The organism is Streptomyces sp. NPDC056987, from assembly GCF_042673865.1.
In the GTDB taxonomy this organism is placed as follows: Bacteria; Actinomycetota; Actinomycetes; order Streptomycetales; family Streptomycetaceae; genus Streptomyces.
In genome coordinates, this window is the sequence record NZ_JBHURV010000005.1 from 203,850 (window position 1) to 257,925 (window position 54,076).

62 protein-coding genes and 5 pseudogenes (1 of these 67 running past the window's edge) are annotated in these 54,076 nt (G+C 68.7%); 20 read left to right on the plus strand and 47 right to left on the minus strand.

All coding sequences use genetic code 11. The features are described 5' to 3' along the window. A protein-coding gene (locus tag ACFTZC_RS08485) for an SDR family NAD(P)-dependent oxidoreductase (RefSeq protein ID WP_382888001.1) crosses the window boundary here: on the plus strand, positions 1-23 show its final stretch. The gene continues 775 nt to the left of window position 1, outside the view; only the last 23 of its 798 coding nucleotides appear in the window; the start codon falls outside the window, past its left edge; it ends in the stop codon at positions 21-23. 92 nt (positions 24-115) lie between these two features. On the opposite strand, the gene ACFTZC_RS08490 is transcribed toward ACFTZC_RS08485, so the two are convergent. From ACFTZC_RS08490 to ACFTZC_RS08500, 3 genes are all read right to left on the minus strand, one after another. After that, positions 116-934 carry an SDR family NAD(P)-dependent oxidoreductase gene (locus tag ACFTZC_RS08490; RefSeq protein ID WP_382888002.1) on the minus strand — a complete coding sequence of 273 codons (819 nt, stop codon included), beginning with the start codon at positions 932-934 and terminating at the stop codon, positions 116-118. 198 nt (positions 935-1,132) lie between these two features. After that, a complete protein-coding gene (locus tag ACFTZC_RS08495; protein ID WP_382888003.1) occupies positions 1,133-1,900 on the minus strand; it encodes a hypothetical protein in 768 nt (255 codons plus the stop codon). A 34-nt stretch (positions 1,901-1,934) separates the two neighbouring features. Further along, positions 1,935-2,258 (minus strand): hypothetical protein, encoded by a 324-nt coding sequence (locus tag ACFTZC_RS08500; RefSeq protein ID WP_382888004.1) that lies wholly within the window; start codon positions 2,256-2,258, stop codon positions 1,935-1,937. A gap of 146 nt (positions 2,259-2,404) precedes the next feature. Between ACFTZC_RS08500 and ACFTZC_RS08505 the strand changes: the two genes are divergently transcribed. The 4 genes and pseudogenes from ACFTZC_RS08505 (at position 2,405) to ACFTZC_RS08520 (ending at position 4,923) form a co-directional block, all read left to right on the plus strand. Next, positions 2,405-2,926: a MarR family winged helix-turn-helix transcriptional regulator gene (locus ACFTZC_RS08505; protein WP_382888005.1), complete on the plus strand. Its 522-nt coding sequence runs from the start codon at positions 2,405-2,407 to the stop codon at positions 2,924-2,926. Positions 2,927-3,020: 94 nt separating this feature from the next. Further along, entirely contained in the window at positions 3,021-3,686 is a 666-nt protein-coding gene (locus ACFTZC_RS08510) for an SDR family NAD(P)-dependent oxidoreductase (RefSeq protein ID WP_382888006.1), read from the plus strand. 51 nt (positions 3,687-3,737) lie between these two features. Next, a complete protein-coding gene (locus ACFTZC_RS08515) occupies positions 3,738-4,043 on the plus strand; it encodes a hypothetical protein (protein ID WP_382888007.1) in 306 nt (101 codons plus the stop codon). 120 nt (positions 4,044-4,163) lie between these two features. Continuing rightward, positions 4,164-4,923 (plus strand): annotated as a pseudogene (locus tag ACFTZC_RS08520) (SDR family NAD(P)-dependent oxidoreductase). Between the two features lie 371 nt (positions 4,924-5,294). On the opposite strand, the pseudogene ACFTZC_RS08525 reads toward ACFTZC_RS08520, so the two are convergent. From ACFTZC_RS08525 to ACFTZC_RS08535, 3 genes and pseudogenes are all read right to left on the minus strand, one after another. Next, positions 5,295-5,499, minus strand: a pseudogene (locus ACFTZC_RS08525) (hypothetical protein); the annotation flags it as partial. Positions 5,500-5,623: 124 nt separating this feature from the next. Further along, complete coding sequence (locus ACFTZC_RS08530) at positions 5,624-6,121, minus strand: DinB family protein (RefSeq protein ID WP_382888008.1); 498 nt, start codon at positions 6,119-6,121, stop codon at positions 5,624-5,626. A 46-nt stretch (positions 6,122-6,167) separates the two neighbouring features. After that, positions 6,168-6,976, minus strand: a protein-coding gene (locus ACFTZC_RS08535) for an IS5 family transposase (protein ID WP_382888112.1) whose coding sequence is annotated in 2 segments (ribosomal slippage) — positions 6,168-6,637 and positions 6,637-6,976 — 810 coding nt in all. Because the reading frame shifts where the segments join, the coding sequence is not laid out codon by codon here. Between the two features lie 1,053 nt (positions 6,977-8,029). Here ACFTZC_RS08535 and ACFTZC_RS08540 point away from each other — a divergent pair. Together ACFTZC_RS08540 and ACFTZC_RS08545 are read left to right on the plus strand one after the other, a co-directional pair. Then, positions 8,030-8,329 carry a hypothetical protein gene (locus ACFTZC_RS08540; RefSeq protein WP_382888009.1) on the plus strand — a complete coding sequence of 100 codons (300 nt, stop codon included), beginning with the start codon at positions 8,030-8,032 and terminating at the stop codon, positions 8,327-8,329. Positions 8,330-8,389: 60 nt separating this feature from the next. Further along, positions 8,390-8,821, plus strand: a complete 432-nt coding sequence (locus tag ACFTZC_RS08545; RefSeq protein ID WP_382888010.1) for an ankyrin repeat domain-containing protein — start codon at positions 8,390-8,392, stop codon at positions 8,819-8,821. Between the two features lie 452 nt (positions 8,822-9,273). Here the strand turns inward: ACFTZC_RS08545 and ACFTZC_RS08550 are convergent, their stop codons facing one another. The 15 genes and pseudogenes from ACFTZC_RS08550 to ACFTZC_RS08620 all read right to left on the minus strand — a co-directional run bounded on the left by ACFTZC_RS08550 (position 9,274) and on the right by ACFTZC_RS08620 (position 19,300). Then, entirely contained in the window at positions 9,274-9,663 is a 390-nt protein-coding gene (locus tag ACFTZC_RS08550; protein ID WP_382888011.1) for a hypothetical protein, read from the minus strand. 368 nt (positions 9,664-10,031) lie between these two features. After that, on the minus strand, positions 10,032-10,280 hold the full coding sequence (locus tag ACFTZC_RS08555) for a hypothetical protein (RefSeq protein WP_382888012.1): 249 nt from the start codon (positions 10,278-10,280) through the stop codon (positions 10,032-10,034). Between the two features lie 110 nt (positions 10,281-10,390). Continuing rightward, positions 10,391-11,371 (minus strand): alpha/beta fold hydrolase, encoded by a 981-nt coding sequence (locus tag ACFTZC_RS08560; RefSeq protein ID WP_382888013.1) that lies wholly within the window; start codon positions 11,369-11,371, stop codon positions 10,391-10,393. A gap of 88 nt (positions 11,372-11,459) precedes the next feature. After that, on the minus strand, positions 11,460-11,960 hold the full coding sequence (locus ACFTZC_RS08565) for a DinB family protein (protein ID WP_382888014.1): 501 nt from the start codon (positions 11,958-11,960) through the stop codon (positions 11,460-11,462). 59 nt (positions 11,961-12,019) lie between these two features. Further along, positions 12,020-12,646, minus strand: a complete 627-nt coding sequence (locus tag ACFTZC_RS08570) for an SAM-dependent methyltransferase (RefSeq protein ID WP_382888015.1) — start codon at positions 12,644-12,646, stop codon at positions 12,020-12,022. Positions 12,647-12,738: 92 nt separating this feature from the next. Further along, a complete protein-coding gene (locus tag ACFTZC_RS08575; protein ID WP_382888016.1) occupies positions 12,739-12,963 on the minus strand; it encodes a hypothetical protein in 225 nt (74 codons plus the stop codon). Continuing rightward, positions 12,960-13,220 (minus strand): hypothetical protein, encoded by a 261-nt coding sequence (locus ACFTZC_RS08580; protein WP_382888017.1) that lies wholly within the window; start codon positions 13,218-13,220, stop codon positions 12,960-12,962. The genes ACFTZC_RS08575 and ACFTZC_RS08580 overlap by 4 nt, the downstream gene beginning before the upstream one ends. 545 nt (positions 13,221-13,765) lie before the next feature. Next, positions 13,766-14,011, minus strand: coding sequence for a nuclear transport factor 2 family protein (locus tag ACFTZC_RS08585; RefSeq protein ID WP_382888018.1), 246 nt, complete (start codon positions 14,009-14,011; stop codon positions 13,766-13,768). Positions 14,012-14,138: 127 nt separating this feature from the next. Then, positions 14,139-14,720 (minus strand): annotated as a pseudogene (locus tag ACFTZC_RS08590) (NADP-dependent oxidoreductase); the annotation flags it as partial. Beyond that, complete coding sequence (locus tag ACFTZC_RS08595) at positions 14,721-14,927, minus strand: hypothetical protein (protein WP_382888019.1); 207 nt, start codon at positions 14,925-14,927, stop codon at positions 14,721-14,723. 24 nt (positions 14,928-14,951) lie between these two features. Beyond that, positions 14,952-15,554: a flavin reductase family protein gene (locus ACFTZC_RS08600; RefSeq protein WP_382888020.1), complete on the minus strand. Its 603-nt coding sequence runs from the start codon at positions 15,552-15,554 to the stop codon at positions 14,952-14,954. Continuing rightward, the gene (locus tag ACFTZC_RS08605; RefSeq protein WP_382888021.1) at positions 15,551-16,891 is read right to left on the minus strand and encodes an NtaA/DmoA family FMN-dependent monooxygenase; all 1,341 of its coding nucleotides are present in this window, start codon (positions 16,889-16,891) and stop codon (positions 15,551-15,553) included. The genes ACFTZC_RS08600 and ACFTZC_RS08605 overlap by 4 nt, the downstream gene beginning before the upstream one ends. Before the next feature lie 286 nt (positions 16,892-17,177). Next, positions 17,178-17,915 carry an NADPH-dependent F420 reductase gene (locus tag ACFTZC_RS08610; RefSeq protein WP_382888023.1) on the minus strand — a complete coding sequence of 246 codons (738 nt, stop codon included), beginning with the start codon at positions 17,913-17,915 and terminating at the stop codon, positions 17,178-17,180. Between the two features lie 138 nt (positions 17,916-18,053). Beyond that, entirely contained in the window at positions 18,054-18,647 is a 594-nt protein-coding gene (locus ACFTZC_RS08615) for a TetR/AcrR family transcriptional regulator (RefSeq protein ID WP_382888024.1), read from the minus strand. Positions 18,648-18,739: 92 nt separating this feature from the next. Beyond that, positions 18,740-19,300: a hypothetical protein gene (locus tag ACFTZC_RS08620; protein ID WP_382888025.1), complete on the minus strand. Its 561-nt coding sequence runs from the start codon at positions 19,298-19,300 to the stop codon at positions 18,740-18,742. 784 nt (positions 19,301-20,084) lie between these two features. Between ACFTZC_RS08620 and ACFTZC_RS08625 the strand changes: the two genes are divergently transcribed. Genes ACFTZC_RS08625 through ACFTZC_RS08635 form a run of 3 tightly spaced genes read left to right on the plus strand, consistent with a single transcriptional unit; the run spans position 20,085 to position 22,617 of the window. After that, complete coding sequence (locus ACFTZC_RS08625) at positions 20,085-20,558, plus strand: CPBP family intramembrane glutamic endopeptidase (protein WP_382888026.1); 474 nt, start codon at positions 20,085-20,087, stop codon at positions 20,556-20,558. A 48-nt stretch (positions 20,559-20,606) separates the two neighbouring features. Then, positions 20,607-21,911, plus strand: coding sequence for a sensor histidine kinase (locus ACFTZC_RS08630; RefSeq protein ID WP_382888027.1), 1,305 nt, complete (start codon positions 20,607-20,609; stop codon positions 21,909-21,911). A gap of 13 nt (positions 21,912-21,924) precedes the next feature. Beyond that, entirely contained in the window at positions 21,925-22,617 is a 693-nt protein-coding gene (locus ACFTZC_RS08635) for a response regulator (protein ID WP_382888028.1), read from the plus strand. Between the two features lie 948 nt (positions 22,618-23,565). Here ACFTZC_RS08635 and ACFTZC_RS08640 read toward each other — a convergent pair. The 5 genes from ACFTZC_RS08640 to ACFTZC_RS08660 form a co-directional block, all read right to left on the minus strand. Further along, a complete protein-coding gene (locus ACFTZC_RS08640) occupies positions 23,566-24,069 on the minus strand; it encodes a transposase family protein (protein WP_382888029.1) in 504 nt (167 codons plus the stop codon). A 567-nt stretch (positions 24,070-24,636) separates the two neighbouring features. After that, positions 24,637-24,819 carry a hypothetical protein gene (locus ACFTZC_RS08645; RefSeq protein WP_382888030.1) on the minus strand — a complete coding sequence of 61 codons (183 nt, stop codon included), beginning with the start codon at positions 24,817-24,819 and terminating at the stop codon, positions 24,637-24,639. 115 nt (positions 24,820-24,934) lie between these two features. After that, positions 24,935-25,219 (minus strand): hypothetical protein, encoded by a 285-nt coding sequence (locus tag ACFTZC_RS08650; protein ID WP_382888031.1) that lies wholly within the window; start codon positions 25,217-25,219, stop codon positions 24,935-24,937. A gap of 852 nt (positions 25,220-26,071) precedes the next feature. After that, complete coding sequence (locus ACFTZC_RS08655; RefSeq protein WP_382888032.1) at positions 26,072-26,962, minus strand: helix-turn-helix transcriptional regulator; 891 nt, start codon at positions 26,960-26,962, stop codon at positions 26,072-26,074. 120 nt (positions 26,963-27,082) lie between these two features. Continuing rightward, positions 27,083-27,886, minus strand: a complete 804-nt coding sequence (locus tag ACFTZC_RS08660; RefSeq protein WP_382888033.1) for an SDR family oxidoreductase — start codon at positions 27,884-27,886, stop codon at positions 27,083-27,085. 334 nt (positions 27,887-28,220) lie between these two features. On the opposite strand from ACFTZC_RS08660, the gene ACFTZC_RS08665 reads away from it, so the two are divergent. Further along, positions 28,221-28,376 (plus strand): ATP-dependent DNA ligase, encoded by a 156-nt coding sequence (locus tag ACFTZC_RS08665; protein WP_382888034.1) that lies wholly within the window; start codon positions 28,221-28,223, stop codon positions 28,374-28,376. 240 nt (positions 28,377-28,616) lie between these two features. Here ACFTZC_RS08665 and ACFTZC_RS08670 read toward each other — a convergent pair whose 3' ends face one another. From ACFTZC_RS08670 to ACFTZC_RS08720, 11 genes and pseudogenes are all read right to left on the minus strand, one after another. After that, the gene (locus ACFTZC_RS08670; protein WP_382888035.1) at positions 28,617-28,940 is read right to left on the minus strand and encodes a hypothetical protein; all 324 of its coding nucleotides are present in this window, start codon (positions 28,938-28,940) and stop codon (positions 28,617-28,619) included. A 478-nt stretch (positions 28,941-29,418) separates the two neighbouring features. Continuing rightward, positions 29,419-30,783, minus strand: coding sequence for a C4-dicarboxylate transporter DctA (gene dctA / locus ACFTZC_RS08675; protein WP_382888036.1), 1,365 nt, complete (start codon positions 30,781-30,783; stop codon positions 29,419-29,421). 230 nt (positions 30,784-31,013) lie between these two features. Next, positions 31,014-32,072, minus strand: a complete 1,059-nt coding sequence (locus ACFTZC_RS08680; RefSeq protein WP_382888037.1) for a tartrate dehydrogenase — start codon at positions 32,070-32,072, stop codon at positions 31,014-31,016. Positions 32,073-32,129: 57 nt separating this feature from the next. After that, positions 32,130-33,029, minus strand: a complete 900-nt coding sequence (locus ACFTZC_RS08685; RefSeq protein WP_382888038.1) for a LysR family transcriptional regulator — start codon at positions 33,027-33,029, stop codon at positions 32,130-32,132. Positions 33,030-33,036: 7 nt separating this feature from the next. After that, entirely contained in the window at positions 33,037-34,206 is a 1,170-nt protein-coding gene (locus tag ACFTZC_RS08690) for a DSD1 family PLP-dependent enzyme (protein ID WP_382888039.1), read from the minus strand. Further along, positions 34,203-35,165, minus strand: coding sequence for an ornithine cyclodeaminase family protein (locus ACFTZC_RS08695; RefSeq protein ID WP_382888040.1), 963 nt, complete (start codon positions 35,163-35,165; stop codon positions 34,203-34,205). The genes ACFTZC_RS08690 and ACFTZC_RS08695 overlap by 4 nt, the downstream gene beginning before the upstream one ends. A 10-nt stretch (positions 35,166-35,175) precedes the next feature. Then, positions 35,176-35,613: a RidA family protein gene (locus ACFTZC_RS08700; RefSeq protein ID WP_382888041.1), complete on the minus strand. Its 438-nt coding sequence runs from the start codon at positions 35,611-35,613 to the stop codon at positions 35,176-35,178. Positions 35,614-35,617: 4 nt separating this feature from the next. After that, positions 35,618-36,364 (minus strand): transcriptional regulator, encoded by a 747-nt coding sequence (locus ACFTZC_RS08705; protein WP_382888042.1) that lies wholly within the window; start codon positions 36,362-36,364, stop codon positions 35,618-35,620. Between the two features lie 188 nt (positions 36,365-36,552). Beyond that, positions 36,553-37,232 (minus strand): annotated as a pseudogene (locus tag ACFTZC_RS08710) (IS5 family transposase); the annotation flags it as partial. Positions 37,233-37,372: 140 nt separating this feature from the next. Then, on the minus strand, positions 37,373-37,756 hold the full coding sequence (locus tag ACFTZC_RS08715) for a fic family toxin-antitoxin system, toxin component (protein ID WP_382888043.1): 384 nt from the start codon (positions 37,754-37,756) through the stop codon (positions 37,373-37,375). Further along, positions 37,753-38,031, minus strand: coding sequence for a DUF1778 domain-containing protein (locus tag ACFTZC_RS08720; RefSeq protein ID WP_382888113.1), 279 nt, complete (start codon positions 38,029-38,031; stop codon positions 37,753-37,755). Before ACFTZC_RS08720 ends, ACFTZC_RS08715 begins: the two co-directional genes overlap by 4 nt. Positions 38,032-39,758: 1,727 nt before the next feature. Between ACFTZC_RS08720 and ACFTZC_RS08725 the strand changes: the two genes are divergently transcribed. Continuing rightward, the gene (locus tag ACFTZC_RS08725) at positions 39,759-40,673 is read left to right on the plus strand and encodes a phytanoyl-CoA dioxygenase family protein (protein ID WP_382888044.1); all 915 of its coding nucleotides are present in this window, start codon (positions 39,759-39,761) and stop codon (positions 40,671-40,673) included. 13 nt (positions 40,674-40,686) lie between these two features. Here ACFTZC_RS08725 and ACFTZC_RS08730 read toward each other — a convergent pair whose 3' ends face one another. After that, positions 40,687-40,989 (minus strand): three-helix bundle dimerization domain-containing protein, encoded by a 303-nt coding sequence (locus ACFTZC_RS08730; RefSeq protein ID WP_382888045.1) that lies wholly within the window; start codon positions 40,987-40,989, stop codon positions 40,687-40,689. Between the two features lie 840 nt (positions 40,990-41,829). Here ACFTZC_RS08730 and ACFTZC_RS08735 point away from each other — a divergent pair. Further along, a complete protein-coding gene (locus ACFTZC_RS08735; RefSeq protein ID WP_382888046.1) occupies positions 41,830-42,282 on the plus strand; it encodes a VOC family protein in 453 nt (150 codons plus the stop codon). A gap of 183 nt (positions 42,283-42,465) precedes the next feature. Here ACFTZC_RS08735 and ACFTZC_RS08740 read toward each other — a convergent pair whose 3' ends face one another. Together ACFTZC_RS08740 and ACFTZC_RS08745 are read right to left on the minus strand one after the other, a co-directional pair. Next, positions 42,466-42,657 (minus strand): transposase, encoded by a 192-nt coding sequence (locus ACFTZC_RS08740; protein WP_382888047.1) that lies wholly within the window; start codon positions 42,655-42,657, stop codon positions 42,466-42,468. 106 nt (positions 42,658-42,763) lie between these two features. Further along, positions 42,764-43,618, minus strand: a complete 855-nt coding sequence (locus tag ACFTZC_RS08745) for a class I SAM-dependent methyltransferase (protein WP_382888048.1) — start codon at positions 43,616-43,618, stop codon at positions 42,764-42,766. 62 nt (positions 43,619-43,680) lie between these two features. Here ACFTZC_RS08745 and ACFTZC_RS08750 point away from each other — a divergent pair, with 62 nt between their 5' ends. Further along, positions 43,681-44,325 (plus strand): TetR/AcrR family transcriptional regulator, encoded by a 645-nt coding sequence (locus tag ACFTZC_RS08750; RefSeq protein ID WP_382888049.1) that lies wholly within the window; start codon positions 43,681-43,683, stop codon positions 44,323-44,325. A gap of 38 nt (positions 44,326-44,363) precedes the next feature. Here the strand turns inward: ACFTZC_RS08750 and ACFTZC_RS08755 are convergent, their stop codons facing one another. Continuing rightward, on the minus strand, positions 44,364-44,897 hold the full coding sequence (locus ACFTZC_RS08755) for a hypothetical protein (RefSeq protein ID WP_382888050.1): 534 nt from the start codon (positions 44,895-44,897) through the stop codon (positions 44,364-44,366). Positions 44,898-44,964: 67 nt separating this feature from the next. Here ACFTZC_RS08755 and ACFTZC_RS08760 point away from each other — a divergent pair, with 67 nt between their 5' ends. Beyond that, complete coding sequence (locus ACFTZC_RS08760) at positions 44,965-45,246, plus strand: DUF6042 family protein (protein ID WP_382888052.1); 282 nt, start codon at positions 44,965-44,967, stop codon at positions 45,244-45,246. Next, on the plus strand, positions 45,239-45,802 hold the full coding sequence (locus tag ACFTZC_RS08765) for a kinase (protein ID WP_382888053.1): 564 nt from the start codon (positions 45,239-45,241) through the stop codon (positions 45,800-45,802). The genes ACFTZC_RS08760 and ACFTZC_RS08765 overlap by 8 nt, the downstream gene beginning before the upstream one ends. Before the next feature lie 713 nt (positions 45,803-46,515). Here ACFTZC_RS08765 and ACFTZC_RS08770 read toward each other — a convergent pair. The 5 genes and pseudogenes from ACFTZC_RS08770 to ACFTZC_RS08790 all read right to left on the minus strand — a co-directional run. Continuing rightward, positions 46,516-46,881: an iron chaperone gene (locus ACFTZC_RS08770; protein ID WP_382888054.1), complete on the minus strand. Its 366-nt coding sequence runs from the start codon at positions 46,879-46,881 to the stop codon at positions 46,516-46,518. A gap of 755 nt (positions 46,882-47,636) precedes the next feature. Further along, a complete protein-coding gene (locus ACFTZC_RS08775; protein WP_382888055.1) occupies positions 47,637-47,882 on the minus strand; it encodes a hypothetical protein in 246 nt (81 codons plus the stop codon). Positions 47,883-48,311: 429 nt separating this feature from the next. Continuing rightward, on the minus strand, positions 48,312-49,061 hold the full coding sequence (locus ACFTZC_RS08780; protein WP_382888056.1) for an SDR family oxidoreductase: 750 nt from the start codon (positions 49,059-49,061) through the stop codon (positions 48,312-48,314). A gap of 14 nt (positions 49,062-49,075) precedes the next feature. Further along, positions 49,076-49,480, minus strand: coding sequence for an SDR family NAD(P)-dependent oxidoreductase (locus ACFTZC_RS08785; protein WP_382888057.1), 405 nt, complete (start codon positions 49,478-49,480; stop codon positions 49,076-49,078). A gap of 107 nt (positions 49,481-49,587) precedes the next feature. Then, a pseudogene (locus ACFTZC_RS08790) lies at positions 49,588-49,824 on the minus strand (SDR family NAD(P)-dependent oxidoreductase); the annotation flags it as partial. Between the two features lie 118 nt (positions 49,825-49,942). On the opposite strand from ACFTZC_RS08790, the gene ACFTZC_RS08795 reads away from it, so the two are divergent. From ACFTZC_RS08795 to ACFTZC_RS08805, 3 genes are all read left to right on the plus strand, one after another. Further along, positions 49,943-50,542: a TetR/AcrR family transcriptional regulator gene (locus ACFTZC_RS08795; protein ID WP_382888058.1), complete on the plus strand. Its 600-nt coding sequence runs from the start codon at positions 49,943-49,945 to the stop codon at positions 50,540-50,542. 553 nt (positions 50,543-51,095) lie between these two features. Further along, entirely contained in the window at positions 51,096-51,947 is an 852-nt protein-coding gene (locus tag ACFTZC_RS08800) for a DUF3626 domain-containing protein (protein ID WP_382888059.1), read from the plus strand. Continuing rightward, positions 51,944-52,426 (plus strand): integrase, encoded by a 483-nt coding sequence (locus ACFTZC_RS08805; RefSeq protein ID WP_382888060.1) that lies wholly within the window; start codon positions 51,944-51,946, stop codon positions 52,424-52,426. The genes ACFTZC_RS08800 and ACFTZC_RS08805 overlap by 4 nt, the downstream gene beginning before the upstream one ends. Positions 52,427-52,492: 66 nt before the next feature. On the opposite strand, the gene ACFTZC_RS08810 is transcribed toward ACFTZC_RS08805, so the two are convergent. After that, positions 52,493-53,314, minus strand: coding sequence for a phosphotransferase (locus ACFTZC_RS08810; protein ID WP_382888061.1), 822 nt, complete (start codon positions 53,312-53,314; stop codon positions 52,493-52,495). 37 nt (positions 53,315-53,351) lie between these two features. Between ACFTZC_RS08810 and ACFTZC_RS08815 the strand changes: the two genes are divergently transcribed. Then, the gene (locus ACFTZC_RS08815) at positions 53,352-53,960 is read left to right on the plus strand and encodes an MFS transporter (RefSeq protein WP_382888063.1); all 609 of its coding nucleotides are present in this window, start codon (positions 53,352-53,354) and stop codon (positions 53,958-53,960) included. Positions 53,961-54,076 lie beyond the last annotated feature (116 nt).

Here is a 54,076-nt window from a genome sequence, read left to right on the forward strand (position 1 = left end):
GCAAGGCCAAACCCCGCCCTTGAGCCCGGAAACCAAAAGATCTACAGGGCGGCCTGGGGCCCAGACCGGTCACCGACGGACGCCTCGACGCCTGTCGCCCCAGCTCCAGCCAGTGTCAGGCGTCGGTGAGCGTACGCGAGGTGTCCATGAGGTGCTGGGTGGTCGTGGCGTCGAGGATGATCGGGGTTCGCTGGTCGAAGCTGCCGGGCTTGCCCCAGTACGCGGGTGCCTCCCAGTCGTCGCGCAGGGTTGCTTCGACGGGGTTGTGGGCGGCTTTCTCGATGGAGTCGAAGATGAGCGGTCCGAGGATCTTGGCGCCGATGCGCATGGATGCGGGGGCGGCGCGCAGAATGTCGGTCTTGGGGCTGCCGGCGTTGACCACGGCCGCGGCCAGGCCGCTTTCGGTACGGGTGAGGTGGGCGGCGTAGTGATGGTTGGCGAGTTGGACCGGCTTGCGGTCGCGGCCGAAGCTGAACGACTCGAACCGGGGGAAACGCGCGAAGTCGGCCTTGTCGGTCGGCGCGACAGCGGCGGTCATCATGACCACGCGCGGTTGTCGGCTGCTGCGCAGGGCGGGCAGCAGGAGCTGGGTGAGGTGGTAGCGGCTGAGGTAGTTGACGGCGAAGAAGGGGTGGAGTCCGTCCGTGGTCCGGCTTTCTTCGGTGGTCAGGACGCCGGTGGTGTGCAGGACGGCGTCAAGGTGGTCGTGCGTGTCGAGGATCCGTCGGGCGGCATCGCGGACGCCGTCGTGGGTGGAGAGGTCGGCGGCGAGGAACGATGCCCGTTCGGCGGCGGCACCGAGGGCGGCGAGGGCGGCCTCGCCCTTGGTCTGGCTGCGGCCGAGCAGGATGACGCGGTGACCGCGGGCGAGGACGTCGCGCGCGGCCTGGCGGCCGATGCCGCTGTTGCCGCCGGCAATGAGGATGGTCTTCATGATGCTCCGTGGAAGAAGGCGGGGCCGGGCGGCCCCGGCCGGTGACGCCGTGGATCTGTGGCCGCCCAAGGACAGGGTGTTGAGGTCGGGCGCCGATGACGTGCTCGGCCTTACGTTGGCGTGCGCAGTCGGCCGGGGCTCCGGCATCTCCGCGTCCGCTGTCCCGGACGCGGTGTGGTTCGGGGCAGCGGACGGCGCTCAGGCGGAGGGGAGCGTCACGGTGAACGATGCGGCCAGGCCCGCCGCGACGTCGCCCGGGGCGACCGGTTCCACGCCCATGAGCAGGTCCGGCCCTCCCGCCGACCGGTAGACCAGGTCGTCCTCGTTGCGCAGCCGCTCCAGGGTCGTGTGCTCGTTGTAGGGGGCGACCTTGGACACGGCCTCGTTGTACTCCTCCGGCAGATACACCTGTCCCGTGTACCTTTCCTCTCCGTCGATGCTGGCCTTGAGGTGGATGTGGATGCTGCGGGTGAAGTACCAGCCCGGGTAGACGCTGGCGAACTCGGCGGTGCCACCTGCGGAGGTGGGCTGCCGGCCGCGCAGGAACCGTGATGCGTCACTCGGCGGAACATGACCCGAGTCGTCGACGGTGGGAAAGGTGTCGGGGTCATGCGAGAGGTGCCCGGAGTAGTAGCCGAGCGCATCGCAGTGCCAGACGTCGACCACCGCCCCCTCGACGGGGGCGCCGTCCGCGCCCACCACGGTGATGCTCAGCCGGAGCGGGACACCGGGACGGCCCTCGGAGATGTCCTTGCGGAACTCCGAGCCCTCACCGTGCTGGATGTAGTACGGACCCTCGGTCGTCTGCGGTGAACCGCCCGACGTCTGCCGGCTCGGTTCGGCCGCCGCGGGGTCGTTACCGGCGAGCACGTCAGCTCCGCGTGAACCGTAGCGGGCCATGACCTGCCGCAGTGTGGCGAGCTGGGTATCGGCCGTGATGAAGCCGGCTTCCTTCTCGACGGACATGGTGCGTCTCCTTCGCGTTTCGCGGTCCGCAGCACTACGGACCGGTGATCTTCTTTCCGGGGGCGTGCAGCGGCGCATCGTCCGCCGCCCCGCGTAAGGGCGTGCCATCCGGTCCAAGGGACTGGAAGGCGTGCGATCCGACGCGGTCCCGGACGACCGCGGCGGTCGGCGCCAGCAGGACGACGTTCGCGGCGATCATCTGGGACTCGTGGCGGCGGCCATGGACGAGGGCCGCGCCGATGGCCTTGACCGGACGGGAGCCGAAGCCCTCGGCCCAGCCCAGCCCGGAGGTGGCCAACTGCTGTGGTGTGCGGCTCAGTTTCATCGCCCCTGCCAGGGCGAACACGACTGCTGGCACGCCCGCAACGATCCACACCATGACATTCATCGGCCTTGCCGCTTCCCATAGTAGCTCCAAGCTTGGACCAACCATAAGGCGGAATCACTTCAAGGTGAAAGCTAACTGGCTGGCGAATCTCTCCATGCTTGGAGTATGTTGGGGTCATGGACAAGGAACGGGAGACCGCCGAGCCGCGTTGGCTCGACGCAGATGAGCAGCAGCAGTGGTACGCGTTCGCCTACGTACTGACCCAACTGCCGGCTGCGCTGGAGACGCGGATGCAGCGGGACGCGGGCATCGCCCACTTCGAGTACGTGGTGATGTCGGCGCTCTCGATGGCGCCGGAGCGCACCTTGCGGATGAGCGAGGTCGCCCAGTACGCCGGAAGCACGCTCTCCCGGCTGTCCAACGTGGTCATCCGCCTGGAAAAACGCGGCTGGGTACACCGCCACCCCGACCCTTCCGACGGTCGCGCCACCCTGGCCACCCTCACCGACGAGGGCATGGACAAGGTCGCCGCCGCAGCACCCAGCCATGTCGAGGCGGTGCGCCGCCTGGTCTTCGACCCCCTCACCAGGGCGCAGCAGCGTCAGCTCGGCGCCGCCTCCCAGCGCATCCTCGGCGCACTCAGCGCGCCGTGCCCCACCGACTGGCCCGGCGTCACCCCACCGGCAGACCAGGACTGACGTCCGGGGCGCATACCCCTTCACCCTCACCCGGCCACCGGCCGGGACCGCACCACCCCTCACGGACCGCATCGCCCCTCGCCGAGGAGTACGTATGCCCACCATCGCCATCGTCGGAGCCGGCCCCGGCCTGGGCCTGTCCATCGCCAAGGTCTTCGGCGGCCATGGCTTCGACGTCGCCCTGATCTCCCGCACCAAGGACAAACTCGACGCCCTGGTCGCCGAACTCGCCGAGGCAGGGACCACCGCGGAAGGCTTCCCCGCAGACATCGCCGACTCCACTCGGCTCACCGGCGCGCTGGAGGCCGCGATCGCGCGGTTCGGGCGGATCGACGTCCTGGAGTTCTCCCCGCACGCGGGCCTGACCATGACCGTGCCCAAGGACGTGACCCTTGACGCCCTGCGCCCGCAGATCGACACCCTGCTCTACGGTGCGGTCGCCGCCGTCCGGACGGTGCTGCCCGGGATGCTCGCGGCCGGCTCCGGAACCCTGCTCTTCACCACCGGCGGCGGCGCGATCAACCCGTACCCGATGCTTGCCGACACCAACATCGCCCAGGCCGGCCAGCGCAACTGGGCGATCAACCTCCACAACACCCTCGCCGACGAAGGCATCTACGCGGCCAACGTGGCCATCAACCTCATGATCGGCACCCAGGCCCCCGAAGGCGTTCCCCACCGCGCACCCGACGAGATCGCCCTCGACTACTGGACCCTCCACACCACCCGCACCCAGGCCGAGCACCTCATCGGCGCCTGACCCTCCAGCACACCGCCGAACCGGCGGCCACAGGTCCACGACACCACCGGGTTGTGGCAGCGCGATGCCGGTATCACCGAGTTCCTCGTGCTCTCCGCCCTCTCCAAGGCCCACGAGCACGCCCTCCGGATGAGCGACCTTGCGGAGTTCACAGTCGGCACGCTGTCCCGGCTGCGGCCGAGCCGACCGCTCCGGGTGCTCGTCCCGCTTGTGGTCGTGGTGTCCTTCGTGCCCGACTTCCTCTTGCTCGACGACGGCGGAGCGGCGGGCGGGACGGCACTGCTCCTCATGCACGTCGCAGTGGTGACGATCGCCGTCCCCGTCTACCGCAGGGTCATGCCCCTGCCCGCCGGATGACGGGCCGACCCCCACTGTGGCCGGCCGCCGGCAGTCCGGACGGCCCTCTCGTACCTCGCGCACTCTCCGAGGCGGTGCTTGAGCCGATCGGCTTCCCCTCGGACCGAATCGAAAGGAACCTTGAGCGTGAGCACGCGCATCACCACACCTTTCACGGCCCAGTCCACCGCCGCCGAAGTCCTGTCCGGCACCGGCTTGTCGGGGCGCCGGATCGTCATCACCGGCGCGATGTCGGGCATCGGCCTCGAAACCGCCCGAGCCCTGGCCGGCGCGGGAGCTGAGGTAACCCTCGCTGTCCGCAACCCCGACGCAGGCGAGTACGCCGCACAGGACATCACAGCCTCCACCGGCAACAAGGAAGTCCATGTGGCACCTCTGGACGTCTCGGACCAGGCGTCGGTCGCCGCGTTCGTCGCCGACTGGAGGGGGCCGCTCCACGTCCTGATCAACAACGCCGGAGTGATGGGCCCGCCGCTGACCCGCACCAAGGAAGGCTGGGAAGTGCATTTTGCCACTAACCATTACGGTCACTTCGCCTTGGCCATCGGGCTGCGCCCCGAGCTCGCCGCGGCAGGTGATGCCCGGCGTGGTCCGCACCAACTTGATGCGTCACGTCGATTCTGAAGTCCTGGCCCGCTTCGCGGAGGGCGGTGCTCCGGAGCTGCCCTGGAAGACAACGGAACAAGGAGCCGCTACGTCCGTACTCGTCGGGGCCTCTCTGTTCCTCGACGGGGTCACCGGCCGGTACTTCGAGGACTGCCAGGAAGCTGAACCCCTCCAGCCGGAAAACCTGCACGGAGGCGTCGCCGACTACGCGCTCGACGCAGGCAACGCCGCTCGCCTGTGGGAAGTCTCCCTCAAGGCCGTCGGCGGGCGGTAGAAGCGGTTGGCTGAGCCCGGAAGTCCGACGGCATGCCTCCCGGGCTCAGCTTGACTCCGTCGACGCTCTTGGAATTTCCAGGTCAACTGCCCGGGGTGCGCCAGGATTTACCGGGGGGATCCCTTGCTGATCCAGGAAGATTTGGAAGGCGGTCGGTGGCCGTGGTGAGGGGTGTTTCCTCGTCGGCGCCAGGCCGCTGAGGCGTTCGATGTGCACGGCGATGGCCGTGAGTACGTGTTGCCGTCTCCCTGACTCTGCTGGGCCGGTGGGCGCGGCCGAGGCCGAGACTTCCGGGGCGCCGCCGGCCGGGCCGGACACGGGTACGGGGCCGGGCGGCAGGATTCGCAGGACGCCACGACGGCGCGGCCCGTTGTGTCGAGTTCCCGCACGCCGACAGACACAGTGGTCTCACGGACACCGGCGGCACGGGCGACTGCTCCGATCCCGCCGTGGCCGAGGGACTGGGCTTCCGCCCCTATCAACAGGCGACGATGCCCCTTCGAGGTGCGGCAGAATCGCCTCGAACTTGGCGGCCGCACGGCCCGTTGCCCATCCAGCCCGCTCATGCCAGACCAACGAGCCACCGAACGGAAAGCCACGAGTTGAAAACCTGCACGCCCTAACTGATCGTTTCAGAATGAGTTGAGCTCTGGACCTCGCGTTCGATGATCTTGGTGGGCGCAGCGGAGTGGCTTGCCCGTCAGGGGAGAACCAGCCTCTGCCTGCCGTCGATGAGTTCGCGCGCGGCGTCCAAGTGGCCGGCGTGGGTGGCGGTCTCGGTGATCACGTGCAGGATGACCTCGCGGAGGTTGTCGAGGCGCCAGTTACCGAAGAAGTCCGGCCACCAGCTCGGGGCCGCCTTCAGGTCGGCGCCGGCAAGGAAGGTGTCGGCGAGCTCCCCTTCCTTGCGGTAGAGAGCGAAGACCTCCTCGGCTGTCTTCTCCGGGGCGGGCTGCCACGCGTTCTCCCCGGACCCGAGGATCTCTTCGATCGCTGCTTGTTCCCCGGCAGCAACCGCGCGGAACCAGAACTTCTCGTCGTCCAGAGCGAGATGGTGCACCAGCCCAAGGCATGTCCAGCCGGACGGTAGAACCGGGCGCCGCAGCGCCTCCTCGTCTAGGCCCTCCAAGATGCCCAGGACGTGCTTGCGCTTGCTGTTCAGGACGCCGAGTAGTGTCGTCAGTTCAGTGTCAGCCATGGGCCGGACTCTATGCGGCCCCACTGACACCGGCTCACTGAGCGTTTCAAGATGCCGTTCGGAGTCGTCGGAGGCAGATGATGCCACAGGCGAGTTCAAGGAGGCCGTGGTGGAGGTCGGCGCGCCGCTCGTAGCGGGTACGGAGGCGCCTGAACTGGTGCAGCCAGGCGAATGTGCGCTCAACGATCCAGCGCACCTTGCCCAGTCCGGAACCGTGTGCGACGCCGCGTCGGGCGATCAGCGGCTTGATGCCGCGCTTCCACAGCAGGCGGCGGTACTTTTCGAAGTCGTAGCCCCGGTCGGCGTACAGGCGTCGGGGCCTGCGGCGGGGCCGTCCGCGCAGGCCCCGGATCGGCGGGACCGCGTCCAGCAGCGGCAGCAACTGGGTGACGTCGCGGCGGTTCCCACCGGTGAGCGTCACAGCGAGCGGCGTTCCCAGGCGGTCGACAATCAGGTGATGCTTGGAGCCAGGGCGGCCACGGTCGACGGGCGAGGGGCCGACGTGATCCCCCCTTTGAGGGCTCGGACATGGGACCCGTCCACGGCACAATCGTCCAAATCCAGAAGGTCCGCACGACGCAGTCCGGTCAGCAGGGCGGCGTGCAGGCGAGGCCAGACGTCGGCCTCCGTCCAGTTCCGCAGCCGACGCCAGGCCGTAACTCCGGAGCAGTCCACGCTCTCGGCAGGGACGTCGCGCCAGGCGACACCGGTCCGTAGCACGTACATGATGCCGGCCAGGGCTGCCCGGTCGGGAACACGCAGCCGCCCGGGGTAGCGGCGGCGCCGTTCGGGAGCGGCTGGCAGCAACGGCACCACCCGCTCCCACAGGTCGTCAGGAACAAGATCAGCACGCACTCCGGACACCCTGCCAACCAAGATCGCCGAGCGCAATACATACGGCTCAACCCATTCTGAAACGACCAGTAAGTCAGCCCGTCTGCTGTGGCTCGCCCTGGGCACCGTCTTCGGGATGCGGACCAGCGGTGCGCACTGGTATGTGCTGCTCACCGCACCTCGGTTCGCTTTCGGCGGTAGCCACAGCGGCCGCGCCCGGCAGGCGTACGAGGTGCTGCAGCAAGTGGTCACCGAGTACGTGAACTCCTCCTGGCCACCGCCGGTTCCACCGCTGCGCCCCCGCCCGACGCCACGATGCCGCGGCGCCGGACGCCGCGCCGGGCAGCCCCCCAGCACAGACAACGCCCTTGGCCCCCGCTGCCCCTGGCGTACCGGCGTTCGCCCCTCCTCGCCACCCCGCCGCCCGCACCGAGCGCTGCACCGAAATCCGGCCCGGCGGAGCCGGCGCTCGCCAGGGAGCCCAGCGGTCCGGCCGTGGCGGCTGTCCCCGCAGAGCACGGTCAGCCCGTGGAGCCGGCACGGCCTGCGTCGGCCACCCAGCACCCTGCACCGGCCGCCACCCTGGACACCGCCCTCGGTGTGCCCGGCCCTGCGGCGGCTGTTCCTGCCACCTCAGCCCTCGGTGACGCGCCGCAGGCACCCGGCACTCCCACCGCGTCCGCGCGGAGGAGCCGGCCGCCGCGCCCGGCTCCTCCGCCTGGCCGCCCGTCGCCGTCCCCGGACACCCCACGCCCGCTCCGGCCGCCACCGCGCCCGCCACTGCCCCGGGCAATTCCGTACAGCTCACCCGGACACCTCCGGAACTCGCCCCGGCCAGCAGCACGGCCCCCACCGCGCCGACTGTCACCAGAGCCCCGGAAGCCGTCCTCCCCACATCCTTGGCGATCGAACGCCCGAGCGTATCGGTGTGATTACCGTGCGTACTTAAGTTCCAGTGGGGGGCAGGGTTTTCCGCAAGATTACAATTGGTAGTGATCTCATCGCGCTTTGTGTGGGTTCTCGTTGAGAGGTGCAGTCGGCGCCCACGACGACCTGCCAGGAGGGTGAGATCTGATGAGTCACAAGATCCGTGCGGCGATGGCTTCGGCTCTGCTGGTTCTGGTGCCGCTGGCCGCGGCGACCAGCGCGGAGGCTGTTTCGCTGAAGAAGAAGTGGCACTCCTCGGCGACCTGCGCCGTCGAGAAGATCGGGTCGGGGGATCACGGCAACAAGCAGCTCAAGGGGAACGGTACGGGCAAGAGCAAGAAGGCTGCCGAGAACGCGGCCCAGAGTGATGTTCAGGCGCAGATCGGCCAGAAGTACGGGAAAGGGTACCGGGCCCATCACTGCACATTCCGTAGTGTGTTCAAGTGAGCGACGGGATCGGCCGCAGCGCGGTGCACGGGCGACCGATCCTTGCTTCAAGTGAGGAGCATGGTGAACAACAGGCAGCGCAAGAAGCTCCCCCGACGCCTGTGCGAGGCGGCAGAGCAGGGCCGAGTGGGGGAGCTGGCCCGTCTGCTGCGCCTGGGAGCGGCGCCGGACGACCGGCGCCCGGACGGCGGGTCCGCCTTGTATCTCTCCGCGGCGCAGGGCGAGGTCCGTTGCGCGGAGCTGCTGTTGGCGGCTGGAGCGTCGCCGAATCTGGAGTCCCACGGCCCTCGTGACGGGCTCCCGCTGGCGGCGGCGGCGACCCATGCCGATACCGCCATGGTGGGGTTGCTGCTGGCTCATGGCGCCGACCCTGAGCTGAAGGAGCACGACGGCGCTGGGGGCAGTGCACTGGACTGGGCCCGTGGCTGGCAGGAGCCCGGCATGCCTCATGGGGAGGTCGTCGAGATGCTGGAGAGGTCCGGGGCGGCGTGAGTGCCTGCCCTCTCACCTACCCTCCGGCTGCTGCTGCGGCGAGTTGGCGCCGGTGGTGACGCCGTAGAGGTGAACTGAACGTCTCCAGCTCGCCCCTGGGGGTGCCCGCGTCGACGTGTCGCTGGTGATCGGATTCTCTCCCTCAGGTATACCGGAATTGATCGATTCTGGGTGGATTAGCGCTACCTTCTGGCTGACTCTGCGCCAGTACGACCCGGACAAGACCATCGACGACACCGCGACGTTCGACGTCAGGACGGCCAAGGGCAAGTTCCCCTCGTGGGAGGTCCTGCGCTATCCACACCTGAAGCTGACCTCCTCTGAAGAGTGCCCAGCACGCCTGCACGCGGATTGGAAGGGACTCGGAGGACCCGTCAATGAGTTCTGCCTGAGGACGAGGAGGGGCCGTCGGCCCACGGCGTCGGCCTTGGCCCAGACTCCGGTCTGTCGGCTCATCGTGCCTGAAAGGTGTCCTTCACCCCGCTCAGGCAGGGAGAGGCTGGCCGCGGGAAGAGCACCCCTGGGCAGTTCGCGTTGGTCTCCAGTACCCGGACCGATCCGTCGGTCTGGGGGAGGACGTCCATGCGTATGTAGTGCACGCGGGAGCCCGCCGGGTGCGGCGCCACTCTGAGGTCCTCATGCAGGGCCGGCGGCATGGACAGGGCCTCATGTACCGACTGGTTGTAGGGATAGGCGGCCACGATCGCCTCGATGGCACGGTGGTAGGCGGCGACGAGCCGGGCGAGTACCTGTCGTTGTCCGGGCAGCACGGTGAGCGGCCGTCCGATGGGACACGTCCGGTCCGCATCGAACAGGTAGGCGCGGTTCTGGTCCGCGTGCACCAGTCGACCGTCCGGCGAACGCAGCAGTGGGGCGGTCCGCCGGTCGAATTCGACATCGGTCCAGGGCCACAATCCCGACACAGGACAAGCAGGGACGTTCCGGCCTGAGATTTCCAACACAGCTCTCCCATGATGGCGGCTGGCACGAATGGTCCGTCCTGATCAACGACATGGCAGATGATCCGTACCGGTGTCATCACCGATGAGTCTTCACCCGGCCGACCGCGCCTCGTACTCAAGGCCGGGCCGGTCATGGACGCCGACATCGCCCGGCTGACCGCCTGCCTCGCCCGCCACCCCGACGAACACGTCTACATCCTGCGATGCCTGGACGGCCGGCGCGACGGCGGCATCCCGGCGGAAGGGCATCAGGCCGTGAACCGCACACCTGCGGCGTGGGCCTCGCGCACCAGGCCCTGGTCGCGGCCGGGGAGGAGGCGAAGCCGAAGCGGCGCACCGGCACGGTCGTAGGGTGCGACGGCCGCGAGCCGCTCCGGCTCGGCACCGCGATCAGCTGGATGACGACCGAGCGCGGCATGGTCACCCCGGCCGCCGGTGGCAGCGTCCTCGCCCAGTCCGACGCCGTCCTCGCCGCGGCCACGCCCGAGCTCGCCCACGGCAGAAGCTTCGCCTGGCTCGCCCGCGGCCGCAGTTCGCGGTCGTTGCCCGGCTGCGGGCCGTCCCCGGCATCATCGAGGCACAGTTCACCCAGGGCTTGGCGTTGTGGTCATCCGTCGAGGAAACGCAAGAGTTCGGCGGTGACGAACCGGGGGTTTTCCTCGACGAGCCAGTGCCCGGCTTTCGGCACGTCCACGGCTCGCACGATGTTGGTCATGCGCGGCGCCACTGTGCCCTGGATGGCGTTGAGTTGTCCTTGGGCGGTCATGAGCAGGGCCGGGACACCTACCGGTGCGGCTGCCACGGTGTCGCGGACGTCTTTGTCGAGGGCGCGGTAGAGCTCGAAGCCGCCCGACAGGGCCGTGGGCCGGCTGTAGGTCCGTGCGTACTCGTCGATCTCTGCGCCGGTGAACGGAGACCGGTCGGAGGTGCCGCCGAACGCCGTACCGCCGAAGGAGACCTGGGGATAGAACAGTGCCAGGTACTCGCGGACATCGTCATCAACGACCGCCTCGGGGACTCGTCGCTGGGAGTGAAAGGCGATGTGCCAGCTCAGTGTGCGGTAGGTACGCGCGTCGATCGCCGGCCCGGGCAGCGGCAGGTCGAGATAGCCGAGGCGTGCGGTGTCGTCGGGGAACTGGCTGGCGTACTGGAATGCCACGGCGGCACCGAGGTCGTGTCCGACGACACGGGCGTCACGCACCCCGAGCCGGTCGGAGATCAGCTTGTGCACGTACCGGGCCAGTGTGGCTTTGTCGTAGCCGGTCGGTGTGCCGGTGCTGTCGCCCAGTCCGGGAAGGTCGACGGCGTAGACGGTGTGGTGCTTGGCGAGTTCCGGCATGATCGGCCACCAGCCGAACCAGGTCTGTGGCCAACCATGTATCAGTACGACCGGTGTGCCGCTGCCGCCTTTCACGTAGTGCATACGGACGCCGTCGACGTCGGCGAACTTGTGCCGGAAGGTCTTCTTGAACCGGGGATCGTCCTGGGTGGCGGTGGCGTACGCGGGAACGTCGTCGCCGGCTGCCAGTGTGGACGTGGGTGTGGAACAGGCTGTGGTGATGATCGTGAGCAGGAGGGTGAGCATCATGGCTGCCATCGTGTGCGTGGATCGCAGGGAGCGGCCTGGCGACGGCCGTGGTGCTGTGATCATGTCTTTCCGTTCTGGAGAAGGAGCGTCAGCGGCCGGTCGTGCCGTCGGCGAGCTCGCGGAGGATGTCCGCGTGGCCCGCGTGCCGGCCGGTCTCCTCGATCATGTGGGTGAGTGCCCAGCGGATGGTGGGAGCGGGGCGGTCCGGCCGGGGGCGGGGGACGGGTGCGCCGGGGTCGGCGCACCCGTCGAGTACGTCGTTCGCGCGCTGGACCGCGGTCCGGTAGCGGGCGACGACTTCGGCGACGCTGTCCTCCGGCGGGGCGTGGAACGTCGCCTGCCAGTTGGTGACGTCGTCCCCGAGGAACATCGAGCGTTCGACGAACGTCAGGTGGTGGAGCAGGCCGAGCAGGTTGGTGCCCGACGGGACCGCGGCTGTGCGCACCTGCGGCTCGGGGGCGTCGTCGACCTTCGTGGCGATCGAGGCCCGGAGGTAGTCGAGGAAGCCGCGCAGGACCTCGATCTCGCCGTTCGCGGTCCGGGGTGGTGGGGTGTCGCGGTGGCGGTCGCGGCGTGTGGTGGTGGGCATGGAGGTCTTTCCGTCGAGAGTCGGGGGTCGGGGGTCGGGGGCGGGCACCGGTGGCCGGGTCAGGCGGCGCGGCGGACGAGGAGGACGTGGTCGGTGACCTCGGCGGTGCGTCCGTCCGGTCCGGTCGCGATCCGGCGGGGTGTGTCGGCCCGCTCGACGGTCCAGGTCTCCGGGGCCAGGCCGATCCCGTCGGCGATCTCCCGGGGGCTCTGGGCGTGGGTGCCGGGTTTCTGGTTCCACGACCACGGGGCGGCCGAGCCGTGGTCGACGACCAGCAGCCGCCCGCCCGGGCGCAGTGCGTGTGCAGCCGTGCGCAGCACGGTTGCCCGGTCCAGGTCGAAGGGGGTCTGCAGGTAGTGGGCGCAGACCAGGTCGTAGGTGCCGGCCGGGAAGGACGTGCGCAGGTCGACCCGCAGGGCGGTGACGCGGTCGCCCAGTCCGTGCGAGCGGGCGAGCGCGGTGAGCCGTTCGACCGCCACGGGTGAGAGGTCGGCGGCGGTGACCCGCCATCCCTGGCGGGCGAGCCACAGCGCGTCGCCGCCGTTGCCGCATCCGAGGTCCAGTGCGTCACCGGGCGGCAGGTCCGTCACCGTTTCGGTGAGGCGGGCGTTTGGCCGCGGGCGGTCGGTCGTCGGCCGGGAAGCGTGGACGCCGTCCCAGAACGCGACGGGTTCGGTGGTGCTCATCAAGACTCCTTGCCTCGGTAGGCGCTCAGTCTTGGCAGGCACCCCGGGAGCTGGCACGGAATCTTGCGCTAATGGCAAGTTGGCCGCATGGATCACCGCACGGACGATGTCAGGATTCCTGCGGAGATGACGTAGCGGACGACCACCCGCGATACGAAGGCTTCGTGGCGGTTCTTGCCGCCTGCCACGGGAGTGGAGCCGCCGCCGTAGGGGTTGGTGCCGAGGGTGCGTGCGAGGGTGGCTGTGAAGCCGGCGGGGGAGGGGAGCTTGCCGAGGGCTTCTTCGGCGACGGGGGCGAACGCGACGCGGTAGCTCACGCGGGGGCTGTCCCGGGCCCGTACGCCTGCTGCTCGGCGCGCAGCAGGACGTCGACGCGGTCGATGGCGTCGCGCGGGATGACCTCCAGCGCCCACGTGCGGATGAATCGGCCGGCCATGTTCGGCGGTGCGGTGTCGATCCCGCTGTCGAACACGGGGCGCACTTCGTCCGGCAGCGCGGCCCGTACGTCCTTGACCGTGAGCGGTACGACGAACCGCTCCCCCTGGACCACCACGGTCAGCTGCCCCGGGACCATATGCGTGCGGGGGCGTACGGTCCAGTTCCGCGAAGGCGTCGTCCTGCGCCCCGATCCGCCGGACCGCGGCCTCTTCCTCGGGATCCGGCTCGTGAGAGATCGGCTCCGCCATTGTGCTCACCTCTTCGCCGGCCGGCAGCCGCGCCACCGACGACCTGCCTCCGGCGGAAGGCTCACCGGCCCCACCACGATTCGCGAAACCTCCCATGCCTCATCAACTCCCCAGAGCGGTGACCGGTTGCGCACGAGTCCCCCCCGCACATGGGGACGGTGGCGGCTCCACCAGCGAAATGGCAGGTGCGGCAACCTCCGCGCGGAGAGAGCCCTCGTTCAGGTGATCTCCATGAAACCGGTCTCGTCCCTTGCCGGGGCTCCCGTAGACATCGCCCGTGGCCGCACACCACCGCAGCTGGCTCCTCCGCCGTACCGCGCGGCGGCTGATCATCTCTCTGCACAGGGCCGTGCTGTTCGTCGTCGGGCCAATCGGTAGCCGGGCGCCGTCGGCAGGCGTCCGATGATCGCCGGGCGCACTGCCTGGCCTCGCCCTATATGGCGTTGGCGAGCGTCAGGGTGAGCTCGGCGATCCGCCACCTCCCGTCGGACCGTCGCAGGCTGAACGTGTAGACCCCGGCCGAGATCATCTGGATGCTCGCGCCGGTGGTCCTCGTCTGCAGCAGATAGGCCCGCAACTCGGCGGTGGTGGCGTCCGTCGTCGTGACCACGACGTTGCTCGGGCGGTGCCGCATCCTTCCGGTCCGGGCCGTGTGCCCGTCACGGATGAAGTCGAGCACCGCCGCGCGTCCGGCGATCGGGCGAAGGCCCAGGTGATGTCTTCGGTCAGGACCGTTTCCAGCTCGGGCACATTTATCTCGTCCAGGGCATGGGTGTAGTTCGCCACCGCCTGCTGGAGTTCGGCGATCACGAGGCCACCGTCAGCACGATCTTGCCTTGGATGTGGCCCTGCGCGGCTCGCGAGTGTGCGCTGCCCGCCTCGGGCAGCGGGTAGGTGCTGTCCACCCCGGCCTGGAGCTTGCCCTCGTCGACCAGGTGCCGAATCTCGGCGAGCTGGGGGCCGTTGGAACGTACCTGAATGTTCGAGACGGCGATGCCCCGACGCGCCGTCTCCTCCGGGTCGTGCTCGGCGAAGAACACCGGAAGCAGGGTGCCGCCGCGCTTGAGCACGGTCAGGAAGCGTGAGCTGTCCGGGCCGCCGACGGTGTCGATCACCAGGGCGACGCCGCTGACCACGTCCGCGGCCTGCGTCGTGGTGTAGTCGATGAACTCATCGGCGCCGGCCTTGCGCAGGAACTGCTCGTGCCGACTTGAGGCTCCCGCGATGACGTGTGCCCCCTTCCATTTCGCCAATTGCACCGCGAAGTGGCCCACTCCACCAGCTGCCCCGTTGACCAGCACGGTCATCTCTGGCGTGACCGGCACCGGCTGGTGCACCTGGCCGGTGAAAGCAGACGGCACGGTGTGGCCGAGATCAACCAGGTACTGCTAGGTGGCGCCTGCGGCCAGGGCGATGAGGATCTCGGGCGCCGAGGAGGCGGTGCCGGCGGAGTCGTGGTGCTCGGCGTACCGGATGCGGTGGTAGTCGACGTCCTCTGCCTGCTTCGCGGCGTCGACCGAGTCCGTGAGGGCCTGGGGCAGGGCCTGGTCGCCGCCGGTGGCGACGTTGGAGAGCTCGGCGAGGGAGAGATTCATGGTGGATCTGTCCTTGCGGGCGGCTTAGTTGGGGCCGCCGGGAAACGGAACTGTCCTGTGCGCCGACGCGCGAAGGGATGCCCGGCAGGCGCGGCGTGGGCTGTGGGGATGAGCGCGCCGGTCAGGCGGCCAAGGGCGTGTGCGTGCCGAAGGAACGCTGGTGGTAGGTGAGGGGATTGGGCCTGCCTCATCGGGTTCTGCGGTGATGGCGCGGGCGAGCAGGACGGTGTGGTCGCCGGCGGTGACGTATTCGTCGACCTCGGCGGTGATCCATGCCGCTGAGTCGGGCAGGCGGGGCAGGTTCTCGCTGGGCGACCAGATGACGTCGTCGAACTTGTTCTGACCCGGCCGGGCGAAGGCGGCTGCGAGTCCGGCCTGGTGGGTGCCGAGGATGTTGAGGCCGAAGCGTCCGGTGCGTCGGATGATCGTCAGGAGTTGGGAGCGGTTGTCCAGGGACACCAGCACCATCGGGGGTGTCAGGGACAGGGAGGCGAAGGCGCTGACCGTGGTGCCGTGCGGGCGCGGGCCGTCCATCGCGGTGACCACGGCGACGGGGGAGGCGACGGTGGCCATGGCGTCGCGGAACGCCTGCAGGGTGACGGTGCTGGGGAGGTGGGTGGTGGTCATGACCGGGCCGTATCCGTGAGGTGGGGGTCGAGGCCGTACTGATCGCGAGCCCCGAGGTTCTCGCGCAGGGTGGGGCCCTCGTAGTCGTGGTGGAAGAGGCCGCGTTCCTGCAGGATCGGGACGACCTGGTCGACGAACGCGTCGACGCCGTCGTGATAGCCGTCGATGGCCAGGGAGAAGCCGTCGCAGGCGCCTGCCTGGAACCACTCCTGCATGTGGTCGGCTACGTCCGTGGCGGTGCCGGGGACGACCGGGTGGTAGTCGATGACTCCGTGCGCCAGGACGTCCCGTAGGCTCCAGCCCTCCCGTGCCACCTCAAGAGCGCGGGCGGAACGCGCGTCGTGTGGGCTGGGCATGGCATCGGCCAGCTGGCGTGCGGTCAGCGGCGCGTCGATCTGGTCGTAGCCGAGCGGCAGGCCGATCATCGCGCCGAGGTAGCGCACGCGCTGGCGCAGGTCGACGGACTCGTCCAGGAAGCGGCGGCGCTGAAGGGCGGCCTGGCGGGAGGGGGCGACGGTCGGCATGAAGCCGGCGAACATCTTCACCTCGTCCGGGTCGCGCCCGGCCCGCTTGGCGGCGTCCCGCAGGGCGTCCCGCTGGGCGATGGCGTTGTCGATCGTCATCGGGTTGGCGTAGACGCCGTTGGCGTACCGGCCCGCCAGTTCCAAGCCGTAACTGCCGCCGCCGGCCTGGAAAATGACCGGCTGGCCCTGCTCGGACGGCGGGATGGGCAGCGGCCCGCGGGCCGCGACATGGCGGCCCTGCAGGTTGACCGGCCGGATCTTGCCCATGTCGGCGAACCGCTTGCCCTCGACGTCGCGGAGCCAGGCGTCCTTCTCCCAGCTGCCCCACAGGGCCTGCACGATCTGGACGACCTCGTGGGCGCGTTCGTACTTCTCCGCGCGGGACGGGATCGGGGAGCCGAAGTTCGCCGCGGCCGCCGGGTCGGAGGTGGTGACCGCGTTCCAGCCGGCCCGGCCGCGGCTGATCACGTCGAGGGCCTTGAACTGGCGGGCGAGGGTGTAGGGCTCGTTGAAGGTGGTGGAGCTGGTGGCCACCAGGCCGATCCGCTTCGTCTCCCGCGCGATGGCGGTGAGGACACGCAGCGGGTCGATGGGGAAGTGCGGGGCCTGGTCTTCGAGGTCGACGTCCAGGACCGGGGTGTCCGCGATGAACAGCAGCTGGATCCTGCCGCGCTCGGCGGCCTGTGCGTAGCGCACGAACTGGTCCATGTCCGTATAGCTGGACAGGTTCGCCCCGGGCAGCCGCCATGCCCCGGGCTCGGCTCCGTAGCCGCTGGTGAACTGCATGGCCAGGAGCATCTGTGAGCGGGGCATGGGGGGCGTCTCCAAACGGGCGAGAGAAGTCGGAGGGTGCCTCCGATTACCTTCCCGACAATACGGAGACTGCCTCCGTATTGCAAAATGGGTGGCGTGCGACGGCCGGGAGTGGCGGGCGCGGTCGGCGTTTCCGGGCTGCCGGGCCTGCCACTCCCGGCGGGCGGCCGAGCGCCGTAACCGCGCGGGGCCGCGGCACCGGAGGTGCGACGGGACGTACCCACCGTCCCCGCGCGCCCCGGTGCCGCGGCCCCGCGCGCGAACCGCCCTGCGGATGGGCAGGGTGTCAGCGGTGGGCGGCGCGGTTCATATCGACGATGTCGTCCAGGGTGGGGTTGTCCCGGAGGGCGGCGAAGCGCTCGAACATGCTGTCGCGGACGGCGGCGTCCTTGATGCGGTCGGCCGCGGCCAGGGCGGCGGGCAGCTCGTCGAGGGTCAGCTCGGTGCAGTAGGCGGGCCCCATCGGCTGCTGGCGCCACGAGTCGGCCAGGGAGCCGGCGTCGTAGGGGTCGAAGCCGGTGTCGTCGACCAGGCTCATCGCCACCTTCGTGGCCTCCGCGGAATCGCCGGCCACCGGGATCGCGATACGACCCGCAGTGCCCGCCGGAAGGCCCCGGGTGCGCTGGGTCTCGGCCAGGGCGGCGTTCCATGCCTTGACCACGGGCCGCCCAAGCAGCTCGGAGGCGTACACGCTCTCCACCTGGCCGCCGTCCTCCACCGCCTCGATCCGCCCGCTGAGGTGCGGGTAGTAGTTCGAGGTGTCGATGACCACGGTCTCGGCGGGAACGGTGGCGAACAGCTCCGCCAGCTGCCCCTGCACCGCGAACGGGATCGCCAGGACGATCGCGTCCCTGCCCTGGGCCGACGCGTCCAGGGCAACCGCGCGGGCGCCGGCCTCCAGGACCTCGGCCGTGACGGCCTCGGGGCCGCGAGCGTCCGCCACCTGGACGTCGTGACCGGCCAGGCTCAGCTTGCGGGCCAGATTTCCGCCGATAGCTCCAGCGCCTATAACGGTAATTCTCATGATTTGTCCCTTCGAAGGCTGTGTCACCCCCTGGGGCGACACGCTGTGATGGCGGTGTTGTGGGATCGCCGGCTCGTGCCGGATCCCGTGTGGCACCGGGGCTTTCCGGCGGCCCGGCCTTGGGTGGGTTGCTGCCCGCTAGGTGCGGTCGTCCGACTCGCGGTATCCGTGGGCGATGAGCGCCCGCAGTCGGTCGACCGCTTCCTCGGTGGCACCGGTGCCTTTGATCCAGGCAACGGAGCAGGCCGCGAGGAATAGGTCGTGGCCCGTCACCGAGGGGCGTACGTATCCGGTGCGCTGTGCGGTTCGCGCATATGCGTCGGTCGTGGCGATGAGCTCGTCACAAGGGACGGTGAGCGGGTTGTCGGGGTCATGCGCCCGGGCCGCCGACATGAGAGGTTCCGGTAGTCCGCTGTAGGCGCTGAGGTAGTCCTCCATCGCCCGCAGCCACTGTGTCAGCGCCATGCCGGCATCGGCGATGTCGGCGATGTCCTCGCGGCGGACGGCCAGTTCCGCGGTGCGGGACTGGAGCACGGCCGCCAGCAGCACCTCGCGGGTGGGGAAGTGCCGGTACAGCGTTCCCGGCCCGACGCCCGCCTCCTTGGCGACCGCCTCCAGTGATGTGCCGACCCCGTCCCGCAGGAAGTGACGCTGGGCGGCCTCCAAGAGGGCCGCGCGATTGCGTTGGACGTCGGCGCGGGGCTTGCGCCCCTGTTGCCCCCTGGCGTTCATTCGCCCTCCTGCACTCTTCCGGTACGGTGGCCCGAGTGAAAGCGGAGGCTATCTCCGCATTGTCTCCACGGTAAAACGGAGGCTCTCTCCGGTCAAATCGTGCGCCGCCGACACGTCGGTGGGCACGGCGAGCGCTCTCGCCGTGCCCACCGCCTCAGTCCTCGTACGGCGATGAGACGGCCCGTGACCCCGCCCTTGCGCAGCCGGTCCAGTCCCTCCGGGATGCTCTCCGGCGTGATCCGGTTGATCGGCGGGTTGAGCTGCCCACCGCGCATGAGCTCGTGGAACTCGGTGAGATCCTGCTTCGTACCCGACAGCGAGCCGAGGACGCGCAGCTGCTTCATGGTGATCGGGGCGCCCTTGCGGGAGACGACCGGCATGAACCGGAGTGTGCGCAGTTCACGGCGGACCACCCGGGAGCCGTACGCCTGGTCGCCCAGGATGGACTCGGAGCGTCGGCGGGGACGGCCCGGACCCCCGGCCACCCTGGCCGCGGTGAATTTTTGCACACCATCAAGGACCGCGACGCCTGGCTGAACCAGTTCCAGCAGCATGGCCGGCAGGTCGACAACACCGACGAGGTGACTGTCCGTCGACCACTTCGGACTGCCGATGGCCGACCAACTGGTCCAGATCCAGACACAGTTCCTCACCGCGACAACGGCGTGTGTCGTACAGGCACCCTGCAGGAACCGCCTCGAACTCGCCACCGCGGACTTGACCGTCCGCCTCCGCGGAAGCGATGAGCCCGACGCCGTACTCACGCCCCCCGGTCACCAGCAGCCACCCTCACAGGGCGCCCCGCTGCGACAGGGGACGGTGACCGTCACACCGTCAGTGCGGTGAGGCACCGTACGACTTCGCGTTCCGTGAAGGGCGAAGCCGACCGAACCGTCCGGCAGGCGCGGCGCATCCCCCGTGAGAGCTACCCGGACCGTCCCTGTGCGGGTGATTCGCGGATGCCGGCGGATTTCTAGCGTGGTCGTCAGGTCGGTCGCCGTCGGGGTGGCCGTCCCTGCAGGGAGGTCACGATGAGCACGCCGTCCGCCGCGCAGCACGGCGCAGGGTCCCGCCCGGACGAGGGCGGTGGCGGCCGGGGTGGTCGTCTCGGCCGGATCGTCCGCGCTCCGCTCGGCTGGATGCTGACCGGGATGGTGGGCGTGGGCCTGGTCTCGAGGCTGACCGCGACGGGTCCCGGGCCGGTGCCGGTTCTTGGCGCGGTCGCGGCGGTCGCCGTGTACTGGGTGGTGATGCGCCGGGTCGCGGGACGCTCCACGCCGGAGATCGCCCGGCAGGGGGCCGGCCGGGAGGCGCTGTTCGGCGGTGCGGTCGGCCTGGGCTTCGTCCTGGTCTCCGCCCTCCTGATCATGGTGTTGGGGGGGCTACTCGTTCTCCTGGGCGGGCAACGGTTTCTTCTCCGTCGTCTGGTCCGCGGCGATGGTGCAGGCCGGCGCCGCGGTCACCGAGGAGCTGATGTTCCGCGGTTTCGCCCTCCAGGCCCTGGAACAGCGGTGGGGCAGCCGGGCTGCCATCGTGATCACCGGGCTGTTCTTCGGCGTCGCCCACCTGGGTGCTCCGGGAGCCAGTGTGTGGAGCGCGCTCGCCATCGCCCTGGAGGCTGGTGTGATGCTCGGCGTCGCGTTCCTGTGGCGGCGTACCATCTGGTTCGTCGCGGGTCTGCACTTCGCGTGGAACACTGCTGAGCAACTGCTCGGCATCCCGGTCTCCGGACACACTCTCGAGGGCTTGTTCACGGTCGACTCCCACGGTTCTGCCCTGCTCAGCGGCGGCACGTTCGGTCTGGAGGCGTCGATCGTGCCCGTCCTCATCGGTGTGCTGCTCACCGTCCGGATGTTCGTCGTCGCCGGCCGCAGCGGTGGTCTGCGGCGCCGGCGTCTCGTCCAGCACTGAGACGGGCCGGCTCTCGGGGCACCGGCTGATTGAAGGAAGAGGCAAGCGATGTTCCATCAGGGCCTGTTGCGGGCACCGTGGTTGAGGGTACCGCTCGAACGGTGGAAGGAGCAGGACGCCTTCCTCAAGGATGGAGTCCTCGCGCTGGCGCTCACCCTGCTGGCCTTCGTGCCGACCCTGTCGGCCATCGGGGCGCAGATCGGCGATCTGCCCGAGCGGCCGGTGAGCGCGCCGGGTGTCGGGCTGGTCCTGGCGCAGACCCTGCCGCTGGCGGCCCGTCGCCGCTGGCCCGCGGGCTGTCTGACTGTCGTCGCCGTCGCGTTCGCCGTGCACCAGGCGCTGGGCTTCGCGACGACGTTCGGCAGCATGGGGCTGTATCTGGCGCTGTACTCGGCCGGAGCCCACCAGGTCCGCTTCCGCCGGGGTCTGGCGGGCGTGGCGAGTGCGGGGTATGTGGTGCTGGCCGTCGTCCTGCACCGGCTCGGGTCCCCGCAGGACGTGACGGACTATCTCGCGTTCTATCTGATGCTGGCCGCGGTCCGGCTGGTGGGCAGCGGTGTGCGCAAGCGGCACGGGGAAGAGGCGGAACGCCGGCGGCTGGCCGCCGGGGCGGCCACGGCCGCCGAGCGGGCGCGGATCGCCCGGGAACTGCACGACGTGGTCACCCACCATGTGACGGCCATGGTGGTGCAGGCGGACGCGGCGCAGTTCCTGATCACATCCGCGCCTGAACGGGCCGCTACGGGGATGGCCTCCGTCAGCGACACCGGCCGCCGGGCCCTGACGGAACTGCGGTATCTGCTCGGGGTGCTGGAGGCGACCGGCGAGTCCACGACCTCCGGGGCCGTGACCGGCGGCCCCACAACCGGCGGCCCCGCCCATGAGGGCTCCTCGCACGGGAGCCGGGGACCCGCCCTCGGCAGGGTGGGAGACCTCGTCGAGCAGGCCCGCAGGTCGGGTCAGCCGGTGGAGTTCAGCGAGCAAGGTGAGCGGCGGCCCCGGAGCGTGGACGTGGAGTTGGCCGCGTACCGGGTGGTACAGGAAGGGCTCACCAACGCGATGAAGTACGCGACCGGGCAGCCGACACGGGTCCTGCTCCGGCACGGCGAGGAGCGCGTCGAGATCGGGGTGACCACCGACGGCCCTGTCCCCGCCCCCATCCCCGGCACCTCACCGGCGCCCGTTCCGGCTCCCCGCGAGCCGGGCTCCAAGGGCGGACGAGGGCTGGCCGGGCTGCGTGCCCGGGTGCGGATGCTCGATGGTGAACTGGTGGCGGGACCCCGGACCGGGGGCGGGTTCGAGGTTCGTGCCACTATTCCGTCCGAGCCTGAACCCGAGCCCGTTCGAGAGTGACCGGAGCGACCCCGTGAGCGATGCGCCCCCACCGATCCGTCTGCTCGTCTGCGACGACCAGGAACTGGTGCGGACCGGCTACGTCACCATCTTCTCGGCTCAGCCCGACATGGAGGTCGTCGGCGAGGCCGAGAACGGGCACGCGGCGGTGGAGGCCGCGCGGCTGCTGCGCCCCGACGTGGTCGTGATGGACATCCGGATGCCCCTGCTCGACGGCATCCAGGCGACCCGGCAACTGGCCGGCCCCGGCGCCGGGGAACCACCGAAGGTGCTGGTCGTCACCACGTTCAACGTCGACGCCCATGTCTACGACGCGCTGCGCGCCGGAGCCAGCGGCTTCCTCCTCAAGGACGCGCCGCCCGCGGAACTGGTGAACGGCATCCGGACCGTCGCCCGGGGCGAGGCCCTGCTCGCGCCCGCCGTCACCCGCCACCTCATCGGCCACTACGCCGAACACCTGCGCCCCGCCGCGTCCTCCCGGCCGGCCAGGCAGGACGTCGTACGCGCGCTGACGCCCCGTGAACTGGAGGTGCTCCGGCAGATGGCCGAGGGGCTGTCGAACGCGGAGATAGCGGCGCAGCTGTACATCACCCCCGAGACGGTCAAGACCTATGTCTCGCGGATTCTGGCCAAGCTCGCCCTGCGCGACCGGGTCCAGGCGGTCGTCCTCGCCTACCGGGTCGGACTGGCGTCCGGAACACCGTGAACCGGCGGGCCGGACCGGCACCCCATCCGCACCCGCACCCGCACTCGCACTCGCGAAGCACAGTCACCGGCTCAGCACGGATCCATCGACTGATGTGCGGCGGTGAGCCCGGCTGCTGGTCGATCGACACCTTCTTGCAGAGCGGGCCGCCGCCCCCGCGCCCCGGGCTTCGGCGGCGGGCGGTCCGCAGCACGGCCGCCTCACAAGGTGATCTGGTACGGGCAGCGCCGCAGAGCGCGGCCAGCGGGCCGAGCGGAACAGCCGCTCCCGGCCCAGGAGAGCCGGGACAGCGGTCCGGACCCGTAGCAGCAGACTCGCGCGCCACCCGGCCCCGCCCGTGACGAGCTGAACCACGGCGTCCAAAGTCCGGCGACGGTCTGCCGGGCGATGCCGTTCGGGGCGATCACCATCCTCGCCCTGGCGCGCCCGAGCCAGGGCGAGGATGGTGTGCTGGTGGTGGCCGCCCAGCCGGTACACGTACGGCTCGACCAACACCGAAGAACCTTGGGAGATCTGCGCGCCGTGCATACGGATTTCTCCGGGGTGTCGTGCACGGCAGTGAACCGGGCGCGCAGCCAGTCCAGATCGTTCAGGTTCTCGAACTCCGCCCGATCGCGGGCGTTTTGGCGGGCGAAGACGATGCCGCGGTGGGCCCCGGGCGCTGACCTTCGGGTGCCGAGCCCCACCTGGAGGTGAGGCGGGAAGCTCCCGCCGGTCGGAGGTATCGCTGTGATTGTCCGACTGGTGGGCGGCCCGCTCGCCGGTCGCGTGCTGAAGACCGCCAGCGCCCCTGGGCCGGGGGTGGATCACGGCCGGTGACGCGGACGGGTGCCCGCATGTCCCAGTGAGAACTGTGCATCGTGAAGTTGCTGGTCACGGGTCCGGCGTGCGCGGGGTTCGGGATGCTCGTGCTGGTCGTGGGTGGATGACTTCGGTGAAGATCATCGGTCACCGGGACACTTCGCGGTTCGTGAGGACGAGCAGGGCCCTGACCAGGGCGGTCGCCCAGGTCGGGTCGGTGCGGACTTTGCCGAGCAGGCGCCAGTTTTTGAGGTGGGCGAAACCGTGCTCCAACGGTGACCGGACCGCTGCCAGTGCGGTGTTCGACAGCTTCTGTCCTCGTGTCAGGGGCCGGTTCCGGGCGGCCTGGTAACCTGTGATCACTGCGGGGCCGGTGCCGGGGCCGCTGTCGTCGAGCCCGACGAAGCTCAGGTCGGCGATCGCCCCGAGACCGGCCGCCCGCAGTTTGGCGGTGAGCTGGTCGTGTCGACAGGCGATGATTTCCGAGGTCTGTCCGGGCCGGGCCGCCGAGATCCAGAGCAGCCGGCCGCGATCGTCGGTGAGCGCGATCACGAGCAGGCCATGGCATTTGCTCTTGCCGGCGTCGTTCTTCCGGTTATCTTTGCCGGAGCGCCGGCGGGTGCGGATCGGCGTGCCGTCCAGCAGCACCATCCCGCCACGCCCCACCGGGTCACAGCGGTGCGGTGTGTCCCGTTGCCACCGGCCAGATCACCCGGCCGCCGGTCACAGCGCAGTTCGGCCAGCAGGAGGGCGGGGGTCCGTCCCGGAGGCAGGGCCCGCCACCGTGACCTGATCTTCTTCAGGTGGCCGAGGAGCAGGCCGACGAGCCAGTTCAGGGCGGCACTCGACAGCGGCAGGCGGGCAGTGCAGACAAGGCCGTCAGGGTCCTCGACGGGATGGTTGTTTTTCTTCACACCAAACTCAACTGCCGCCGGGGGGGGAACGCCAGTTACGCCACATCGGCGCCCGCCTTCCTACGTCTGGGAGCGTGCGGCGAACCTGCCGTCAGGACGCTTGTGCAGCCAGCCGCGGTCGGCGAGCTTGGTCATCTTCGCCCGCAACGGTTCCAGCCTCCCGCGCACCGTCACCTCAAGGCCCAGCCCCTCTCGCCGACGGCCCTGACCTGCACCGGGCCGTCGCCAGCCCGCAGGATCGCCACGATTTTGCGGTAGTCAGCGGGCAGCGCGGCCATATCGCTCGTCCCGCCGCGGTGCGGGATCAGCAAAACCGCCCGTCCCGCCACCCGGGCCGTCGCCCCGACGGCGGCCCGGGTGGCGGGACGGGCTCGGCGATCACCAACTCCTCCCGCTCGGCCTGGACCTCCGCCAGCTGATTGGCCAACTCCTTGTCGAGCGTGTCCAGTTCATTCCGGCGAGCCGTGATCCGCTCCAGCTCCAGCAATCCCCACGCCCTCCCCGCGCTCTCCCTGCACCGGCCCGGTCAGGGATCGTAGGAGGGGCACGGCGGTCGGCGCAGCAGAACCCGACAACGGCCCTGGCGACAGGTCAGACGATCTTCACCATGGACACCCGCCGACGGCTTCGAGGAGGCCATCGATGCCCATGCCCAGGACCTCGCGATCTGCTGTGAAGTCGGGGACCGGCACGGTGAAACCCGGGCGCTCAACAACCTCGCGCTCGCCCAGGACGAGATGCGCCAATCGCGTGGGCTGCGGGCACTGTGGCGAAAGCTGACACACAGACGTTGAAAGCCCGAGAACGGTCCCTCTCCAGCCTGTCGACGGCACCGAGCCGCGTTCACAGCCGGCGAGAACCTGCGCCACATCCTTCTCCAACTCCACGATCCACTCATCGTTGAGCCGCGCGCCGGCGAACCTGGCGGCCGGGAGTTCTCACGCCCGCTCGGTGACCAGTACGCCGACTGAGCGATCGGCCCCTCAGCGCGCGCCCGTCACGCCCGCGGGCCATGCCCGGCAAAGGCCAGGGAGCACCTCCGGGCTGCGGGGAGACACTCGCTCTGTCTCCGCTGCTGGGCAAGCGCTGGTTACTTGATCTCTGCGCTGTCGCAGCCGGAACGGCGTGTTCGGTGTCGATGCCGTCAGCCGCGGTGGGCTCCTCCGGGAACCCGAGGCCGAGGCGGCAGATGACCTCCACGAGTTCAGCGTGGTGGGGTTCATTGCGCCTGCCGGTGTCACGGAGTTCGAACTGAAGGTGTCAATCGGTGTTCTTGGCCCAGAGGAACGAGCCGTCGTTGCTGGCCACGGTCACCGGGCAGTGAGGGCCGGTAGTCTTCCCCGCGTCCGAGGTACCTCCCGCCCCGGGTGACGCGGCAAAAGCCGTGCCGGTGTACGTCGCGGGCGCGGCCAGCAGGCCCCAGGAACAGAACGGCAGCCGATGCTGTGGTGCTCGTGCCCAGGCGTCGCCTGCTCGTGCGCATGGTTGTTCTCTACGAACTCTCGGCAGACGGGGCACTGTCCCGGTTTCTCCGCCCGGAACGGTCATCCTCGTTCGCACACCGAGTGTGAACCGGCCGTGCGTAGGCAGTCGCTGAAGGCTATGTCACCAGCCGGTCGTCGCAGGGCTGATCGGTGCCCAAGTCAACTTACGATCACTCGAAAGGCATTCCCAATGTGGGCCCGGCGCGCTCGCCGATCGTTCAGCGCTGATTCAGACGGACTGAAAAGGTTGGAATATCAGCTGAGCGCTTGAATCTCGGTCGCTAGCCTCTCCTGGCTGGCCGCCCACGACGACAATAGGGCTAGACGGTCCGCGGTCGCCGTGCCGGCGGGCGCGGTATAGACGTTCAGGAGCAGGCCGGGTTCGGCAGGCAGATCCATCGACTCGACGTCCAGGTCGAGTCGTCCCACTACCGGATGGTGCACACGCTTGCGTCCGGACCGGTGGAGCCGAACGTCCTGAGATGCCCACCGCTGCCGAAACAGTTCACTGCGTGTTGATAATTCACCGACTAGGGCGATCAGTTCCTCGTCGTGCGGATTGCGGCCAGTTTCCATGCGTAGCTTCGCGGCCACATCACAGGCGATTCGGTCATAGTCGACGAAGAACGTTTTTGCCGGCTCGGGATCTAGATACACGAACCGCGCGGTGTTCGCCGGCCGTCGCGTGTCGGCCAGCACCGGTGAATACAGCGCGCGGGCGAGTTGATTCATGGCCAGCACGTCATAACGGCCGTTGCAAATCCAAGCCGGCGCATCGGTGATGGCGTCGAGTACCTGCTGAAGCGCCGGACGCACCGTCACAGCGGGTCGCCGGCGGCGTGGACCGCCGGGCGCCCTGGACTGCCGCGCAAGGTGGAACAGGTGATCGTGCTCGGCCTCGTCAAGTTGCAAGGCAGAGGCCAGCGCGTCGAGCACCCCGTCGGAGGCGCCGGTGAGGCTGCCGCGCTCCATACGCACGTAGTAGTCGACCGATACCCCTGCTAGTAGAGCTACCTCTTCGCGACGCAGACCCTTGACCCGGCGGTTGCCGCCATAGGCGGGCAGTCCGGCCCGCTCGGGCGCGATCCGCGCGCGACGCGAGCTCAGGAATTCCTTGATCTCAGTGCGCAGAGCGATCGTGGCCACCCCTTCACCATAGGCCCTGTCCGCAGGCGAAGGGAGGTTCTGCTGGTACCCCGACTGCTACGCACCCCCTCACAGGCGGCATGTGCCCAGCGTCGTAGCAGGAAAGGCCCGCGCCGACGCCTAGGTACCTGATGCGGTCGTGGCGATGCCGCCGTCGATCGGGATGATGGTGCCCGTGAGGTAAGACCCGGCCCGGCTGGCGAGGAACACGGCGATACCTGCCATGTCGTCGTCGTGGCCGAGCCGGCGCAGAGGGGCCTTTGCCGCGATCGTGTCGCCGATGGCATCGAGCGTGGACGCCATCATCTGCGACGGGAACGGTCCTGGGGCTACCGCGTTCACCGTGACGTGCTGTGGGCCCAGTTCTCTGGCAAGCACTCTGGTGAGTTGATGGAGTGCCGCTTTGCTGCTGGCGTACGAGTAGTTGGGCGACTCGGCGACGTGGATGGCGGCGATACTGCCGATGTTGATGATCCGCGCGGGATCATCGGCGGTGCCCGCCCTGCGCAGTGCGGGGAGCAGCGTCTGCACCAGCCAGAACGGCGACTTGAGGTTGAGGTCGATCACTGCGTCCCAGGCTTCGTTCGGGAACGTCTCCAGCGGTTCGCGCCACATCGCTCCCGCGTTGTTGACGAGGATGTCCAGGCGTTCCGAGTCGGCCTTGACAAGATCAGCGAGGCGCTGACACTCGTCGTACCTGGACAGGTCGGCGGGGATCGCTTGAACGTCGCCGAATTCGGACAGTAGATGCTGTGCCACCGCGCACGTGTCTTCCTTGCGTGAGCTGATAATGACGCGGGCGCCCGCCTGGAGAAGGCCGCGCGCTATCATCATCCCAATGCCTCTGGTGCCGCCAGTGACAAGTGCGTACTTCCCACTCAGATCGAAAAGGTCTGCGTGAGTGGTGAACTGGTTGTCCGTCATTGGTCTTCGTTCCTTCTGCCGTGGAAGCATGTGCTGACACGGTCGCGCGTCCGGTGCAGCTGAATTGAACTGATGGGGGGTAAAGCCGCAGTGCGTGTCCATGGAGTGTTGTCGGCGTTTTCGTTCAGGGCGCCTGGGACGGGTTTTCGGGCGGCCGCCGTGCGCGCCTCCTGTGGATCCATTATTTCTCCCCTGTGTAGCTGGGAGCCGACTCAAACAGGTTGACAGGCGTCCTGGACCTCTGGGAGACCCTGGTGATACAGGTACTGTGAGAGCCAGCCCTGCCTGGTGCGCTGGCTCACGCTGCCACAATCCCCTCCTGGAGGCGCTGCGGGTGGAGCCGGTGCTGATGGCGGAGGTGGCCGCGTACGTGTCCCTGGATACGGCGGGCCGGTGGCGGCATCCGGTGCGATGGTTGCGGCTGCGGAGCGACGTTGCCCTGGGCGACGTGCCGTTGTTCATTTCGGGCAACGACCCCGCCGCGGACTGAGCAGTTCACCGTGGCGGCGGGGCGCGGGCATGGTGGTGTTCCGTGCGGCCCGTGCCGGCAGGCCGTAGCGTTTCAGCCTTTCGGACAGGCCGGCCGGGTTACGGGTTCGACCCGGGGTGTGTACCGGCAGAAGGTACCCGGTCCCGCCCGCGCCACGGTGACGTGACGCGTTGTGCTGGAGCTGTTCCTGGATGAGGTGGGCGAGCTTGGGCGGGAGCACGACAGGGTGACGGCTGATGGTCAGGTAGGTGTGGCCGTTGTCGTGGTGGATCTGGCCGGCTGTGAGAGTTCAACGATCCGCGTCAGCTGGAGGGCGTAGCGACGGACCAGGGCGCCGACGACGCGGACGTCCAGCAGGGGCGACGCGTCGCCCAGGCAGCGGCGCAGTTCGGCATGGTGGACCTCCTCGACCTGGAAATTGCCGGGAAACCGGCTGGGCGGGTGCTCGATCACCAGGCCGGCGGTGACCAGCAGACCGCGCACGTAGGCGGTGGCGTGCCGCTGGGGCGAGGCGTCCAGGGCTTCGTGATCGAGACCACCGGGCCGGAGTAGCAGGGGCCGCACATCGGGCCCATCGGCCAGAAGATCCCGACGGCCCGGGTGCGGGCACACAAACTGTACGGGCGGGTTCACGAGCTGCACCTCGCCGTGGAAATGGAAACGGTGGCCGACCCGGCATACGTGTCACGCGCACTACCGCGCCGCGGGGGCCGTACCTACCCGCGGTAGGACCGGCCGTGCTTGCTGCTGACCGCCGGTGGCATGGATCGCCGCATTCGCGGGCGAGTCACTTCGTGGTGCCCAGGACTCGGCCGGTCTCCTTCACCAGGAGCGGACCGGACCTGTTGCACAGCGTCTCCGTCGCAGTCGTCCGCGATCCGGCGCACGCCGAAACAACTCGGGAGACCGAACGGGCCTGCGTAGGCCTGCGCCGGGCGGGTGGGACGACTGTCCCTGAACAACACCCACGCCGCGCATCACCTCCGCCCGCCAGGGGGCCAAGCATCGCCAGTCGGACCTTCGGAAGCGCTGCAAGGGAAAGTCAGGCTTCTGCCGGGACCGGTTCGGAGGGGCTGTCGTCGTGTTCTTCGGGGATGCGCGGCTGTGGTGTGCCGGTACGGAGGACTTCGTTGACGCGTGCGGTGTCGAGCAGGTGTTCCCAGCGTGCGACGACGAGGGTGGCGACACTGTTGCCGGCCAGGTTGGTGAGTGCACGGCACTCCGACATGAACTTGTCGATACCGAAGATCAACATGATGCCGGCGGCGGGAACAGTGCCCACACTGGACAGAGTTGCGGCAAGGGCGATGAAGCCCGCCCCTGTGATCCCACCGGAACCCTTCGAGGTCAGGATCATGACGGCGAGGAGACCGAGTTGCTGTCCGATACTCAGCGGCGTGTCGGTCGCCTGGGCGATGTAGACGGCGGCCAGGGAGAGGTAGATCGAACTGCCGTCCAGGTTGAAGGAGTAGCCCGTGGGGACGGTCAGGCCAACGATGTCGCGACGGATGCCGAGCCCTTCGAGCTTGGTCATGAGCCGGGGCAGAGCGCTCTCCGAAGACGACGTTCCGAGCACGAGCAGGAACTCCTCGCGCAGGTACCGCAGCAGATGGAAGATGTTGACCTTCATCACGGCGAGGACGGAACCGAGGATGACGATCACGAAAAACGCGGAGGTGCCGTAGAAGAGTGCAATGAGCTGGCTGAGGCTGGTGAGCGTGGAGACGCCGTACTTTCCGATGGTGAAAGCCATGGCGCCGAAAGCTCCGACCGGGGCTGCCAGCATGACGTAGTGCAAGACCTTGAAGGCAACTGCACTCAGGCGGTTCACACCGTCCACGATCGGTTCGCCGATGGGGCCTACCGCCTTGAGGGCGATTCCGAAGAGCACTGAGAAGAAGATGACCTGGAGAATGTTGCCCTCTGCGAAGGCGCCCACGGCGCTGGTGGGAACCAGGTCGGTCAGGAAGTGCCACCAGCTCTGGCCCTCCCCGTCCTTGACGTACTGCGCGGCGTCACCTTCGAGGTCAAGGCTGCCTGGTTGTGCGTGGACTCCCGCGCCGGGCTGAAAGACATTGACCGCGATCAGGCCCACGAGCAGGGCGGCCAGGGTGCCTGCCTGGAAGTAGAGAAGTGACTTCAGGCCCACGCGGCCGACCCGGCCGAGGCTGTCGACGCTGCCGATGCCTGCCACGATCGTGAGGAAGACGATCGGAGTGATGAGCATCTTGATGGCGGCGACGAAGGTAGTGCCAACCGGTTCCAGGGCGACACCTGCCGAGGGCCACATCCAACCGGTGAGGATGCCGGAGACGATCGCGGTCAGTACCCAGAAGTAGAGCTGCTTGTACCAGGGCTTGGACGGGGTTTCGGCCGGAGCCGGGGTGGAGGACACAGGTGCTGCCATGGCGTTTCTCCTCGTTGAGGAACGGGCGCAGCCGGGACGCGGGGCGGTCCCACCCGGCGAGGGCGGGCCGCAGGGGCAGGCGCGGCTCGGGAGCGGACAGAGCGGCTGTCCAGCCGGAAGGTGTGCCGGACCGCCGGGCGATGTCGTCCGCACCACCCGCGGCCGCGGGAAAAGCACTCAGCGGAACGCCCTGCGGGGCGGGCATGGGCCCGTGCAGGCGCCACCACCCGTCAGAGAAGTTCGAGCAGCTTGTCGGTCAGCTCTGCGGTCGTGGCGGTACCGCCCAGGTCAGGTGTACGGATGTCGGTCCTCCCCAGCACTGCCGCAGTGGCATCGGTGATGTCCGTGGCCGCTTCGGCGTGGCCGAGATGGTCGAGCATCATCGCCGCCGACCAGATGGCCCCCAGGGGGTTGGCGATACCGCGGCCTGCGATGTCGGGTGCGGAACCGTGCACCGGCTCGAACATTGACGGGAAATCGCGCTCGGGGTTGAGGTTGGCGGCCGGGGCGATTCCGATGGAGCCCGCGATGGCGGCGGCCAGATCACTGAGGATGTCGCCGAAGAGGTTGGAGGCGACGACCACGTCGAAGCGGGCCGGGTCGAGCACGAACTTGGCCGCGAGCGCGTCAATGTGCTCCTGGTCCCGGGTGACCTGAGGATAGGCGGTACCCCTCTCGGCGACCAGCTCGTCCCAGAACGGCATGGTGTGCACGATGCCGTTCGACTTGGTGGCCGAGGTGAGCTTCCCGCCCCGCCGTGCGGCAAGCGCGTAGGCGTAGTCCAGCACCCGGGTCACCCCGGCTCGCGTGAACACGGCCTCCTGCACGGCCATCTCCTCCGGGAAGCCGCGGTTGAGGCGCCCGCCGATCTCGCTGTACTCGCCCTCGACGTTCTCGCGTACGACGACGAAGTCGACATCCCCATGCACCGCCCCGCGCACCGGACTGTCGATGCCCTCGAAGACACGGATCGGGCGCAGATTGACGTACTGGCGAAAGGCGCGCCGGATGGGGATCAGCAGCCCCCACAGCGAGACATGGTCCGGCACGCCCGGATATCCGACCGCGCCGAGCAGGATCGCGTCCTTGTCGCGCAGCTGGTCGAGGCCGTCGGCGGGCATCATCGCGCCCTCGCGCAGATAGCGCTCGCAGGACCAGTCGTCGTACGAGGTGTAGGAGAAGCCGAAACCGTACCGGCGTCCGACGACGTCGAGGACCTGCTGCGCGGGGGGCAGAACCTCGGTTCCTATGCCGTCGCCAGGGATCAGGGCAATGCGGTGGTTCGTCATGCGTCCGATTGCAGCAACAGGTCCGTTCGAGCGTCCAAGACGTAGTTGCGATCTGCCTTATAGGGCAGGCTTATCAGTCGCGCCCCGGCGCAGGGCGGTGGCCACGAAAGCCTCCGCTGCCCTGGACAGCCCCGTACGGCGGCTGACCAGCCCGATACTCAGGGTGGTTCTCGGCTCGATGTCCAGCACCCGGGCGCCGGCGCGCTCAGCCATGACCCGCCAGGACTCCGTCACCACGGCCAGCCCGACCCCGGCCAGAACCAGTGGCAGGATGGCCACCCGATGTTCGGTCTCGGCCGCGATGGTGCATGCAACACCCTGCTCAAGCAGTCCGTCAACGTACGCGCGCATCCCCGTACCCCGCTGTCCGACGATAAGGCGCTGCCCCGTCAACTCCCGGTTGGAAATGGCCTGTTGTCCACCGAAGGGACCGTCGGGCGGCACCACGAGCACGAAACGCTGCTGTCCCACCGGGTAGGAGGCCACCTCCTTTTCCGGCAACGGTCCCGACGTGGCCAGCAGCCCCAACTCGACAGCGCCCGTGCGCACCATGTCCACGACGTCTCGCGAAGTGAAAGCAGCCTTGATCACTACGGATACACCGGGCCAACGGCCACTGAAGTCATGGATCATCGAGGTCAGGGGTTCCACCGCCTGCGACGGCATCGCGGCCACGTCCAGCCGCCCCTCACGCAGCTCGTGTACAGCCGCGACGCTGGCCCGGGCCGTCTCCAGACTCCGCACAGCCGCTCGCGCCGGCTCGATCAGCGCTCTTCCCGCCTCGGTCAGTACCGCCCGCCTTCCGATCCGGTGGAACAGCTCACTGCCCAGGTCACGCTCAAGCCCCTGGACCGTCTGGGACAACGACGGCTGTGACACGTACAGAGCCGAGGCGGCCCGGTTGAATCCACCATGATCAACGATCGCGAGGAAGTACTCCAGCTGCCGGATATCCATCTGCTGATCACCAGCCGGTGATGCGTTCCCAGGTGGACTGGAACGCGGGCGAGGGGTCTGTGGGGTGGGTGCTGTCGATGACGTGGTAGCCGCGGTGCTGGGCGGCGGTGGCGCACGCGTGGTTGGGCAGGATGCGCAGCCGGGTGCCGACGGGCAGGTCGGGCAGGTCGGCGCCGTTGCGGGCGGTGAGGGTGCCGTGCTCCTGGCTCGCCGCGCTCATGACCAGATTCGGGATCGGGTCACCCGCCAGATCGAGGACCAGGCCGTAGCCCTGGTCCGTCGGCTGGTTCGCGGTGCCGCGGTCCCGGGACATGGCCATCCAGCCGCCGTCGGTGACGATCCAGCCGTACTCGGGGCGGTGGCCGATGACGGTGACGACCACCGACAGGGCGAGGTCCTCCACACGGCAGACGCCCAGGCCGGCCATGACGAGGTCGAAGAAGACGTAGTTGCCGGCGCGCAGTTCGGTGACACCGGTGAGGTCCTCGGCCGCGTGGGCGGTCGGTGTGGAGCCGACGCTGACCGTACTGACGGGCAGCCCGGCGGCGCGCAGCCGCTCCGCTGCCGCGACCGCGGTGTCGCGTTCGTTCTCGGCTGCCAGCCGCTGGTCTTCCGGGGTGTAGGCGAAGTAGGACTCGCCCGCGTGGGTCAGGACGCCGTCGAGGCATCCGGCCTCGTGCAGGATGCGGCCGATGCCGACGAGTCCGGGGGCGTCGGTCTTGAGGCCGCCGCGGTGGCCGTCGCAGTCGATCTCGATCTGCGCGGGGATGGCGAGACCGGCTTTACGGGCGGTGTCGGCGACGAAGACGGCCTGTTCGCGGCTGTCGAGCAGGACACGCAGGGTGACGCCTCGGCGCAGGAGGGCAATGACCCGGGGCAGCTTGTGCGGGTCGATGCCGACGGCGTAGGTGATGTCGGTGTAGCCGCCGTCGGCGAACGCCTCGGCCTCGGCGAGGGTGGAGACGGTGACCGGACATGGGGTACCGCTGTGCATCAGGGTGGCTACGTCGAGGCTCTTGGCTGTCTTCATATGCGGCCGCAGGGTGACGCCGAGCCGGTCGGCCCGCGCTGCCAGCCGGTCGATGTTGCGCAGGGACTTGTGCACGTCGACGACGGCGAAGGGGGTGTCGGGGTCTGCCAGCGTCGTCCCGGCAGCCGGTGGCGGAGTGGTGTTCACAGGGCTACGTCCATTTTCTTGAGGAGGGCCAGGCCCAGGTAGAGGTCCTGCAGACCGATCCCGGAGCTGTCGAAGACTGTGATGTCGTCGTTGGCGTCCCGCCCCGGGGCGCGCCCGGTGAGGACAGCGCCGAGCGCGGTGAGCACGGTGTCCTGTGGGGCGTGCTGGCTCTCGCCCATGCGCCGGGCCTGCTCAGGAACATCACAGAAGACGCGGGAGCGGGCGAACAGTTCGGGCGGGAGTTCCCGCTTGCCGGGGGCGTCGGCGCCCATGCAGGAGATGTGGGTGCCCGGGCGTACCCACCGGGCTTCGAACAGCGGCGGCGTGTCGGCTCGGGCGGTGGTGGCGGTGACGATGACGTCGGCCCGTGCGCAGGCTTCCTCGGCGCTGCTGGTCTGTGCGTCGTGGCCTTCTGCGGCCAACTGCGCGGCCAGCCGGCCGGCGCGGTCCTTGTCCCGTCCCACGACCAGCACCGTGCCGATGGGCCGTACGCGGCTGACGGCCCGGACCTCGTACGCGGCCTGGTGACCGGTGCCGAAAACGGCCAGGGTGGCGGAGCCGGCGCGGGCAAGGAGGTCGACGGCCAGGGCATCGGCGGCGGCGGTCCGATAGGCGTTGGCGGTGCCGGCCTCCAGGACCGCCGCGATCCTGCCGATGGTCTGGTCGAACAGCAGCAGGGTGGAGTGGTGCCGGGGCAGACCCTGCGCCGGGTTGTCCGGCCAGAAGGTGCCGATCTTCACGCCCGCGTGGGTCGCGGAGGCGGACGGCTTGAGGCTGAACCGATTACGTGGGTCGGATCCGTGCACGACAAGGCTGGGGAGTGCGGCGGCTTCCACGGTGGCGGCGAACGCGGCGCGGGCCGCGTCGAAGGCGAGGGACTCGTCCACCAGCGTGGCGGTCTGTTCTTCGGTGATGTACAGCAGACCGCGCGCTCCCGGCTCTGGGTCCGCGTACGGCACAGTGCGAGGGTCAGTCGAGGGCTGCAATTGCGTGCACCTCCACTGCGGATCCGTAGTGCAGTTCGTGGGCGCCGGCCACGGCCCGTGCGGGCCTGTTCGCACCGAGCCAGTCCTGGTACAGCCGGTCGAAGGCGGGCCAGTCGCCGATGTCGGTCACGTGGACGGTGACCGAGATCAGCCGCTCGCGGCTGGTGTCAACCGTGGCCAGACAGGCGTCGAGGTTACGGAGTACCTGCTGTACCTGGGTCTCGAATGGCTCGTCGGCCAGGCAGGATCCGTCGGGCGTCACAGGGAGCTGGTCGGAGATGTAGGCCACGCCGCGGTGGACGGCGATGTGCGAGTAGTGGCCCGCCGGCGGGGCCAGTCGTGCGCTGTCGAGTGTGATGATCGAGGCGGTGTCGCCCGTGCGGGGGCGACTGTCCCCCGTGGCGGTCTCAACTGTGCTCATCGTCTCACTTCGTGTAGGCGTAGACACTGGCTCGGGAGATGCCGAGCAGATCGGCGATCGTCTGGGCGGCGTTGCGGGTGTCGAAGTAGCCGTCTTCGTTCAGGCGCCGCACGAGCTCCTTCTTCGCCTCCCTGGGCAGGGCCCGCGGAGTGGTGGAGCGCTCGGCGGCGGCCGTCTCGATGACTTCGCGCAGTTCCCGGCGGCTTCGGTCGCTCAGCCTCTCAAGCTGGACGTCCCGGTTTTCGGGATCGGTCGCGACCAGGTTCGACAGGATCAGCGTGATGGGGGAGAGCGTCGAGATGTCCAGGTTCAGGCAGAGGGCGGCGATGTACTGCCCGGCAGCGTTTTTGATCCCGATCGAGGTGCTCTTCGCGGGGCGTCCGTCGGTGAACTGGTTGGCGTAGTTCTGGATGACGCTGGGGTAGTGCGGATCCTGGATGCGAGCGAGACCCAGTTCGGTGGCGGAATCACCCACCTGACGTCCCGACAGGTTGTTCTCGATGAAGCGGATGGCATGGTCCGGATCGCGCAGGTCGTGCAGTACGACCTCGCAGATTCCGGGGAACATGCGGCCCAGCGCCTGAGCGATCTTCTCCGCCTCGGCCAGGAGGTGCTCGTCCTCCAGCGCCCCGGACGCCGCCCCGAAAAGCTGCCCGTCTCGTTGCTGCCTGCCATCCCGGCCGCTCGTGTGACTCGTGCCTTCAGAGGTCACCGCCCGCCCCCATTCCATGGTGCTGTCACTACCGCTCATTCCGTGCTCCCTGCCTCCGTTCGGTACTCCGCGCAGGCATCACCCTCGGCGAGCTGCAGCCGTGCGCGGGGGCAGCAGTCCAGAAACATCTTGATTTTCCGTCTACCTCCATACAGACAATCTATCTATCTCTAGAGTTTCCGTCCAGCGCTAGGGTCTGTCTGACAAAACGATCACGGTTCACGGAGTCAAAGAACGAGCGATGCGAGTCGGAGGCCGGCGAGGTAGCGGGCTGCCAACTTGCCGAAGCGGGTGGCCACGGCTCGGAACTGCTGGAGTCTGCTGAAGCAGCGCTCGACCTCGTTGCGGGCCTTGTGCCGTTCTGCGTCGAAGGTCGGTGGCCGTCCTCCTGCCGATCCTCTGCGTTGCCGGTTGGCGATCTGGTCGGATCGTTCAGGGATGACCACGCGGATGCCACGCCGCCGTAAAACGGTCCGGATGGCTCGTGACGCATACGCCTTATCGGCGATGACCGTCTCGGGCCTGCGACGGGGGCGGCCTACGGACAGGGGGACTCGCACCGCGTCCGGCACCGTGTCGAACACCGTGGAGTCGTTGACGTTGCCCGGAGTAACGACTATGGCCAAGGGCAGGCCGCGACTGTCGGTCGCGAGGTGGGCCTTGGTGGTCAATCCGCCCCGGGGCCGGCCGAGCACCTTGTCAGGCGCCGGATGTGGCGGATCTTCCAGTTCGTCCTTGGCCGGAGCCCCTTTTTGTGGGCTCCGGCCGCGTGCTGGCGAGCACGGCTGATGGTGGAGTCCACCGACACGGTCCACTCCACCATGCCCATCGCGTCATCTTTGACCTGCATATGCTCCAGGAGCTTCGCCCAGGTTCCGTCCGCCTCCCATCCGGCGAAGCGTCCATAAACGCAGCATGTCACCGTACGGATTCACCCAGCCGAGCTTTCCCGGGCCGTGCCGGTCGAGGATGCTCAGCACCCCTTGCCAATGCTTCACCGTGCTCGTAAGAGCCCTGCAAGCAAGGTGTCCCGGGACGATCCCTTATCTAGGCGACGGACCAGTCGCGCAGCTGGCGGGCGATCCGGGCGACGCCGAGCGTTCCGGAGGCGGCGTCCCGCACGAGCGCGACGGCCGCCTTGGGTGGGAAGTCGAGCTCGCGCGCGTTGAGAATCAGGTACGCCTCGGTCGCATGCCAGGCGAAGGCCTCGTTGGAGTGTTCCAGGCAGGGCAGTCTCGCCAGGGTCTGCAGCAGCGCGCCGGCCCTGAGATACAGAGATCCGTAAACGTTGCGCTCCATCGCACGGGCATTGACCCGGGCGACCGCGGCGTACAGCGGTCCGAGATCGTCGACCTGCGGATCACCGTCGAGCAACCCCGCGGCATGCAGCAGGAATGTGACGTCGAGCGGGAGGGGTTCCGGCTGGGTCACGCGGCGTGGCCTCGCTCCTGGTGCCCGAGATCCCGCCGCGCCTCTTCCTCGGCCGCACGCTGCTCGGCACTGGGGTCCAGACTGCTGGGCTCCGCCGCGAAAGCCGCGCCGCTGCGGGCCATGGACGCCTGGAAACCATCCAGGAACTGCCGCTCCACAGCGGTTGCGCGCTCGTAAGCAGCCGAGAGGATGTACTCCTGCATGCTGACCCCTGCCTGCTTGGCCGCTGCCGCGATAGCGGCCCGCTGCGCAGGGTCGGGAAAACGAAGACTCATCGCTGTTTTGGCATTCATGGTATCCACGGTATCAGCGGTACCGGGAGCGTGTCCCGGAGCGACGCGGACTGCGTATTCCGCCGACACCGCCACGGCTGCCGCCGGAGCCGCGGTGCTCCGCGGTCCGCCTTCTGAGCCGCCGACGCCGACCGCCGGACGGGCTGTGCGAGGTATGCAAGCTACCGGCGCCGGACCGAGGCCTTGACCGTGGAGGCCGGGCTGATTGCGGCGACCTGGGCGGCGGACCTCGACAACCCTGACTACATCGCTGCCGTCACCGCCGATGTGCGAGCGTCGCTGACGGTCGGTATCGAACGCACTCGGCGCGAGTTCCTGGACTCGGACCTGGCCGGTGCGGCATCCGTGCTCGCCTTCGCCGCGCTCCGGTCGGTGGAAATGGCGCGCCTGAGTACCGCAGCAACGCGCTGGGGCGGTTCGGGCGGGCCGAGGAAGCCGAAGCCGAGGCGACGCGGGCGTACAGGACCGAGCAGAACCGGCGCCGGTTCCGGCGCAACCCGAACGGCGCGGACGCCATCAAGACAGCGACGAAGGCCGCCGGCACGGCCCGGGAGCGCACCGCGCAGTACCTGCTGGCGACGCGCCTGGGGCAACTGCGCGAGCAGGCGGGGGCCCGCACCGAGACGGCCGTGCCCGCGCCGTGGACGGACCGGATTCCTGAACTGGCGGCGCGCCCGCTGGACGCCGACGCCACTGGGGCGGTGATCGCATGACAACCGAGCTGGGCGGCGTGGACCTCGCCCGCCAAGCCCTGGTCGCGGCCCGGGAGACGGCGAAGTAGAACGACGCCACCCGTCCGAAGCCGAAGCCGAAGCAGTGCACCGGCACCGTCGTACGACGCGACGGCCGCGAGCAGCCCGGACTCGGCGCCGTCGTCAGCCAGATGATGACCGAGCGCGGCATGATCGCCCCGGCCACCGGCGGAAGCGTCCTCGCCCACTTCGACGCCGTCCGCGCCGCGTCCGTGCCCGATCTCGCCGGCCGCGTCGAGGCCGTGGCGTTCGACGCGGACACCGGCCGCCTGGATGTCGTCCCCGGCTCCCCGGCCTGCGGCACCACACTGCGCTGGAGCGCGCCGAAGCTGGTCGCGCGGCCAGCGCGCGGGTGCCCGGTGCTCTCACGGCCCCCGGCACGCCGATGCTGCCTACGGAGCCGGCCACCCGGTCCGCGGTTGTGGGGCCGGTGCGTACGCGGGAGTCGGCATCGACCGGATACCGCCGCGCCCTCTAGGCGCACCGGGCCGCCCGGGCCGAGTCGCCGATGGCGCTGGCGCCGGCTGTCGCGGCAGCGACGCGCATTCCGGGCGAGATGTACGTCGCTGCTCGTTGCGGTGCTCTTCGACGCGCTGGGTGAACTTCTTCAGCGCCTCGCCTTCCTTGCCGGGACTGCTCCGCGTCCGAGCCTTCATCCGACAGCACCTCCACGACCCACGTCACCCCGGCCCCCGATCTCTCCCGCCGACTGCCCCAGTGGCTCGACGTTGATCACGGCTCGGGGCGAATGACTCGCGGGAAAACATGGGCACGGGAAAGGAGGACCCGCTGTGATGTCTGCTGGCCAGGGTCGATCCTGGGCGCGATACACGCGTTCACCGATGCTGACAACCACGACGCCCTGACCTTGCTGCGCGCACTGTGTAACGAAGTCCTCCGAGCTGACCAACCGGAAAACCGCTTGCCTGCGGCGCTCGCCGTGATCACCCTGGCCCGATGGACCTCAAAGAAGCGGCTCAAGCGTGGCGTGAAGACGGCTTCGTCATCCTCCCTGGCTTCATCCCGCACGAGGAGTTGAAGCCCGCGGCGGGCGAGCTGGACTTGCTCTTCCCGTCCGCTGAGGGGTTCCACGACGCAACCGATCCGCGACGGGAGCGCTTCCTCGGCGACCAGTTCGCCGGTATCGACTACTTTCCGTTCGCCAGCACGGAGATCAGCCTGCTGGCTGTGAACCACCGGATACTGGCGCTCGCCGGGATGCTGCTGGAGGACGACGGTTTCCAGATCTCCGGGGCGGAGGCTTGGGCGAAGTACGCCGGTGCCAGCGACTACGACCAGGACCTGCACCGCGACTACCTGGGCCATACCCTCCTGGTGCCCAGCACCGCGCCCGGCTTTCGCCAACTGGAGATGTTCGTGTACCTGGCGGACGTGCCCGAGGAGTTCGGCCCGGCGCACCTTGTCCCACGGAGGCACACGGTTGACCTCCCGGCCGTGCCCGACAGGTACCTGCGGCCCGGTCTCGAAAGCAAGAGCCGTTTCCATGACGGCAGCGGAAGTCCGCACCTGTACGAAGCGCAGGTGCCCGCGGCCGGCCCCGCCGGGACGGTCGTCGCCTTCGAGATCGGCACCGTGCATCGCGGAACGGCCATGACCGCGCCACGGGGCGCCCGCTACACCATGCATGTGAATTTCCGTCCCTCCGGTGTCCATTGGGGTCAGCGGAGGGGCTGGGCCTACTCCGCCGTACAGGAGGACTGGTTCAAGTTCGTCGAGCGGGCCACCCCGCGCCAGCTCCAGGCATTCGGGTTCCCACCGCCTGGGCATCCTTACTGGACACCGGAGACGCTGGCTGGGATGGCGTTGCGGTATCCGGGGCTCGACCTCACGCCTTGGCGCCAGCCTGGTTGAACGCTGCCGTCGTTCACACCGGATCCGTATCCGCCCGCCCCGGGGTTCCGCTGCTGCGGTCGCTCTTGGTCTCCGCCATGGTGACGGCAAGCGCGATTCGGGCCCCGCGTTCCACCAGGACAGGCGCGCGAGCCCGTACTCTCGCATGACGCAGCGCTTCGTGAGCTGTTCGTACGAGGGCGTCGACGGTGTCGTGGTCCACGGTGGGGAAGGACGCCTTGAGCCGCTCCGTCACGCGGTGGAGCGCTGTCCGCTCGGCCGGGGAGTGACAGGCGGGCTCGCTGTCCTCCGGCTCGGGGCCTCCGAGGGCTTTCATCCTCTTACCCTCAACGCAGTCGCGACGCTGTTCATCCGATTCGCGGACCGTCCCATGTCCGTCAGATGCCTCCGTTCCAGCACTCTGTCCGACGTGGCAGAAACCTCTCCTCCCAGTCTCCGGGGCTTCCACTCCTCCTGCACCCTGGGCTGGTCGGGCGAGAAAGCCGTCGGGTTGGACAGGGGAAGTGCCAGCGCCTACAAGGGGCCCGGCGTCTCGGGAACGGCAAGGATCAGTGGTTCGGCGTCTCCGTAGAGAGCGGCGTGCGACGCGGCAGCGAGCTCACGGGCCCGATGTTCGCTCTCCACGTAGTACAAGACGAAGTAGACCGGCCCTGCATGAGTCGGAGCGGATCTCACGGTTGCGGATCAGGCGCAGGACCACGGTACGGATCGTCTCGTACTCCGAGTCCTCAACAGTGTGGTGCGGGCCGGCGGTGAGTGCGTCCGCTTCACTGTCCATTGCCTGCCCTGATGCCCGACAGCGATGAAGACCGCGTGCTGCTGCTCGGCCTCCCTTGTACGCCTCGTTGAAGGCATCGATGGCCGTGGCGTCCGGGATCGGACCAGCAGGTCAAGGAGCCGCCAGCCACTGCATGACAGACATCGTGCCAGGCAAGGCCGGGTGGTGGCGGTTCCAACGTCCTGGCGCGCGCAGGGTGAACGAGCGTTCCCCGCCGGACCTGTCCCGGGCGTGCCAGTCAGCCGGGGCGGGGCCCGCGGCACGCGGGAGGGCCCGGCGGCCGGCGCGACCGGCTCCCTCCCCGCCGTGTTCCCGCGTGCCCACGGACATCCATCCACCACTATGGAAGGAAACATCCGATTCGCCTGGAGGTTCTGCATGCACCGTGATGGCTTTCCCGCCCCGGAATCCGGGCTCATCCTCACTCACTTCCTGACGGTGGCCGACGTGGCCCGCTCTCGGGCCTTCTACACCGATGTTCTCGGCGGTGAGGTGGTACTCGAAGAGAACCCCTGCACCGTCAAACTCGCCAACGGATGGATCATCATGAACCCGGGCGGTGGCCCCACCCCGGACAAGCCGGACGTCACTCTGCGTCCGCCCACCGACCCGAGCACGGTCAGCGCCTTTCTCAACCTTCGCGTTGCCGACATCGAGGCATGCCACCGGGAGTGGAGTGCGAAGGGCGCCGAATTCCTGACGCCACCCATCGATCGCAAGGCCGAGGTGCGGTGCTACCTGCGTGACCCGGACGGCTATCTCATCGAAGTCGGGCAGGCCACCGGCATGCTGCACGGCACCTACGCCGACCCGCCCGCCGGCCCGAGTTAGATCCTTGGCCGGGCCGTCCACCTGCTTCTCGTCGGCCGGCAGGGACGTAGACCGAGTGTGCTCGTTCGGCCGGTCACGAGAGAAACCGAAAACCATCAAGTGACCCGGAATGCACCTGGGAGGGGGTCGGTAATCGACGTCAGCCACGCCGGGTATCGAGCAGTTCAGAGCCGTTTCCACCCGTTACGACGAGCGCGGCGCCTGGGACTTGCTGCAGCAGCCTGTCCCAGGCGCCGTCGGCCGCCCACAGCCCTGCCGTTTATGGGCGATCTGCCACGGCCCGAAGCGTTTTGGTAGTTCACGCAACTGCACCCCTGTGCCTAGCCGGTGGAAGATTCCGTCGATCACTTGGCGTGGTTCCTCCACCGGCAGCACCGATTGTTGCTCGCGGGCGCAGGGGACCCAGCAGATCTCACTCGTCGTCCGGCAGATCCCCCGTCGTCCGACAGATCCCCTGGCTGATCACTTCCGGAACGACGACTCACTTGATCGACGGGTTGCCTGTCGGCGACGCGGTGACGATCCAGACGGACCCAGGGATGCAGACACCGTCGGTGGTCTCGAACTCTGTGAGCGCGTCATGCACAGCGGCACGGATACGGGTGATGGCCGCCGGGGCGGCATCGCGCAGGTTGTGGCGTGTCGGTCCCATGGCGAAGATGAAGTCGGCCGCGTCGCCCGCATCGGCGCCGAAGGTCATGGGAGCCTCGGCGGCGGCAACATCGATGTCGGTGAACCCGGCGGCGGCGAGTACCTGGTGGATCCGTGCGGGATCAAGCAGGGACCCCATCCCCGTGGCGGCGGGGGAGGCCTCGTGCAGAAACGGCGAGAGCGCGGCGGTCGCACGGGCATAGGCGCTGTCCGAGCCCCCGGGCCGGGGGCCGAGGAACGCGAGCTGGCCGGCCGGCGCGAGCGCGTGGCCGAGATGGGTGAAAGCCGCGATGTGGTCGGTGAAGAACATGACACCGCCGCGGCTGATGAGGACGTCGAACCCGCGGTCGGGGAACGGATGCACCTGGGCGTCGCCTTGCTCGAAGGTGACGTTGTCGATGCCTTCCGTGATGGCGTCGTCGCGGGCGCGTTCGAGCATGAGTGCGGACAGGTCGATTCCGACGACGTGGCCGTCGTACGCCTGCTGTGCGGCGAGGAGTGTGGTCTGGCCGGTGCCGCAGCCGACATCGAGGACCCGGTCGTGCGGGGTGATGCCCGCCGCGGCGAAGAGGGGGGCGTTGAACGCGCCCATCATCGCGTTGTAGCGCTCGGAGTGTTGGGCCCAGTGGATGCCCTCCCAGTCGTTCCATGCCTCTGCCTGCTGACGGTTGGCGATTGCGTGCACGGATCACCCTCCATTGACTAGAGTCGACTTCTAGAGTTGCACTCTAGATATAGGCTCCAGTCATGAGTGAGGTCAAGGGAAAACGGGGCGACAAGGCCCGGGAGACACGGCGCCGGATCATCGACGCGGCGGGTGCGCTCTTCGTCGAGCAGGGCTACGGGGCGACCAGGCTGCAGGAGATCGCCGACCGGGCGGGCGTGGCGGTGCAGACGATCTACTTCGTCTTCCGGAACAAGCCCTCGCTGCTCAAGGAACTGGTCGATGTCGCGATCGCGGGCGACGACGAGCCGGTGCCGACGATGGACCGGCCATGGTTCGCCGAGGTCACAGCAGGGCCCACCGCCAAGTCTGCGCTGGCCGCACTGGTCGCCGGCACCCGCGGGACGCTCGAACGTGTCGCGGCCATCAACGAGATGGTCCGTGCCGCGGCAGCGACCGACCCGGAGATCCGGGACCTGTGGCCGGATCAGACCGACCCCCGGTACGTGGTGATCTCGACAGCCGCGAAGGCTCTGCTGAAGATGCCCGGCGCCAGCCCCGCCCTCTCCCCGCGAGAGGCGGCGGACATCATCTACGCCTTGCTCAGTCCCGAGCTCTTCCTTGTCCTGACTCGAGACCGCGCGTGGCCACCGGACAACTGGGAGCGATGGGCGTACGACACCCTCTGTTCTCAGCTACTGGTCAGGAGAGAGAATCCGGCTCCCTGATCACGACCGGGGACAGAACCTGGGCCGGTTCGTTTGGATCACTTCCGCTGGCCGAGGTTGTCGTTGACGATGTCCGTGTGACTCACCGCATCAGCGCTCTGATCTCCGCCTTCGGCGTCCTTGCCGGCACGATGCTCCTCGTTCTTGCCGTTCGTGAGTATCGCTTTGGGGCATCGGCCCTCTGGATCGGAGGTGGAGCTGTGATCTTCCTCAGCGCTTTGTGCACGTTCGTGCGGGACGTACGGCGGGTCCGCACCGGGCCGACCGCTGCTGGGTGATGTCGGAGTGGCTACCGCTGGGTCTGCGGGCTCTGAGACAATCGGCCTGAAGACCCCATCGCTCAGAGCGAGATTGCCGCGCTGACCCGCCGCTCCGAAGACGCCGCGCAGAAGAACGACCGCGAGTTCGGCATCGTCAAGAGCGACCTGACCGCGGTCCGCCTCCAGGTCACCAACCTCGATCAGAAGGCCTGGAATCTCAGCGAGCACGTTGCCCGCCTGGACGAGCGGCTGGAACGCATGGATCAGAAGATCAACCGAAACCAGGCCCAGATCATTGAGCTCCTGAGCCAACTGGTGGGCAAGAACCCCGCCAACAGCTGAGCCTCCCGCCCGTACGCTCGGGGCCGCCACGGATGCCGTGGCGGCCCTTCCGCCGTTCCGGGCGTGGGGCAGGCCACTCCGCCACGTCCGTCGCTACGAACCGCGGCCAGCGAGCTCGGCCCCCACGAACGGGCTCAAGGGCATCCGCCTCGCTCTCGCGGAGCTCGTGGAGGCCGGCGACGCTCAGGTACAGCGCGGGCAGGAGCCTGCCGACGCTGAACGGCTGGAGGCACACCAACGCTTCCGCCTGGTCATGGACTGGGACCACTTCCACGCAACCAGGATGGAGCTGAGCGCAGGGCCGACGGCGCGTGACTGAGCTCGTGCCAGGCGCGGTGGGAATTGAAGACACCCGCCTGATCGTGGTCCGAGGCAACAGCGCCTTGGGGAAATCCTCCGTCGCAGCCGGCCTGCGCGAACAGTTCGGCCGCAACCTCGCGATCGTCGGCCAGGACAACCTGCGCCGAACCGTGCTCCGCGAACGCGACCGACCCGGATCTGCGAACATCGGCCTGATCGACCTGACCTCCCGCTACGCGCTGGACAACGGTTTCCACGTTGTCGTGGAAGGCATCCTGTACGCCGACCGCTACGGCACGATGCTCCAAGACCTGGTGCGTGCCCACCGTGGCGTCTCACGCTGCTACTACCTCCACGTGCCCTACACGGAGACGCTGCTGCGGTACGGGGCGAAACCCGATGCCGAGTATCTCAAGCAGGTCACCGAGCACGACCTGCGCGACTGGTACCGAGAGAAGGACCTACTGCCCGACGCGATGGAGACCGTCATCAGCGCGGCCAGCACCCTGGACGACACCATCCGGCAGATCCGGCGCGAGAGTGGCCTGGACAGCGTGCTCGCGGTCGACCGTTAACGAGCCAACTGAAGGTGCCGAGGCGAGCTGACCCTCTCTTTGGGCACATCACGGCCCCCCCCACGGGGGAAAGCGGCCTTGACCTCCCCAGGGGCCGAATGGGGGCGCAGTATTCAACGACGCCGCGGCCCCGCCGTCACAAGGCGCGAAGGCAATCACTTCCGTACAAGTCAGCGGCGATGTCCAACGTGGGCGTCAAGGACGCCAACTGGCGGGCGACGTGTTGCGGGGGCTGTCAATCAGCCTCAGCTGATCAGCAGCCATTTTCGCGCGAGACGTTGCGTGGGGGAGCCGATCAGCTTCATTTGCTCGGCCGCCTGCCGGGCAGCGCGAGAGTGCAAGTTGTCATGAACTACCTGAGAAGAACCTGGGAGACGAGGCGCTGCCGGGATACCTGCGCTGCCTTCACTCACCAGATTCTGCAAAGCACCTGGCACGCGAGGCCAAGGGTTTGGCCGACCTTCCGTGACGGCCCTGAGCGACTGCTCCCGCCGACGTCCGTCGCCCTGCCGAAGAACGATGGCTGCAGTCACCCGCCGCCAATCCGTCGGTTGCTTCTTGCTCCTCGATCTCGTGCGACAGTCGCGACCCCGACCCGGTCCCCTGGAACTCAACCTCTATCGGAACGGGTCCCCGGAGTCGCTGACGCGGCGGGCGCGCGTGAACCCGTCGCGCACGAGCAATCCCGGGCCGTGCCCCGGTGCCTGGCGGTGTCAACAGATCTTGCCGAGCCGGATGGCTGTGGCCTTGAGCAGGTCCCGCAGCAGGTCGAAGTCGATGTTCTCCGTCCTGCGGAGCCGCAGGCAGCCCTTGCCCATGTCCTGCCCGGCCAGCCGTTCCTCGAACGCTTCACGGACGTCACTGCGCATGAGATAGAAGGAGATGTACTGCTTCTGGCTGGCAAAGGCGATCTCGCAGGCGCCGTTCCGTTCGTATGCGGGCATCCCGTAGGCCATGACTTCATCGAAGCCCACCAGTTCCTCGCGGCACATCTGCCGGATCTTGGTCAGCACGGCCCTGCGTTCCTCGGGAACCTCGGTCAGGTAGCCGTCGACGTTGCTTGCCTTGCTCTGCGCCATTCCGTGAGGTTAAGCCGGATTCGAGGCCCCTATCAACATGTCAATCACGTCCTGGCCCGGGCAAGCCCAAGGAGATCCTTGGCGAGTGGGATGGGCCCCGGCTCCCCGACTACGAAGTCCCGCTGCCCGGACACCGCACTTCGCCGAAGGCATCGGCGTGCTGCTGCGCTACTGCCTGGACCGGCGCCCGCTCATCGACACCCTTCGGGCATCCAGTACTGGAGCAGCGCAACGGTCTTGAACTCTGCGAGCTCCTTCCGCTCCGGCAGCCTCGCCGTCGGCCCGGCTACCGGAGCGGAAGGAGAGCGTCGTCGCCCGTGACCGGTGTTGCGGGCGTTACCTCGAAACCGGTCGGCCGGTGACGGCCGGGCAATGTTCCTGCCCTGGTTCACCGAGGCCGACCGAAGAAGGGGACGTCGGTGGGTGCCATGTCGCTACGTATCCGTAGCAGCCGGACCGGGCGGCGCCACCGGCCGGGGGGATCCAGGGAGATGTCCACGGCGACCTCCGCGACGACGTCCGGTTCGGCCAGTTGTACGGCCAGGTGCTCGCGCGAACCCCTGGGCCTTGCCGAAGGTCCGCCCGGTCCAGGGGCTGTCGCTCCGGGCGGCTGAGACCGTTGGCGAAGGCGCGTCGTACGGGGGCGGAGAGCACGGTGTGCGGTCGGCGTAGTGGAGGCGGCCGCCGGTGTCGAAGCGCCCGAGCAGGGCGATGACGGGCGCGCCCGCCGTACCGGACACCCCACTGATGACGGTCTAGTTGGTGTGCCGCATCCGGTACTTGAGCCACCCCCGTGCGTTCGGGACGTAGCGCTGGTCCAGCCGATTGAAGACAATGCCCTCCACGTCTGTTCCTTCAAGGTTCTCGTACCGGAGCAGGGCCTCGTCCCGGTCGGTGGTCGACCACACCGGCTCGATCGGCGGGCCGACGTTGGCGAGCACCTCCATGAGGACCTGGCGCCGCTCCGAGTACGGACGCGGCCGTGGGTCAGGCAGACCCACTGCGGAATGGGCCAGGACCGTTGAACGCGACGTACGTCGCAGGGAACCGGTCCGAGCTCCCGGGCCCGGCGGGGCTTGGGCAGTGCGCGGGGCTGCGCCGTCTCGAAGCTGATCCGCGCACCGTCGTCGGCGACGTAGACCACGGCCTCGCCGTCCAGGATCACGCCGGGCGGCAAGCTCGTGGTGGCCACGGCCGGATCCATCCGGAGCGCGGTGGCGTCGCGGCCGGTACGGGACTGCGGCCGGACGCTGTCCTCGGTCCGCCACAGTACGGTCCGGTGGTCCCTGTTCTCCAGACTTTGGTGTGTCTCATGAGACAGGTGGCAGCTGGCTTCTGATACCGCCCTGGGGGACGGTTCGAACAGCGTTTGGCGCTCAGCGTCGCATCGCGTTGACGGTCGACGGCATCAGGCAAGCCGGTTTGTTCTCTTAGTACGCGAGCTGTCCGATGCCTCCGTCGACGCGCAGCACGGTCCCAGCAGTGTAGGCGGACTCGTCCGAGGCGAGGTAGACCGCCGCCTTGGCCAGCTCGGTGGCGGTTCCCAGGCGGTGGAGCGGCACGGTCTGCCGGAGCTCGTCGTAGAGGGCTGCCTGGCGCTCGGGGCCGAGGGGCGCGAACGCGTTGGTGATGGTCGGGCCCGGGCTCAGTCCGTTGACGCGGATTCCCCGGTCCTTCAGCTCGTAGGTCAGCCCGCGGGTGTAGGAGAGCAGGCCCGCCTTGGCCGCGCCGTAGACCGTCGCGTTCTCGTGTCCGATGTAGGCGGAGACCGAGCCGACGAGGATGACCGAGGACTGCTGCGAGAAGAGTGGCAGCAGGTCTCTGATCAGGAAGAACGGCGACTTGAGATTGGTCGCGAGGAGCCTGTCGAACGCCTCCTCGGTCCATGCCTCGATCGGGAGGTGGGTGATGTCGGCGGCGTTGCTCATCAGGATGTCGAGCTTCGGCCATTCCTGCCGCAGCCGCACCGCGAGCGCCGCCTGGCCCGGTACGTCGCCGGCGTCGCTGGCGATGGTCAGCAGCGGGCCCTCCAACTGCCGGGCTGCCTCGTCGAGCTTCTCCTGTGACCGGCCGGTGATGGCGACGGTCGCTCCTTCGGCAAGGAACTGGCGGGCCGTTTCCAGGCCGATGCCGCTCGTCCCTCCGGTGATCAGTGCGTGCTTTCCCGTAAGACGGTCCATTGTTCTGTCTCTCCTCAGATTGCGGTGCGGCCGCCGTCGGCGGCGATGATTGCCCCGGTCATGTAGCTGGCCCGGTCGCCGGCGAGAAAGGCGATCACGTGGGCCACCTCGGCCGGGGCGGAGGTGCGCTTGAGCACGGTGGTCAGGCCCATGCCGCCCATGTCCGGGCCCATTGCCGCGACCACCTTGGAGGTGCGCATCGGGCCCGGTGGGACGGCGTTGACCCGCACGTTCGAGGCGGCGTACTCCGCCGCCCAGGTGCGGGTCAGTGATTCGAGCGCGGCCTTGGTGGCGCCGTAGACGGCCATGCCCGGTATGCCGAGGCCGGCCGCGGTGGAGCTGGCGTTGACGATGCTGCCGCCGCTTCCCGCGGCCATCTTCTCCGCGAGCAGGGCGGTGAGCAGGAACGGGGCACGCACGTTGACCGCGAAGGCGGCGTCGTAGCCCGCGAGGTCCTGCCCGGTGTCGGCGAGAGCGTCATCACGCTCGCGTTGTTGATCAAGATGTCGACGGCTTCGACGTCCTCGACCAGCTGCCGCACGCCCGCCGGGCCGGACACGTCCGCCGCGACGAAGCGCACCGTCCCCGTGGCCTCTCCACCGGCCGCGCGGAGGTCTTCCACGACCTGGGCACCGCGCTCCGGATCAGTTCCGGTCAGGATCAGATCGGCTCCGCCCGCGGCCAGCACCCTGGCTGTCGCGTGCCCGAGTCCGCCGATCGCGCCGGATCCGGTGACGAGCGCCGTCTTGCCCGCAAATCTCATTGCTTCGCCCTTCGTGCCGGCCAGTGAGCAACCGACTTCTGTGCATCCGTTCAAGAAGTGGCACCACGGAAGCTACGACTTCTTGAACGCCGAGTCAAGAAGTCGTAGTCTTGGGCTCGTGACACGAACCGGACGCCCCCGCGAGTTTGACAAGGAACAGACGCTGGAGCGCGCACTCGAACTGTTCTGGTCCCGGGGGTACGGGGCGACGTCGATCCAGGACCTGGTCGACGCGCTGGCCGTCGAGCGCGGCAGCCTCTACGGCGCGTTCGGCGACAAGCGCCGCTTCTACCTGGACGCCGTCAGGCTCTACTGGGAGGTGTACGAGCGGCACCTGACCGCCGCGCTCGACACGGCCCCGCTCCTGCCGGCGCTGCGCGAGATCCTGACCCATCCGGCGCGGCTGGACGAACTGATCTCCGACAGGGGTGTGCCGCAGGGCTGCCTGGTCGGCAACACGACCGCCGAACTCGTTCCCCAGGACAGCGAAGCCACGGAGATCGTCACCCGCTCGTACCGCCGCTTCACCGACATCGTCGCCGGCGCACTCCGCCGCGCACAGGCCGCCGGCGAGGTCACGGCCAGCTCCTCCCCGGAGGCCCAGGCGCAGCTCCTGCTCTACATCGTCCAGGGCCTGTCGCTCGTATCGAGGGCGGGGCTCGATCGGAGGGCGGCGCTGGCGGCGATCGACACGGCGGTGCACGGGTTGCAGGCGTGACCGGACCCTTCCGGGCGCGACCCATTCCTGCCAGGCATGCGGAGGATCCCTCGCCGTCCACGTGTGCCGGGCCTGGCACACAGGTATTGACCTGACGAGACTTCCAGAACGCGCGACGAGACAGGCGCCGGGGGTACGTCGTTCCCCTGGAGGAACGACGCGGACAGAACGGCCCGCATGAGCGCCTTCTGGCATACGACATCCCATGGGTTCCTCTGAGTCCTACTGGCCCTCGGAGTGAAGGCGAGGAGGCACGGGTTGGTGCTGGCAGCCGTACGCGATCTGCGCGAGTTCCGCGATCCGATCCCAGCGGAGGTCGTCGCGGATCGGGGGCTGCCGAGAGACGCCGAGCAGCCATCCGCATGGGACAACTCCAGGTGTCTGGAGAACCGACGACCTTGATCTCGTACGCCCACGGCCCCGTCGGCAACCGCGTCACGGGCCGCCACAGGGCGACGTCCACGGGCCATTCCACACGATCAGCCTGCGCCCTTCGGGCGCGGGCCGAGGCGCGCGCAAGACACCCAAGGCCGCCGTCGGGCACACTGCGCTGGTGAACGCTGGTACAGCTCCGTCTCCGCAGGAACAGGCAATCCGTCATGTCGCATCGCTCTCGTCCGGGGCCCCGGACGACCCTGCGCTGCGAGTGACTCTGAACTTTCACCCGGATCGCACGGTGGAAGGCCGACCGATACTGTTCGCGTTGGCCGAGGACGGCGTTTATCACTCGCAGTTCGTCACGGGCGCAAGCAACGGCGGCTTGACGGCCCATCCTGGTGGTGACCGGTGGCGTTGGGAGAGCCGGATCTTCGGAGGCGCGTATGATCATGCGTCCGCGCACGAGCGCCCCGTCTACGGCGCGCTGAACTTCCGGCGAAAGCCGCTCGGCGGAGCGCCCCGGTTCGGTTCCGCGCACTTTCGGCTGACTGCTGAGGCCCTCTCACGAGCCACGTTCTGCTACCCGGACAGCTTCTTCGAACCGTCGGCATTCGGTGTCGCGGCCACTATGTCCCTCATAAAGCTGGCTGAGGCCGATAGCCGGGATGCACTCGACGACTACATCGAGGCACAGGTACACGGGCCACTCGTCCTGAACCGCGATGTCGAGGCATTGGTCCTGGACCCGAGCTATCGAGGAACCGTAGTGGAGGCAGCATCCCGCGACCTGCCGTGCCGACTCGAGTGGCATCCAGGGCTCCGGCTCGCCGTCGAAGAACTCGGTCGCCACTCGGAATACCGCGGTCAGGAGTACGTCGACCTGGGAACCGAGATCGCCGTTGACGGCTGTCTCGATCCGCGGATCATCGGTGACGCCGCACGCACCGGACTCCATGACCAGCAGGCGCTCAAGAAGGTGTGGCATTGCCTGGCGCGCTTCGGGCAGGCCGAGGAACGCAACGCGTGATCAGGCAGGCATTCGGACAGTTCCAATACCCGACTCCACCATTAGCGGTCCACCCGGCCGAGACGATCGAGGCCCACCGGGCATTCATCGCCCGACGACGGGCTTTCCGCCCCGGCGAGGAGCACCGGATCCCGACAGAGGATGAGCGGGACGCCTTCCCCGCCCGCTTCGAGAAGCGGAAGGTGCCCATCGGCACCTGCGCACGCGTCTTCGGATCCCCCCCCCACATCCATGAGCACGCATGTGTCAGATGTTCGCTCCTCCGACCTGACCCGACCCAACGGGCACAGCCTGCCGAGATCCGCGACAACTTGATCGCCCGAATCCCCGAAGCCGAGACGGAAGGCCGGCTCGGCGAGGTCGAGGGTCTCCAGGTCAGCCTGGCCGGCGCCGAGGAGAAGCTCAGCCAGCTAGGTCGGGGCCACAGGCAGCATACGGCCGTGGACCTCGGTATCCCCGCCATGCGCGGTGATCGATGAACCCACGAAGGTGGGCCCCGCATGGCCCTCAACCAAGATCGAGAACAGGTTTAAAGAAGGCGTGTCTCAAACGCCCTTCAGAACACGATCGAGTGCCGCCCGGCCTGCAGGTCCCCAATGCGGCTTGCCGCCGGGAAGGCCTCGTTCTCCGTTCTGCCCCATGAGCATCAGGAAGAGGCTCTTCACCGCGGCCAGCCCGCGGGCGCGCCGGATCGCCGCCTCGTCTGCGTGCGCGTACATGCCGAAGAACCGTGAGGCCATGCCCGCGGGTAGCAGCACCCATGCGGCGGCGAGGTCCCACGCCGGGTCGCCGGCGAACATGGCACCGAAGTCGACGATGCCGGAGAGCGTTCCGTCCGAGACGACGACGTTCGCGGGATGGAGGTCGCCGTGCACCCACACCGGCGGGCCCTCCCACGCGTCGGCCGCAACGGCGTCGTCCCAGACGGCCCGGACGTCGGCAGAGATGTCGTTGGGGCCAACGGCCTGGAAGAAGTTCTCGTAGCCGTCCGTGCAGTTCCTGGGATGGGCACCGAAGTCCGTAGAGATCGGCGCCTCGGCGGGCACCTCGACGTGGAGCGCCCGGAGGAAGCCCGCCAGCGTGTCGGCCGCGTGGGCACCGCGGCTGATCGAGCCGTGGTCCAGCGGCTCACTGGGAACCCACGTCATCACGGTCCAGTACTCGGGAAAGCGCTCGGACGGTTCACCGAACCGCACCGGGAGCGGCAAGCGCGGGGCCAGCACCGGTAGCCACCATCGTTCCTTCAGCTGGAGCTTCGGAAGCGAAGTGTTGGAGGCGCTGCTTGTGAACACCGCACCGCGGTGCGCCTCGTCATGCGCGCCAGACGCTGACCACTTCGCTCCGCCCCACCGGCTGACCTGCTTCAATCACGGTGGGCGCTTCCCCTTATGGGAGACCTCCGTAGTGTCCGAAGACTTCGGGACGGTTGATCGCCGTCCTCTGGCAACGGTTCTTGCCGCCAATCTCATTTCGATCGCGAGGAATTGCCTCACCTGCATGGGCGTACCGTGGTTCGTGCTGCATAGCACGGGCAGTGCCGCCAAGGGTGGGATCGTGGCGTTCTGCACACTGCTGCCCGCAGTGCCCGCTGCGCTCGTCAGCGGTCCGGTCATCGACCGGATGAGCCGACGGCGGGTGAGTGTCGCCTCAGATCTCGCCTGCGGGGTCGCCGTTGCGGCGATCCCGCTGCTGCAGTTCGCCGGCATCCTGCAGTTCTGGATGCTGTGCATGCTGATGGCGATGACAGGGCTGGTCCGGGCGCCGGGTGAAACCGCTCGCGGCATCCTGTTGCCCACGCTCGCCGAACGCACCGGAATGCCGCTGACCAGGGCCGCCAGGCTGTATGACGGTGCGGCACGCTGCGCGGCGCTGACGGTATCCGCTCTCGGAGGTGTGCTGATCGCCGTACTCGGAGCCGAGAACGTCCTGTTGGTAGATGCCGCGACCTTCGCCGTGGCCGCGCCACTGTTCGCGTTCGGAGTGCGCGGCCTCCCCGAGGCACGGGCCCAGTGACGGGCCGAGCCGATATCGCTGCGGGCCTACCGTCGTGAACTCGCTGACGGCTATTGCTTCGTGGCGGACGCGCCGCTGCTACTGGGCCTGTGCCTGATGACGCTGGTCACCACGAG

Excerpts from the sequence above, each read along its gene's own strand:
- ACFTZC_RS08490 (WP_382888002.1), bottom strand. The coding sequence starts at position 934 with ATGAAGACCATCCTCATTGCCGGCGGCAACAGCGGCATCGGCCGCCAG.
- ACFTZC_RS08495 (WP_382888003.1), bottom strand. The coding sequence starts at position 1,900 with ATGTCCGTCGAGAAGGAAGCCGGCTTCATCACGGCCGATACCCAGCTC.
- ACFTZC_RS08505 (WP_382888005.1), top strand. The coding sequence starts at position 2,405 with ATGGACAAGGAACGGGAGACCGCCGAGCCGCGTTGGCTCGACGCAGAT.
- ACFTZC_RS08510 (WP_382888006.1), top strand. The coding sequence starts at position 3,021 with ATGCCCACCATCGCCATCGTCGGAGCCGGCCCCGGCCTGGGCCTGTCC.
- ACFTZC_RS08530 (WP_382888008.1), bottom strand. The coding sequence starts at position 6,121 with ATGGCTGACACTGAACTGACGACACTACTCGGCGTCCTGAACAGCAAG.
- ACFTZC_RS08540 (WP_382888009.1), top strand. The coding sequence starts at position 8,030 with ATGAGTCACAAGATCCGTGCGGCGATGGCTTCGGCTCTGCTGGTTCTG.
- ACFTZC_RS08545 (WP_382888010.1), top strand. The coding sequence starts at position 8,390 with ATGGTGAACAACAGGCAGCGCAAGAAGCTCCCCCGACGCCTGTGCGAG.
- ACFTZC_RS08560 (WP_382888013.1), bottom strand. The coding sequence starts at position 11,371 with ATGATGCTCACCCTCCTGCTCACGATCATCACCACAGCCTGTTCCACA.
- ACFTZC_RS08565 (WP_382888014.1), bottom strand. The coding sequence starts at position 11,960 with ATGCCCACCACCACACGCCGCGACCGCCACCGCGACACCCCACCACCC.
- ACFTZC_RS08570 (WP_382888015.1), bottom strand. The coding sequence starts at position 12,646 with ATGAGCACCACCGAACCCGTCGCGTTCTGGGACGGCGTCCACGCTTCC.
- ACFTZC_RS08580 (WP_382888017.1), bottom strand. The coding sequence starts at position 13,220 with ATGGTCCCGGGGCAGCTGACCGTGGTGGTCCAGGGGGAGCGGTTCGTC.
- ACFTZC_RS08595 (WP_382888019.1), bottom strand. The coding sequence starts at position 14,927 with ATGAATCTCTCCCTCGCCGAGCTCTCCAACGTCGCCACCGGCGGCGAC.
- ACFTZC_RS08600 (WP_382888020.1), bottom strand. The coding sequence starts at position 15,554 with ATGACCACCACCCACCTCCCCAGCACCGTCACCCTGCAGGCGTTCCGC.
- ACFTZC_RS08605 (WP_382888021.1), bottom strand. The coding sequence starts at position 16,891 with ATGCCCCGCTCACAGATGCTCCTGGCCATGCAGTTCACCAGCGGCTAC.
- ACFTZC_RS08610 (WP_382888023.1), bottom strand. The coding sequence starts at position 17,915 with ATGAGAATTACCGTTATAGGCGCTGGAGCTATCGGCGGAAATCTGGCC.
- ACFTZC_RS08615 (WP_382888024.1), bottom strand. The coding sequence starts at position 18,647 with ATGAACGCCAGGGGGCAACAGGGGCGCAAGCCCCGCGCCGACGTCCAA.
- ACFTZC_RS08625 (WP_382888026.1), top strand. The coding sequence starts at position 20,085 with ATGGTGCAGGCCGGCGCCGCGGTCACCGAGGAGCTGATGTTCCGCGGT.
- ACFTZC_RS08630 (WP_382888027.1), top strand. The coding sequence starts at position 20,607 with ATGTTCCATCAGGGCCTGTTGCGGGCACCGTGGTTGAGGGTACCGCTC.
- ACFTZC_RS08640 (WP_382888029.1), bottom strand. The coding sequence starts at position 24,069 with ATGGTGCTGCTGGACGGCACGCCGATCCGCACCCGCCGGCGCTCCGGC.
- ACFTZC_RS08660 (WP_382888033.1), bottom strand. The coding sequence starts at position 27,886 with ATGACGGACAACCAGTTCACCACTCACGCAGACCTTTTCGATCTGAGT.
- dctA (WP_382888036.1), bottom strand. The coding sequence starts at position 30,783 with ATGGCAGCACCTGTGTCCTCCACCCCGGCTCCGGCCGAAACCCCGTCC.
- ACFTZC_RS08680 (WP_382888037.1), bottom strand. The coding sequence starts at position 32,072 with ATGACGAACCACCGCATTGCCCTGATCCCTGGCGACGGCATAGGAACC.
- ACFTZC_RS08685 (WP_382888038.1), bottom strand. The coding sequence starts at position 33,029 with ATGGATATCCGGCAGCTGGAGTACTTCCTCGCGATCGTTGATCATGGT.
- ACFTZC_RS08700 (WP_382888041.1), bottom strand. The coding sequence starts at position 35,613 with ATGAGCACAGTTGAGACCGCCACGGGGGACAGTCGCCCCCGCACGGGC.
- ACFTZC_RS08705 (WP_382888042.1), bottom strand. The coding sequence starts at position 36,364 with ATGAGCGGTAGTGACAGCACCATGGAATGGGGGCGGGCGGTGACCTCT.
- ACFTZC_RS08720 (WP_382888113.1), bottom strand. The coding sequence starts at position 38,031 with ATGAGTCTTCGTTTTCCCGACCCTGCGCAGCGGGCCGCTATCGCGGCA.
- ACFTZC_RS08725 (WP_382888044.1), top strand. The coding sequence starts at position 39,759 with ATGGACCTCAAAGAAGCGGCTCAAGCGTGGCGTGAAGACGGCTTCGTC.
- ACFTZC_RS08730 (WP_382888045.1), bottom strand. The coding sequence starts at position 40,989 with ATGAAAGCCCTCGGAGGCCCCGAGCCGGAGGACAGCGAGCCCGCCTGT.
- ACFTZC_RS08735 (WP_382888046.1), top strand. The coding sequence starts at position 41,830 with ATGCACCGTGATGGCTTTCCCGCCCCGGAATCCGGGCTCATCCTCACT.
- ACFTZC_RS08750 (WP_382888049.1), top strand. The coding sequence starts at position 43,681 with ATGAGTGAGGTCAAGGGAAAACGGGGCGACAAGGCCCGGGAGACACGG.
- ACFTZC_RS08770 (WP_382888054.1), bottom strand. The coding sequence starts at position 46,881 with ATGGCGCAGAGCAAGGCAAGCAACGTCGACGGCTACCTGACCGAGGTT.
- ACFTZC_RS08780 (WP_382888056.1), bottom strand. The coding sequence starts at position 49,061 with ATGGACCGTCTTACGGGAAAGCACGCACTGATCACCGGAGGGACGAGC.